Genomic DNA, 54,604 nt, shown 5'->3' on the forward strand with positions numbered 1-54,604 from the left:
GGTCCTCGTACTCGAGCATGTCCAGCCGCCCGTCGGCCAGATGGCGACCGAGGAGGCGTGACACCTCCTGCCGGGCGGCGTCGTCGATCCTGAGGTCAGCCCGGTTGCCCGATCGGGGCACGGCCGCACTCGACTCCGACGGCGGCTGGGCGTCGAAGGCGGACATCGGCTCCTAGCATATTCCCCAGGCGGGCCGTCCGGGTGGGCACCGTCGAGAGCGGTGCCCCGTCACATGGCCCCTACGCTCGGTTCATCCTCATCTCACCCAGTCCAGCAGTCACCACGGCTCGTCTTCGACGGTTCGGCGCGTCAGTGCGCTCGATCGGGGAGCGGTTTCCGCTGGCCCTGGTCGCACTTGGCGTCCTGCTGTACTCCACCGGTCCCGTGATGTTGCAGGCGTCATCGGTGTCGGGCCCGGTGTTCAGCTTCTGGCGCCTGTGGCTCGGCACCGCGGTCCTGTGGGTCGCGGTAGGTGTGGTCCACCTGCGCTCGCGTGTCGGCGCCGGCCCGCGCCATCGCCGCGAGGTCACACCTCCCGGCAGGGCCGGCTGGCGCTGGCCGGTCATCGCCGGTGTGTTCTTCGGCGTCCACCAGTTGATGTTCATGTCTGCGGTCAAGATGACGACCGTCGTCGATGTCGCGTTGATGAACGCGCTGGCGCCGATCATCACCGCGCTGGGCGCCTGGTGGTTGTTCCGCGAGCGGCCCGGCGGCCGGTTCTGGGCCTGGTCCCTGATCGCCATCGCTGGCGGGGCGTACCTGGCTGTGGGCGCATCCTCCGGGCCTGCGGGGAACATCGGGGGGATGACGCTCGCGGTCCTGAACGTCGCCTTCTTCGCGGGCTTCTTCCTCGCGTCCAAGCGCAGTCGGGGCCAGATCGGCGTGTTGCCGTTCCTGGCTGGGACGATGGGGACGGCGGCCCTGGTCGTGACCAGCTGGATCCTGGTCTCCTCGACCGACGTCGGGACGGTCACCTCAACCGACCTCTGGTTGACGTTTGCGGTGGCCGTGGGACCTGGTGCGATCGGACACTTCGTCATGACCTGGCCGCTGGCCTTCGTCCCGGCGAACATCCCGCCCGTCATGCGATTGGCCCAGCCCGCCATCGCCGGGATCCTGGCCTGGATGATCGTCGGCGAAGCACTCACCTGGACCCACCTGCTGGGCGGGTTGGTCGTCGTGGTCGGCGCAGCCGGGGCGATCAGCTCGCGGGACGGCAAGCGGCTGCGCATCGAGGCCAGGCGATCCGCCCCACAGCCGGCTCGCTAGGACACTAGACCGACAGCTCGCTGAGCACGTCCCGTGCCGAGAGCACGCCAACCGGTCGGCCTGTGCTGTCGACCACCACCAGGTGTCGTGTCCCACCGGCGACCATCTTCTTGATGCCGTCCTGGATGGGTGCGGTCGACTCGATGGTCAGGATGTCCCCCTTCGCCCGGTCAGCCAGGGCGGTGTGGCTCAGGCGATCGTCGTCGGCGAACGCCGTCACGATGTCTCGTTCGCTGAGGACCCCCACGAGTTCGTCGCCATCGGTGACCAGGAGCAGGCCGATCCCGCGGTCGCGCAAGGTCTTCGCAGCCGTGTCCAGTGACTCCTCCTTGTCGAGGGTCACGAACCAGTCAGTCATGCAGGCGCTGACGGGTTGTCTGAGGCTTCGCTCGGCGTCGCTCATCCGGCGTGCACACTAACAGGGTGGACACGCCAGTCAGCAGCCCATTCCTGACGCTGTTGGTCACCTCGGACGACCCCCGGCGGCACCTCGACGAGCCAGTCCAGCCGTTGCCGCACGGCTGACCGCGAAGATGGGACTCCAGATCCGGGCCACCGATCCCTCCAGCGGGACCATGGCCTTGCCGCCGAGGTCGGTCACCACCTCACGATCGTCCGCGACGGCGGCCCCGACGGCGTCCCGAAGCTCAGGCCCGTAGGTACTGGCGTCATCCGGATGCGGGAAGTGCTCCGGGTCGGCGAGGACCAGTGGCCTGACGATTCCCACGCCGCAGGCGATGCCATTCCCGGGATCCAGCGTGGAGATGAGTGCCGCAACCTCGACCATCACCCCCGGCTCCGCTGCACCAGCGGCTCCCAGCACGCGTCGGCTGGCCGGGTCGTCCGGGGGATCGGACAGGTCGCTGGGGCACAGGGTCATCGTGGTCACCAGCAGACCGCCACCGTCGGGGATCTCGAGCAATCCCGCGACCGTGATCAGGTCGGGGCTGGTGGCCGCCACCCGGACGGTCCCGGCCAACTCCGTGAAGGTCTTGGGTGCGAGATCGGCTGGGTCGAGGATCGGGACGTCGGCCAGTGGCCCCTCACCCCGTGGCCACTGCGCCAGTATCTCCGGGATCTCGGTCATGCGGGGCCGCAGCGTCGCCCGCACGGCATCCAGATCTGGGGGGAGGATCGGTTGAGGAGACATCGACGGCCCAGAGTAGGGTCGGGCGCCTTGCACACCTCGGCGACAACCGGTCACTCGCCCACACGGGGCGCGAGCCCAGCCCCGGCCGTCCTGGCGGAGGGGCCGATGGCCGCGTGGGACGGGGTGCGGACGGCTCAGGCGATTGCCGAGGGTGAGGTCAGCCGGCGTGAGGTGGTGGACGCGGCCATCCAACGGGCAATCGCCGTCGATGGGCACCTGCACGCGTTGGTCACGCCGGCGTTCGAGGCCGCCCGCCGGTTGGCTAACCGTCCTGGTGTCGGGCGACTTGCGGGTGTGCCGACCGTGGTGAAGGACCTGAGCGAGTGGGCGGGCCACCGAACCACCTTCGGAACGCGCGCCTCCGGACAATTCATCTCTCGGCGCACCACGCCCGAGGTGGTCGAGCTGCTGGCGACCGGCCTCGTACCGATCGGCAAGTCCACGGCCCCCGAGCATGGCATGGTCCCGACGGCCGAGCCAATCGGCTTCCCGGCGACGCGGAACCCGTGGAACACCGAGCACTCCACGGGTGGGTCATCCAGCGGCTCGGGTGCGCTGGTCGCCGCCGGAGTGGTGCCGATCGCCCATGCCACGGACGGGGGCGGCTCGATCCGGATTCCCGCGGCGTGCTGCGGCGTCATCGGGCTGAAGCCCAGCGATCGTCGGATGGTCGACATCGAGGGCAACCGGGAGATGCCGGTCCACCTGCTGTGCAACTCGGTGCTGACCCGGACGATGCGTGACACCGCCGCGTACGTCGCGGCCGCGGAGGAGCACGACCCCTCACCGGTCTTCCCACGGGTCGGACACGTCACCGATCCCGGTCCGGACCGTCTGCGCGTGGCCGTCGTCGCCACCTCCACCATCGCCACCGTGAGCGCACAGGTGCAGCGCGCCACGCGGCAGACGGGCGATGCGCTGGCGGACCTCGGCCACCGGGTGACCGAGATCCGGATGCCCTACGACGAGGAGCGGCTGGCCGACGACTTCCTGCTGTACTGGGGCCTGCTGGCTGCGACCCTGCCCGCGGTCGACCGGCGGGTCCTCGGTCGCTCGACCGACACGGGCTTGTTCGATCCCTGGACCAGGGGCCTGGCCGTCCATGCGCGGCGCAACGCCCTGGCCGTGCCGGGCGCCATCCGTCGCCTTCGAGCGGCGAAGCGGATGTACGCCGACCTGATGAGTCGCTATCACGTGCTGCTCAATCCGACGCTTGCAACCACGGCCCCGAGGCTGGGCTGGCTTGACGTCACGCTGCCGTTCGAGGATCTGCGGGCAAGGCTGTACGCGTTCACCCCGTTTGCGGCCATGTTCAACGTGACGGGAGTCCCGGCCATCTCGCTGCCGATGGCCATCGGTGCAGATGACCTGCCGATCGGGATCCAGCTGGCGGCCGGGCCGGGCGAGGAGCGGGTCCTGATCGAGCTCGGTCTCGCGCTGGAGGATGCCGTCGGGTTCAACCGCCCTGTGGTGTGACCGCTGGTTAGACCCGTCTGGGGGTTGCTGCAAGACTACGGAGCCTGATGGCTGAGCTTCACGACGTCCTGATCTGCACGCCGCTGCGCACCCCCGTCGGCGGGTACGGCGGCGTCTTCCGCGACGTGCCGGTGACCACGCTCGCGTCAACGGTGCTCTCGACGGTCGTGCAGCGAAGCGGTGTGCCGGTCGACGCGGTCGACGACGTACTCCTGGGTCAGTGCTACCCCAATGGCGAGGCCCCCGCCATCGGTCGCGTTGCCGCCCTCGACGCCGGGCTGCCCGTCGCGGTGACCGGTCTGCAGATCGATCGGCGCTGCGGGTCCGGTCTCCAGGCGGTCTTGGATGCGGCGATGCGGATCCAGACCGGCGTCGCCGACGTCGTGATCGCCGGCGGTGCCGACTCGATGTCCCAGGCCGAGCACTACGTCCTGGGCGCGCGCTGGGGGCTGAAGGGCCGCCCGGCGGACTTCGCCGACCGGCTGGCCCGTGGGCGCGTGACGGCCGGAGGGCACAACCACCCCGTTCCAGGCGGGATGATCGAGACGGCCGAGAACCTGCGGGCCGACTACCAGATCAGCCGGGAGGACCAGGACGCGCTGGCCGCCCAGTCGCACCGTCGGGCGGTCGCGGCCCAGGAGGCCGGCCTGTTCGATGAGCAGATCGTCCCGGTGTCGGTGCCCCAACGGAAGGCGGATCCGCTGGAGGTGACGACGGACGAGCACCCCCGGCCCGACTCGACGCCGGAGGCGTTGGCGTCGCTGCGGCCGATCATGGGCCGAACGGTGGAGGGGGCGACGGTGACGGCGGGCAACGCCTCGGGCCAGAACGACGGGGCGGCGATGTGTGTGGTGGCCTCCCGCGCCGCGGTGGAGGAGCACGGGTTGACTCCGTTGGCGAGGCTGGTCAGCTGGGGCCTCGGTGGTGTCCGCCCCTCGCACATGGGGCTCGGACCCGTACCGGCGACGGTGCTTGCACTGGAACGGGCGGGGCTCTCGCTGGCGGACATGGACCTGATCGAGTTGAACGAGGCGTTCGCCGCCCAGGTGCTGGCAGTCACCTCGGAGTGGGGCTTCGGGCCCGGCATCGAGGGGCCCGACTGGGAGCGGACGAACGTGAACGGGTCGGGGATCTCGCTGGGCCATCCGGTGGGGGCGACGGGGGCGCGGATCCTCTCGACGATGCTCCACGAGATGCACCGACGGGACGCCCGGTTGGGGCTGGAGACGATGTGCATCGGGGGCGGGCAGGGCCTGGCGGCCATCTTCGAGAAGGTCTGACCCGCGGAGCCCGCAGCGTCTGTCGACCGGCACGGCCGGTCGATCTCGTGGCGGGGAACCTGACCTCGTGGCGGGGAACCTGACCTCGCGGCGGGGAACCTGACCTCGTGGCGGGGAACCTGACCTCGTGGCGGTCCCGTAGGACCTGTGCGCAGCTTCCCTCATGAGCGGCCCATCAGGCAGACTGCACGCCCATGGCTGATTCCGTCTCCTCGCTGCTGTCCCTGCTCGACATCGAGACGCTGGACGTCGACCTGTACCTCGGGGAGGCCCCCAAGACCGACGTCCAGCGCGTCTTCGGTGGCCACGTCGCCGCGCAGGCCCTCGTCGCCGCCGTGCGAACGGTCGACGAGAAGCGCCAGGTCCACTCACTGCACTCCTACTTCCTGCGGCCCGGTGACCCCAAGCACAACATCATCTTCCATGTCGACCGCATTCGCGAAGGCCGGTCCTTCACCACCCGACGGGTTGTGGCCAAGCAGCAGGGCAAGGCCATCTTCCACCTCTCGGTCTCCTTCCAGATCGCCGAGGACGGGCCGGAGCACGCCGACCCCATGCCGGACGTTCCCTCCCCGGACGAGTTGCAGACCATGCAGCAGCTCTTCGCCGGCGCAGGCGTGGACTGGAAGCCGCCGTTTCCGGAGTGGAGCTCGGTCGACCTGCGCTACGTCACGCCGGCCAACGAGGTCGCGCGGGCCCGGTCAGGGCGGCTCCAGGCGTGGTTCCGAGCGCTCGACCACGTCCCCGAGGTACCGCACCTGCATGTGTGCGTGCTCACCTACATGTCCGACATGTCCCTCCTCGGCACCACCATCACGCCACACGGCGGCATACCCGGGAACCACAACTACCGGATGGCCTCGCTCGATCACGCCATGTGGTTCCACCGCCCCTTCCGGGCCGATGAGTGGCTGCTCTACGACATGCGATCCTCCAACGCCTTCGGTGCCCGGGGCCTCGCTCACGGCCAGCTCTTCACCGAAGGCGGCACCTTGGTCGCCACCGTCATGCAGGAAGGCCTGATCCGGCCGATGAAGAAGAGCTGAGGGAGGGAACCCCTCACGCCCGAGAACGGTTACGACACTAGGTGACCACTCCAACCCCCGTGGCGCACAGCGCGCAGGCCGACCCCGACGGTCGATGGCGGGCGCTGGCCATCCTGTCGATCGCCATGGTCCTGGCGATGACCACCTGGTTCAGCGCGGCCGCCGTCCTGCCACAGCTCCGCGACGTCATCGGGATCAGCGACGCCCAGGGCGGGCTGCTCACCATCGCCGTCCAGCTGGGGTTCGTCACCGGCGCGCTCATCTCGGCCGCGACCAACCTCGCCGACCTCCTGCCGGCCAGACGGCTGGTCCTGCTCGGCACGATTGGCGCCGCCGTGGCGAACCTCGGCCTGCTCGTGATCGACAGCTTCACTGGCGCCGTGGCCGTCCGGTTCGCGGTTGGCGTCAGCCTGGCCGGTGTGTACGGGCCGAGCCTCAAGGCCATGGCGACCTGGTTCCGCGCTGGCCGTGGCACTGCGCTCGGCGTGATGGTCGGCGCGCTGACCCTGGGGTCGGCCACCCCCCATCTCGTCAACGGCATCGGTGGCGCCGACTGGCGGACCGTCATCGTGGCAACCAGCGTCCTGACCGTGCTGGGTGGCGTGATCGCCGAGGTCGGCATCTCCGACGGACCGTTCCCGTTCCCTCGGACCGTCTTCGACCCCACGAAGCTGGGGCTGGTCTTCACCAACCGGAAGGTCCGCCTCGCCAGCATGGGCTACTTCGGGCACATGTGGGAGTTGTACGCCATGTGGGCCTGGTTCGCCGTCTTCTACGCCGACGTGGTCGACGACAACACCCGGACCGCGGCCCTCGCGACGTTCGCCGTCATCGGCATCGGGGCTCTCGGCAGTTGGGTCGGCGGTGTCATCAGCGATCGCATGGGGCGGACGACCGCCACGACCATCGCCATGCTCTGCAGCGGCGCCATGGCCCTTGTGGTCGGGGCCCTGGTGGACGCCAGTCCGGCGCTGGTCCTCGCCCTCGGCCTGTTCTGGGGCTTCTGGGTGGTGGCGGACTCGGCGCAGTTCAGCGCCCTGGTCACCGAACACGCCGACCAGCGCTACGTCGGCACCGCCGTGACGATGCAGTTGGCGATCGGGTTCACGCTCACGGTGATCACCATCTGGTTGGTGCCACTGGTCCGCGACGCGTCTGGGTGGTGGCTGGCATTCGCCATCCTGGTCCCAGGCCCCGCGCTCGGCGTCTGGGCGATGCAGCGCCTGCGTCGACTCCCGGCCGGCACCTGACCGTCAGCGACACGCTCGCGCCTCCTAGCGTCGCGCGACCGCCCCGACCAGGTAGCCGATCCACCGGACTGCGGCCATGAACAACACCCAGGAGACGACGAACTGCACCCAGGCGTTCAGGGCGTCGAACACGAAGAGCGAGGCAATCGCAGCGACCACCACAACGGTCCCGATGCTGCTGGGCACCCGTCGACGCACCCGGACCTGCTCGGCGGCGTTGGCGTGGAACCGCTCGGGGAGGAAGATCTGCGGGACGGACATGGGGCGCTCCCAGCCTAGCCAGCGCTGATGCTGAAGGTGTGGTCAGCCAGATCGGCCTGCAAGGTCGCGCTGCTCCCAGCGCCCGTCCACGTCATCGTCAGCTGGTCCGTGCCGGACAGGGTCACCTCCAGTTCGCCGTGGAAGGCAGCCGAGGTGTTTCGCAGTCGGAGCATCTCCAACTGGCGCTGGACCACCGGCTGCCGCAGGCCCGCCTCCACCTCCTCGAGCGTGAGGTTCGTGCGGTTGATCTCCTTGTGCCCACCAGCCCCCGCGCGGTCGGCTGCCTCGTAGTCGTTCGTGCCGGCGAACAGGTCCAGGTACCAGATCTGCGGGGTACCCGGCATGAAGAGCTGGATCGCCCGAGCCAGCAGCAACCGCTGCTCGTCCTCACCAAGGGCACTGAAGAAGGTGGCGTTGACCTGGTAGTAGGAGATCTTGTTGCCATCCGGGCCGTACAGGTTCTTCACCCGTCCGCCGCGGTCCAACAGCCGGTCGATCACCGCCTCGATCGTGGCATCGGGAAGCAACCCCGCCGCGTCAGGACCGCCGCGCAGATCGATCACCGGGATGCCGTCGTGGCAGCCCAGCATGTTCACGGTCGCCAGGTCGCGATCCTGGATCTCGGTGATCCACCGCACGAGGTTGGTCCCGTCGCCCGAGTCGAGTGCGTCGATCAGCAACCCCGGGAAGAAGAAGTCATACACGGGATAGCCCCGGTCGGAGAGCTCCTCGTGCACCTTGGTCCCGTACTCCGAGTGGATCTCCGGCAGCAGGATCAGCCCCACCTCCTCCGCCATGCCCCGAAGCCGATCCAGGTACTCCCACGTCCCGGGGGTGTTGAAGAAGTTGGTCCGTCCGACCTCCTTGTGCAGGTACGCGAACGCGTCCAGCCGCAGGATCTTCGCGCCGAGCTCGGCCAATCGCCGGAAGGTCTTGGCGTAGAAGTCCCACACCGCTTCAGAGCTGGCGTTGAGGTCCATCTGCCCCAGATACGTACGCTCGCCGTCGACGACCTCGACCTTCTGGTAGAAGGTGTTCCAGTAGTAGCGGTCAGAGCCGTCCGGGAATCGGACCGCCAGGATCGGCAGCCCTGGCTTGCGCATGAACAGCTTGTCCAGGTGCTCGGGGTTCGGCACGACGTACCCGTCGTCGTGCATCTCGCCGTTGCCCTCCCAGAACGCGTTCCAGTCGATGAAGAAGTCGACGTACGGCGAGTCGTCGCCACGCTCGAGCATGTCCTGGAACTGGGGCGAGCCGACCGAGAGGTGGTTCAGGACCAGATCGAACTTGAGTTGGATCCCCAGTTCCTGCAGGGCAGCGATGTCGGCGGGGCTGGCCATGTCGGCATCCAGCTCGTAATCGATCACCGAGAACCCGCGGTCCAGGTCGCTGTGGAACACGCTGGGCAGCAGGTAGAAGAGACCGAACACATCGGCGAACTCGGGTCGCTGGAGGACGGCGACCATGGCGGAGAGGTCACCGCCGATCGAGTCCGGGTACGCGTTCAGCATCACCGCGTTCGGCAGGCTGGCCTTCATCGAGGGAGTGCTCGGCGAGGGTGCCGTCATGAGACGGGGATGACGTCGTAGTCGCGGGTGATGATGAAGTCCGCCAGGTTCCGGTGACCCGCGATGATCTTGTGCTCGGTCTTCAGGACGTTCTCGATGAAGGGGTCGCCCACCTCATCGCCGCGGTTCCGCTTCTGTCGGTGCTCCAGGGTGTCGACCCGATTTCGCGCGATGAAGACCCGCGTGTCGACGTGCTTCAGCAGGCTGGTGTAGGTGCCCTCTGCGATGACGACGGCCACGCCTCGAAGGTCGACGGTCTCCTCCTCGACGGTGTTCGCGTCGTAGTCGATCAACGGCTTCGTGATCTCGTCGTCGCCCGCCAGCGCATCGAGGAGGTTGCCTTCGAGCACGTCGAACCGCACCTCGACGTGCGGGCCCAGCCACGAGTCGTCCTCACGCCGTTTGGCATCGTTGGACTTCGGCGGCAGGACGAAGTAGTCGTCCTGGCCGAGGACGACGGAGGTGATGCCGTGCGGCTCGAGGGCCTCGGCGATGGCGGTGCCGGTCTCGGACTTGCCGCTGCCCGACTCGCCCGCAACGGTGATCACGTAGCGTCCATCTCGCGCCCTGATCGGCTCGACCAGACTCGGGACGATGGCCGCCGCGGCGGCTCGATGATGGTCTTCCAGAACGATGACGTCACCCTTCATGGCTGGACCGTAAACCGTTTCGATCGGCCAGCGAAAGGGATCGCCGGAATTGCCCTACGTCGAGGAGTTGTGAGCGGCCCAGGCATCCTCGTACCACGGGGGTCGTTCGGGGACCGGGCCAGGTGGATCGAAGTGCTCAGCCGCCTGCGCTGTGAGGTCGTACTGCAGGGCATGACCCACACCGGCGGGGAACACGACGTCGCGGTCCGGACGCCTGACGAATCCCATCCGCTCGTACATCCGACGGGCAGTGTCCATCCACTCCATGGTGTAGATCGCCACACGGTGGTGGCCATCCCGGCGCCCGCGGTCGAGGCACGCCTGCACCAGGGCACGCCCGACACCCCGCCCCTGGGCCGAGGTCGCGACACCCAGCATGCGGAATCCGCAGTCGCCGGCGCCGGCGTTCTCGAAGTGCTCCTGGCCGGCCTCGACGTAGGTGACCGATCCGAGCAGGTCCGGCCCGTCCACTGCCACCAGGACGGCGGCCCCCGCATCGACTCGGGCACCGGTGTCGCGGATCTGGGCGCGGTAGGGGCCCTCGATGGTGCCTTCTCGGTCGTAGGCGGCGATGACGATCGCGCCGACGGCCTCGTACTCCTCAGGGCGAACGGGTCGGATCTCCAGCGTCATCCAGGCCCGAACGGTACTCGTCCGCAGCGCCAGGCGTCCGTTGCGACCGGCCCGGCCAGTGCCGCGGCCGCCTAGAGTGCCGTCGCATGCAGGATCTCCTCGAGTTCGCGGTCGACGCCGCTCGGCAGGCAGGCGTGTTCACCCTGACCCACTTCCGCCGCGCCGGGCTGGTGGTGGACCACAAGTCCGATGACAGCCCGGTCACCGCGGCCGACCGCGGAGCAGAGACGCTCCTGCGTCAGCTGATCGCGGACCGCTACCCCGACGACGGCATCATCGGCGAGGAGCAGGACCGTGTGCCCGGGACGTCCGGGCGGACCTGGATCATCGACCCGATCGACGGGACCAAGTCCTTCGTCCACGGCGTGCCGCTCTTCACCAACCTGGTGGCATGCCGCGACCAGGACGGCCCACTGGTGGGGGTGATCAACACACCCGCACTGGAGGAGGCCACCTGGGCCGGTCGTGGACTCGGCTGCTTCCACCAGAACAGCCGTGTCCGCCTGACCGAGACCGGATCGCTGGCCGACGCCTACGTCATGACCAGCGGGACGGAGTGGTGGCCGCCGTCGCTGCGGCACCTGCTGCTCGATCCCCCGTTCACGCTGCGGACCTGGGGGGACGGTTACGGCTACTCGCTGGTGCTGACGGGACGGGCCGACGCGATGCTGGACCCGCAGGCGGCGGTGTGGGACCTGGCCCCCCTCCCGGTCCTGGCGGCCGAGTCGGGCGCGCGCCTGACCGGGGTCGACGGGTCGGAGGAGATCGACTCGGGCTCGGCGGTCCTGAGCAACGGCCTGATCCACGACGAGCTGCTGGCCGCGCTGTCAACCTCCCATGGCACGGATTGACCGATTTCGTCGATGTCGGACCTGTGGCGGCCGGTCAATCTGTGCGGGCGCGGCCTGCTGACCTGCGGCTCTGGCAGAACGTGACGGCCCGCCACGCTCAGTTCTGGTCGATCTGTGACACCGACCCCGGCAACGCGGCCATCCAGGACACCAGCACTGACGCCGCCTCCGCGAACACCTCGTCCTCGGTGCGGCCGTCCATCTTCCGCGGCTTGAAGGAGTGATCGGCTGCGGCCAGCACGTGCGTCGTGCAGAGCCCAGCAGGCATGTGCTCCGACACGTTCGCCTCGAGCGTGTCCGTCGGGGCCATCGGGTCCCGACTGCCACACAGCAGCAAGACCGGCACGGTCAGGTCCGGCCAGTGGTCGACCCGCAGCCGGTCCTGCCGGCCCGGCGGGTGGAGGGGATAGGCCAGGCAGGCCACGCCGTCCACCGGCAAGGACGGGTCCTCGGCCGCCACGATGCTGGCGATCCGGCCGCCCATCGACCGGCCGCCGATGACCAGCGGCCGGCCCTCGGCGATGCGCGGCGACAGCGCGGCGATCACATCACGCCATGCCGACACCAGCCGAGGTGCCGGGTCGGGTCGCTTCCGACCCATCTCGGTGTAGGCGAAGTTGAACAGGGCGGTCGGGTGGCCTGCGGCGACCAGATCGGCGGCGTGGCGCTGCATGTGGCGGTGGGCCATGGACGTTCCGGCCCCGTGGGCCAGGATCACCGCAGCCCGCCCCCGCTCCCCGTCGGGCCAGACCTGCGCGGTGGTGGCCTCCGCTGCCTGCGGCGGGCTCAACGGGACGGTCACCAGTTCGGGTGCGCGCTCACTCGTACACATGTGTAGCTTCTACCGGAAAATCCGGGTCAACCTACACATGTGGACAACCTCGCGGCGGCAAAGCCGGGCCGTCGACGGGCGCCCGCGCGGTACCGTCGAGGGACTGTGACACGCCGTCTGTTTGCCCTCCTGAGCTGGCTGCTCCTGGCCGCCGTGCTCTACGTCGGCGTGACCTTCGGGCAGGTGTGGTGGACGGCGACCCACGATGAGGCCACGCCGTCCCAGGCCATCGTGGTGCTGGGTGCCGCACACTACGACGGCCGTCCCTCGCCGGTCTTCCAGGCCAGGCTGGACCACGCCGCGACGCTGTACCGGCAGGGCCTGGCCCCTCGCGTCGTGGTGACGGGTGGGCAGGGCTCCGGTGACTCGGTCAGCGAAGGCTGGGCGGGCTACACCTACCTCACCAGCCTCGGCGTCCCCGACGAGGACCTGCAGTTGGAGACGGGAGGTCGGACGTCGTATGAGTCCCTCGCGGCCTCCGCCCGATTCCTGGCCCGCGACGGGATCGCGGACGTGATCCTCGTCTCAGACGGCTGGCATCTGCGTCGATCCGTCGCGATCGCGGACGAGGTGGGGCTGCAGGCCCGGCCATCGCCAGCCCCCGGCTCGCCCTACTCCGACGATGCGGCGCGTCGTCAGATGCTCCGCGAGACCGCGGGACTGGCCGTCGGTCAGATCATCGGCTTCCGCCGGTTGGATCGCCTGACTGGCCTCGCGGCCGATGAGTCGATCCAGGGCGCGGTGACATCGGCGTCCTGAGTGCTCTGTGGCAGGCTGTCGACGATGCCGGACAAGCCCGCCCCAACCGCTGACGACCTCCACAGCCGCCTCGACGGGGCGGTCGCCGACATGACGGAGCTCACCCGATCGCTGCTGTTCGCCGAGATCTCGATGATCGCCTATCTGGAGCCCGAAGAGGCCACCGACCCCTTCGCGATCCTGGGGTTCGACGAGGTCGAGTTCATCGACCGGGACGGCGCCCAGGCCTACCTCGTCTACACCGACCACGATCTGGTGGTGGCCTGCCGCGGGACCGAGCCCGGCGACTGGAACGACGTCAGGGCTGACGCCAACGCCCTCCACGACCTGGCCGAGACCGTCGGGCGTGTGCACCGGGGCTTCAAGCGGGAGGTCGACGAGCTCTGGCCGCAGATCCTGGACGGCCTGATGGGATCGGCCGACGGCCCCGGACACGACGTGTGGTTCACCGGCCACTCGCTCGGCGGGGCGATGGCCATGATCAGCGCCGGTCGCTGCCTCATGGCTGACGTGCCGATCGATCCGATCCAGACGATCACGTTCGGTGCACCGCGGGTGGGCACCAGGCGGTACGTCCAGCACGCCGACATCGACGTCCTCCGCTGGGTCAACAACAACGACATCGTCCCGCGGGTCCCGCCCACCTGGATGGGCTACCGACACCGAGGGACGCTGAAGTACCTGGACTCCAACGGGGTGCACCGGCGCATGAAGCGGCAGGAGATCGCCAAGGACCGGTGGGACGGGTTCGTCCGAGCACTCAAGCGGGGACGGGTGGACAACATCTCCGACCACCTGATCGCCGACTACGTGACCCACCTGGCCGCGAACCAGCGCTGAGTCCGGCCACGGTGGCCGGCTATCCCAACGGTGAGTCGGGCAACGCGTCCCCGTCGGCCAGGTCGACCGGTGGACCGCCCTCACCCCAGAAGTGATGCAGTGGGTCGACGCGGACGGCGTCGAGACAGGCCGAGAGTGGTTGACGGCGGCGCCGGCCCCGCACCAGGACGGGCCACCACTCACCCTGGATCGCACGACGGTAGAGGTGCCACCGGCCATCCTCGGTCCGACGCAACTGCATCAGCGGCCTGCGGACCAGCCCCTGCGACCGCCGTGCCGCGGGAACCATCCAATCGACGGTGAGCACGTTCCGCCAGGTCGACACCTCGAAGGCATCCAGTGGGAAGTGGCGGCGACGCCAGGTCTCGATGACGGCCTCGGCTCGGTCCATGACGCCGACGTCGTCGACCTCCCGGGCCGGCCCGATCGCCGCGAGGCCCGAGTGGCCGCCCTCCGCCCAGGCATCCGCGACGAGCCGCAGCTGTCGTGGGGTGATCGAGGCGCTGGCAGCCAGGAACTCGAACTCCGCGACGTCCCGACTCCTGGCCTTGTCGGCCCGCTTCGCGAGCCGGCGAAGCTGTGTCGGCGTGAGCGCTTCGAGCGGGGAGCGCTGCGGCCGACCCTCGGGATGGACAGCACGGCCGCGGCCGCTCACCGATCCAGCCCCACGCCCATCACGGCTGGGGTGACCGCCGGGCACCTGTCCTTCCATCGCGTGGCCTTCCGGTGCGCCGCTGTCGTTTGCGCTGCACGTGCCTTGTCTCCTACACCCGTTATAGAGCAACGGGCTGTAACATGCACGACCCGAGCGTGAGGTCGTGGGGGGCGGCGAGCGGTCACCGAACGAGGTCGGCAGCCCGATCGAGGACACCGGCCAGTCCCGGATCCGCCATCACCGAGGCCTCCTCCCACGCAAACCAGCGGCACTCCGGGGACTCATCCGGTCCGGGGACAGGGGGGTCAGGTGGTGCGGTCAGGGCGTACCGCAGGTCCAGGTGGCGGTGGCCCCGGCCACCGTCGTGGGCATCCACGTGGATCAGCCGTGGCTCGTCGAACAGGTGCCTGACCGCCAACCCCGTCTCCTCGATCGCCTCGCGCACGGCGCCCTCGTGCGGCCACTCCGCGCCATCGACGTGACCACCTGGTTGCAGCCACACGCCCAAGCGCTTGTGCTTCAGCAGCACGATCCCCTCCCGCCGGACGACCAGGGCACTGCCGGTCACGTGAGTCGCTGCCGCATGCTCATCGAAGGGGCGAGCCAGCTGCTCCAGACCAGCGAGGACCTCCACCTGCGACGCGGCTTCGCGGGCATTCACCGGGGCGAGTGCGGCGACCGCGGCCCGGGTGGCAGCCACCCGTTCATCCGCGCCACTCACGCCGAGCGGGCCAGACCGGCCCCCGCTGCCGTCTCGGCAACCGCCGCCGCCACCGCAGGGACCACGCGACGATCCAGGGGAGACGGGATGATGTGGGTGGGAGACCGCTCGGCGTCGGTGACGATGTCGGCGATCGCTTCCGCGGCCGCCAACGTGACGCGGTCGTCGACGGCGCTGGCCCGGACGTCCAGCAGGCCGCGGAACAGGCCGGGGAAGCACAGGACGTTGTTGATCTGGTTGGGGAAGTCACTACGTCCGGTGGCGACCACGGCGGCGATCTCGCCGGCGATCCTGGGGTCGATCTCCGGCGTCGGGTTGGCCATCGCGAACACGATCGGGTCGTCGGCCATCAACCGAAGGTCGTCGAGGGTGATCGTGTTCGGACCGGACAGACCGATGAAGACGTCAGCGCCGGCGAGTGCCACCGTCTTGTCGCCTTGCAGGTCCCGAGGGTTGGTCTGCTTGCCCAAGCGGCGGAAGATGGGGTCCCGGGCGTCCTTGCGGCGGGCGGTGACGATGCCAGCGCGGTCGACGCCCACCACATCCGTCACACCCGCGGCCATCAGCAGGTTCGCCACCGCGATCCCGGCCGCACCGATGCCCTGGACCACCACTCGGAGCTCTGGCCCGATCGACTTGCCCACCACACGCAGGGCGTTGCGCAACGCCGCGAGGACCACCACGGCCGTCCCGTGCTGGTCATCGTGGAACACCGGGATGTCCAACCGGCGGCGCAGCTTGCCCTCAACCTCGAAGCAGCGTGGTGCCGAGATGTCCTCCAGGTTGATCCCGCCGAAGCCGGTGGCCAGTGCCGCGATCATGTCGACCAGTCGGTCCGGGTCGCGTTCGTCCAGGCAGATCGGGTAGGCGTCCACCCCGGCCAGGTCCCGCAGCAGGATCGCCTTGCCCTCCATGACCGGCAGGGCCGCCAGGGGGCCGATGTCACCCAGTCCCAGAACGGCTGAGCCATCGCTCACCACCGCCACGGCGTTCCCCTTGATGGTCAGGTCGTAGGCCGCTGCCGGGTCGTCGGCGATGTCCAGGCACGGTCGGGCCACTCCCGGCGTGTAGACGAATGCCAGGTCCTCGAGGTCGGCCACCTGCGAGGTCGCGGTCACGGCCAGCTTCCCGCCGGCATGCCGGTCCAGCACCACGTCGGTGTGATCGAGCACCACCATCCCGTCCACGGCCCGCAGCGCGGCGACCACCGACGCTGCGTGCGCCTTGCTGCTGGCTCGGAACCCCGCCCGGAGAACTGCCTCGGGCGAGGTGGGCGTCCGCACCACGGGGGCGTCGACGGGCAGACCCCCTGCCGCGCGGATGATGGCGTTCACGGCCTCAACCCGTGCGGCACCGCCCAACTGCACCACGTGGGTGTGGCTGATGGACACCGGTGAGGCCACCGACGCCGAGGCGTCGGCCTGCTCAGGATCGCTCACGAAGTCTGGATCCAGACCAGCCCGGCCGTGGACGGGGAGAGGTCGACCGAGCCGCCTTCCAACTCGAGCGTCACGCCGTCCGGCGTCTCGACACAGCGTGCCGCCGCCCCTGGTCGGACCCCGTGGTCGTGCAAACCCCGCATGATCTCGACGTTGACCTGCAGCTGCTCGGAGATGCGGGCGATCGTGCCAGCCTTCCCGTCTGCGGCAGCCTTGGCCACCGTCGGAAGATCTGACCACACCTGGGTTGCATCGCCGTCGGGGATAGGATTGCCGAAGGGGGACGTGTCCGGGTCGCCGAGCAGATCGATGAGTCGCTCCTCGACAGTGTCGGAGATGACGTGTTCCCAGCGGCAGGCCTCGTTGTGCACCTCCTCCCAGGACAGTCCGATGACATCGGTCAGCAGTCGCTCGGCGAGTCGGTGCTTGCGCATCACACTCGCAGCCATGTGGCGCCCGGTCTCGGTCAAGGTGACGCGCCGATCGGGGTTCAACACGACCAGACCATCGTCCTCCAATCGGGCCACGGTCTCGCTGACCGCAGGAGCCGAGACCCCCAACCGCTCGACCAGGCGCGCGCGAAGTGCCGGGACGCCCTCCTCCTCGAGTTCCCACACGGTTCGCAGGTACATCTCGGTGGCGTCGATCAGTGGCGTCATCGCCGACCAATCTACCGCTCGGCGTCCGTCCCTTGGCAAGGCCTGCGGGGCACGGCGGGCCCGGTCCACTAGGTTCGGGTCATCATGGCGACCGTCCGCGCGATGTATGTGGATCTGACCGATTCGTCCTCCGCGCTGGCGTGGTCCTGGTTGCAGGTCGTCGACCCGTTGCAGCGCGTGGAGCTGCGGCCCTTCTGTGCGGCTGTTCCCGAGCCGTGGGACTGTGCGACGCCGCCGCTGTCGTTGGAGCTGTTGATGCTGCTGGAGCAGGCGCGTGACGTGCATCCGCCACGCCATGCGAGACGTGGCGGATGCCGCCTTCGCCCACGTCGGTCGGCCAGGCCACCCCTCGGCCATGGGCAAGCCCCATGTATCGCTCTCGACCTGGCTATCGGTCTGGTCGGCAACCGGGCTCTCGAGCGAGGTCTACGACCGGCGCCGTGACCGGCTCCGGGCCGAGGTCGGGTACTGGCAAACCGAGGCCGTCGAGGAGTACGGCATCGATGCGGTGCCCACGCTGCTGGCGGACGACGGCACCACCGTCCTGCTCCGCCTCGATCCGGAGGTGGTCGAGCCCACCCGCGCCGACGAGCTGTGGCAGCACGTGCGTCAGCGGTTGGACGCGGTCAGCGGCGGGGTCGACCGTTAGGGTTTGCGAGCATGGCCACCGATCATCACGAGGCGCTCGCGGAGTACCGGCAGAAGCTCGCTGAAGTCAAGGAGTATCTTTGACACCGATACGCAGCGGGCGCGCCTGGCGGAACTGCAGATAGAGGCTGCACAACCTGATCTGTGGGACGACCCGCAGGCGGCCCAGCAAGTGACCAAGGAGCTGTCGGCCGTGGAGGACGATGTCCGCGTCTATGACTCCTTCGCCGGCCGTCTCGAGGATCTCGAGGTCCTCAACCAGTTGGCGGTGGAGGAGGACGATGCGGCGGCCTCCGCAGAGGTCGAGGCGGCGCTCGACGGACTCGCCACCGACTTCGCCGAGCTCGAGATCAGGGTGCTGCTCTCCGGGGAGTACGACGCCCGGGACGCTGTCGTCACCGTGCATGCCGGAGCTGGAGGCACCGACAGCCAGGACTGGGGGGAGATGCTGTGGCGCATGGTGCGACGATGGGCGGAGACCAGGCGCTTCACCGTCGAGTTGTACGAGACCCAGTGGGGCGATGAGGCCGGGATTCGCTCCGCCACCTTCGCGGTCAAGGGTTCGCGTGCCTACGGCTGGCTGCGCAGCGAGCACGGCGTGCACCGACTGGTCAGGATCAGCCCGTTCGACTCGCAGGCCCGTCGGCACACGGCCTTCGCGTCGATCGACGTCATCCCCGAGATCGACGAGGCCAACGAGGACGTCACGATCGAGCCGGACGACCTGCGCGTGGACGTCTACCGCTCCTCCGGTCCCGGAGGACAGGGTGTGAACACCACCGACTCGGCGGTTCGGCTGACCCACATCCCGACCGGCATCGTGACCAGTTGCCAGAACGAACGCTCCCAGTTGCAGAACAAGGCGACGGCGATGGCCCTGCTGAAGACACGACTGGCCCAGCTGGAGCGGGAGAAGCGAGAGGCCGAGTTGGCCGAGGTCCGCGGCGAGCAGCGGTCGGTGGAGTGGGGCTCACAGATCCGCTCCTACGTGCTACACCCCTATCAGATGGTGAAGGACCACAGGACCGACTTCGAGACGGGTAACACCGCGGCCGTTCTCGATGGTGACCTCGACGGGATGATGACCGCCTTCCTGCAGTGGGAGGCGCGTCAGAACGTGGACGCGGGCCGTGTCACGGCCGGTGGTGCCGGAGCGGATGGTGGCCAGTGACCCCACCGGATCAGTTGGCTCGTGCGGTCGAGCCAGTCACGCAGTCACCACCGCAGTCGCGCCCGCCGGGAGTCTCGGGTCAGCCACAGCAGCTGAGCGTCCTCGGCAGCGGGCGCCGCTCCCTCTTCGACCGGGTTCGCCCGACGGAGATCGCGGCGGTCGGTCGGAAGCTGCGGGGTCCGGGCGGTATGGCCCTGGCCAGCTTGCAGTCCACCGGGGTCACCGGCGGGACCCTTCGCACCGCAGACGACGTGATCGTCGGTGGTCGAGCCTTCGGCACGCCCCGGCCAGCGTGGTTCGCCGCGACCGAGGGGGCGGCCATCGGGCAGGCGTATGGGATCGCCACGGTGCGGGGTCAGCGCGGAATCGGCGGGCACTCCTGGTGCATCGTCCGCAGTCGCGCGCTCCGCCTGGGGCCTGCGCTCGAGGCCGTGACGGCGATCGGCGACCTGGATCCCGTCGGCCTCATCCTCATCATCGTCGGGCCGACCGGGAGCGAGGAGCGGATGGTTGGCCTGCTCGAGGCCTGCGGCGTGATCACCTCGAGGGCTGACAACAACGACGCCTGGTCCGTCGTGTCGGCGCTGGATCACGCCGCGCGACGCAGCCGCAGCACGGCCACCGCGGTCGTCGCCACCCGGGACGGCTCGTGACGGCGCTCGACGTCGACAGCAAGGTCCTCGAGTCCCGCACCGCAGCGATGGCGGTGTCCGCCGTGCTGGTGCAACTCGCTGGTGAGCACAGCAACTTCACGGTCCTCTGCGGTGAGGACGTGGGGCCGGCCGAGGCCTTTGCGAGGACCTGGCCGGAGCGACTGCTGACCGTCCCACCCCTGGCCGCTCGGGTGGCCGTCGCCGAGGGCGTCCGGCGGGCCGGCGGTCAGGCCGTCGTCGTCCTGGAGGCCGGCATCGAGCAGTTGCCCGTCCACGCCGACGGCGGGGTCGTCATGCTCAGCCAACGGGATGATCACATCCGGTTGGCCTTCAGGGCCGGCATCCACGTCGTCCAGCCAGCCTGGGTGCCGGACGTCCCGCGGCTGCTGGGTGGTGCGCTGCAGGCTGGGTACACCACGCTCCTCCGACCGCCGGACGTGCTCGGTGCGATCGAGGATGCGCCGGCACCCACCTCGATCGGCGCCCACCGGATGTTCCACCGTGGCAGTGACGGGCTGGTCATCGGGGCCGGCCGGACGGCCGCCATCTGTCGCGAGGTCGGGCTGGTGCTGGCACGGGCCGACATCGGGATCACGACGATGGACCTGCACACGGTCACCCCGGAATCCGGCTTGGACGCTGGGATCCTCGCCGACCACCTCCTGGTCGGGCCGCTGGACAGCCCCAGGGCGGCAGCGATGGCCGCCGTTGCGGTGGATGACAAGATCTCCTCGGTGGTGCGGTCGGTGAAGGACGTCCTGGGCCTGCGCGGCACGCGCCGCTGATGCCGGTGAGGTACCCCGACGCCTCGCCCCATGTGATCGGGCAGCCTGCGGTCACCCAGGTCTGGGAAGACATCACGATGCTGCACTGGCGGGTGGATCCTGGGCACCTGCAGACCCTGCTGCCGGACGGTGTCGTGCCGGACATCGCCGACGGCTCGGCCTGGGCGTCGTTGGTCCCATTCCGCATGACCCGACTGACCGCACCGCCCCTGCCGCCGCTGCCCTACGTCGGCCGCTTCTGCGAGACCAACATCCGCACCTACGTCGACGGGCCGGATGGTCCGGCGGTGTGGTTCTTCTCGCTTGACATCCCGGTGCTGGCCGGCTTGCCGGTTGCCCGACTCGTCTTCGGACAGCCCTACACCTGGTCGCGCATGGGGATGCGCCGTCGCGGCGAGGAGATTCGCTACATCTGTCGACGGCGCTACCCCACGGCCGAGCACGGCGACGTGCCCCGGCCACGAAGCCGCGTTGGGGTCCGGCTCGGGTCTGCGCTGGACCTCGACGACGTCGATCGGTTCCTGCTGAACCGCTGGGGCGCCTACTCGGTGATCCGTGGGAGACTGCACCACGCCCCCGTGGCCCACGACCCGTGGCCGGTCCGTGCGGCGACTATCACGGTGCTGGACGACCAGTTGGCCGCGGCAGCGGGGGTCCCCATCTCGACGGTGGAGCGCGTGCACTACGCGTCAGCGGCTCGCGGAGTCAGCTTCGATTGGCCGCAGCCCAGCGGGTGACCGCCCCGCGTGCCGATCGGCCCTTGAGACGGGCCGATCCGACATGTTACAGTTTCTGCGGACACGGGTAGATTCTGTAACACGACAAAGCTGGACGCAGGAGTTGGACAATGAGCACCACCGCACCACCCGCTGAGACGACCGCCGAATCCCTGTCGGAGGAGGACCGGACCACCGCATTCGTCGAGCACGTCCAAGGCGGCGGGCAGATCGAGGCTGATGAGTGGATGCCGGAGGAGTATCGCCGGCTGGCCATCAAGTTCATCGAGATGCACGCCAACTCCGAGATGATGGGCGCTCTCCCCGAGCGGGAGTGGATCGCGCGGGCTCCCACACTCCGCCGCAAGATGTCGCTGACCGCCAAGGTCCAGGACGAGGTGGGCCACGGCCACATGATCTACCGCGTCGCAGAAGACCTCGGGAAGCCCCGTCCGGAGATGCTCGCCGACCTCCTGGCAGGGCGGACGAAGTTCCACAACGTCTTCCACTACCCGACCAAGTCCTGGGGTGATGTGGCGGTCATCGGCTCCCTGGTCGACGGGGCGGCGATCATCACCCAGACGGCGCTGCTGACCACGTCACTCGCCCCCTACGCCCGCGTCATGAAGCGGGTGTGCGCCGAGGAGAGCTTCCACCAGCGACACGGCGAGGACCTGCTGCTCGAGTTGGCCTCCGGCACGCCCGAGCAGCGCGAGATGCTGCAGGAGGCGGTGGACCGCTGGTGGGTGCCGATCATGCACTTCTTCGGCCCGAAGACCCCGGCCGAGAAGGACCGGCTGCTGTACTGGCGCATCAAGACGGAGACCAACGAGACCCTCCGCCAGCGCTTCTTCGACCGCTACGTGCCCAAGCTGTGGGATCTGGGCATCACCATCCCCGACGAGGCGCTGTCCTACCATCCTGCGGCTGACGAGTGGACCTGGACCGAGCCGTCATGGGACGAGCTCCGCGAAGTGGCCCGCGGGAACGGCCCGATGACCGCGACCCGGTTGTCCTGGCGGATCTGGATGACCGACGCCAATGCCTGGGCCCGCGAGGTCATGGACCTGCCGGCTCTGGCAACCGCGCAGGAGGCTGCCTGAGATGAGCCGCTTCCCCGTTCTCCAACGACGGCGTGAGGACTCCGACTGGGAGACCGTCGGCTACGTCCACGCCCCCGACCGCGAGATGGCGCTCGGCTTCGCCCTGCACTCCTTCTTCCGCCACGGCGAGGGCGTCAACTGCGCCATCGACGACGGCGGTGAGATCGTGACGGTCACCGATCCACGCGACGTGGTCGCCCACACCGACAAGTCCTACCGCGTCTCGGCCGGCTACCCCCTCGGGCCGAAGCGACGCAAGGCCGAGCAGCGCATCGCTGAACTCGGCGTCCGAGTTGAGGGTGTCCGACCAGGTGACGACGTATGAGTACCGTCACGCCAGTTGATCCCGCGCCGCGTGAGGCTGCCCCCCGTCTCACCAACGTTCCTGCCGCGACCCGGCCCGGGTGGACGCCACCCGACGACCCGCGCCTCGCGTTCGTGCTGTCGATGGCCGATGACGAACTCATGATCGGGCATCGCCACGCACACTGGACCGGGGTTGCACCCACGCTCGAGGCGGACCTTGCGTTCTCCTCGCTGGCGCAGGACGAGATCGGACACGCCGCGATCTGGTACGGCGTCGCCGAGGAGCTGACCGGCCAGGACGAGGACACGCTGGCCTTCGGTCGCGCCCCCGCCGCCTACCGGCACGCGACGCTGCTCGAAGCCGAGCCGGGCGATTGGGCGTTCACGTTGGTCCGTCAGCACGCCTACGACCTCTTCGACCACCTCCGCCTGGACGCGCTGACCGACTCGGAGGACGCCTCCATCGTCGGTGTCCTGGGCCCCATCCTCCGCGAGGAACGGCTGCATCGGGCGCACGCTCGCGCGTGGCTGTCCCGCGCCGTGGAGGGGTCGGCGGTGGGCCGCGACCGGGTCCTGGCGGCAGCAGACCAGGTGTTGGGCCAGGCAGGCGGGCTGTTCGAGACACTTCCCTGGGAGGAGGAGCTGGTCAAGGACGGCACCCTGCCGCTGATGATGGGCGACCTCCGCGAGCCGTGGATCGCCGCGCTCCGCGAGGACTACGACAGCTTCGGCATCCCCGAGGCGGTGGACGGGCTCGACCTGGCCGGTGGCCTCGGCGGTCGGCAGGGGACCCACACCTCGGTGTTCCTGCCGCTGTGGCAGGAGATGACCGCCCTGTTCCGTGACCACCCGGGAGCGACGTGGTGAGCAGTGACGTGGTGAACGAGACGGCCATCCTGGAGGAGGTTCGCGCGGCCGTCGCCGGTGTCGAGGACCCGGAGATGCAGCCGATCACCGTCGGTGAGTTGGGGATGCTGGTCGAGGTGTCCGTCGACGGCCCCACCGCCGTCGTCGACATCATGCCGACCTTCACCGGGTGCCCGGCGACGGCCTACATCGGCGCCGATGTCGAACAGGCCGCGGTGGCCGTGGAGGGGATCGATCGGGCTGTGGTCCGCTGGCGCCGCGATCTCTCATGGGGCCCGGAGCGGATCACGGAGGCCGGCAGGATCAAGCTGGCCGAGACCGGCATCGCACCACCCGGCTCTGGTCAGACGCAGCAGAACTCGCTGCTGGGCATCGGCGGCGTCCGCTGCCCCTACTGTGGGTCACGGAACACCAGGGCCGACTCGCCGTTCGGCTCGGCCCCCTGCCGCTCGACGCACTCCTGTCGGGACTGCAAGACACCCTTCGACGCGATCAAGCCGATCTGACGTCCGTTCCCTCCCGCGCCTCGGCACGCAGGATCGTGGTACCCCAGAGCCACAGGACGAGCGCCGCGCCGAGGTGCCAGACGCCGTGTAGCTGGAGCAGACTGTCCGGGTCGCAGACCGGTCCACCCGTTCGCCCGAGGATGTTCAGGGCCGCCGCGGGGAGGAGCACGCCGAGGACCCGCTTGGCCGGCCGGGTGAGACCCAACACACGTGGGCCACTCACCGAGCGCCGATCTGCCACAACCGTGAGCACCACAGCCGCAGAGGCGAACAGACCCGCCAGGAGCTGACCCCACCGCGGTGTGACGATGGTCAGCCAGCTCGAGACGGCGAGCAGGACGCAGAGCACGACCGACCGCGATCGCCGCGTCCGCAGACCCAGGCGGTCCACCTCGACGAGCACGATCACCAGGAGCACACCCACGATCGGCACGTCGTGAGCGGGCGCGGCCCACTGGGGCTGCGGGCCGTGGTAGGCAACGCTTCCCACGCCGACGCCGAGGACGAGGAGCGCGTACGCGACCTTGGTGAACGAGGTGCGCCGGTCCCGACCCAGGGTGGGAGCCAGCAGCAGGAGGCCGGCCACGATGAAGGCCAGACTGGTGATCGCGTTGACCGGCTGTGCGAGCAGCCCGCTCTGCGCGATCGCCTCACAATCACCAAGGCCCAAGTCCCGCACGCCGGTCACCGGCCCAGCGGAGGGACGAGGTGGTCGGACTGGACGTGGTGTTCCGACTGAGAGCCCATCAGGTGCCTGGCAGTCTACGGCCCGCCGACGTGGGGCTTGACGGCAGAATGCGGCCATGGACGCCAACCGCTCAGCGCCGATGATCGAGGACCCTGATCACCACCCTCGGGTTCTGCTCCGTCAGCCGATGGCCTGGATCATCGCCGGCTTGACTCTTGCCGTGGCCACCCAGACGACTGCCGGACCGGACCCGGAGCGGCTCGCCGTTGCCTTCGCGGTCGCAGGAATATGCCTCGTCTCGGCTGGCCTGCCCGACCGGTTGGTCAGCGTGACGGCCGCCGGTGCACTCTCTGTGGCAGCGGCGATCGTGGTCCGCACCGGAACCGATGTGCTGCTGTGGATCTCGTTGGCGCTGGCTGCCGCCCTGGTCCTCGGGGGCCTGTGGCTGACCGTCTGGCATCTGCGCGGGTCCAACCGGGGGGTCCGCCTCGTGCTCGGCTTGTTGATGCTCGGATCCGGCCTGCTCCTCGCGCTGTTCAACCGTCAGGTGATCTCGCTCGGACTCACCTTGATCGGCGTGCTCGTCGTCGCCGTACTGGTGGTCGGTCTCTATCGGGCCTGGCAGGACCACGACCCGTCGGAGCACCTGGGACTGGTCACGGTGGTCCGAGCCGCCGAGACCTGGTTGGCCGAGCGGCCGGCCGACGCCGACGATCCAGCGGCCGTTCGCCGGAAGCTCCTCTTCGAGGGCCGCGAACGACGACGACGGACCATCAGGTTCACGATGTTGATGGTCTTCGCGTCAGCCATCGCCTCGCTCGGGGTGCTGACGGACTCGACGGCCGTCGTCATCGGCGCGATGCTCATCGCCCCCTTGCTCACACCCCTCATGGGTATGTCGCTCTCACTGGTCAGCGGGTGGGCGCGACCACTCGCCGACACGGCCCTGGTTGCACTTCTGGGCATCGTCGTCGCCATCGTGGTGGGGTTCCTCCTCAGCGCAGCAGGTGGTCAGGGGGTGGACGTCGCCACGAACGGACAGATCACGTCGCGCGTCTCGCCCACACTGCTCGACCTGGGCATCGCGATGTTCGCCGGTGCAGCGGGCGCGTACGCGTTGTCACGCCAGGACGTCGCCGACTCACTGCCCGGCGTGGCCATCGCGATCGCACTGGTCCCGCCCTTGACGGTGATCGGCATCGCGCTCGAGCAGGGCGAGGTCGGCGATGCACTCGGCGCGACGCTGCTGTTCGTAACCAACGCCCTCGCCATCCTGGTCCTCGGGGCGGTCACCTTCGTCCTGACGGGCTCCGCCGTCGCGGCACGACCCAGCGAGGATGGGCCGGACGTGCGCACCTGGGCGCTCGGCGTCGCCGCTCTGGGCGTCGTCGTGTTCGGCGGCTTGGCGCTGAACGGCTTCCTGCAGAACACGCAGAGCTTGATCGAGGCCGATGTCGCAGAGGCCACCCTTCAGTGGCTGGCCGATCACGAGGACCTGGAGCTGGACGAGGTGGTCCTCGATGGCGGGCAGATCATCGTCGTGCTCACCGGGCCGACCGAGCCGCGGAACGTGGAGGTTCTGGTCACCGAGGCAGAGGCGGTCAGCCCTGACACCTTCGAGATCGACGTGCGGCTGAACGTGCAGCAGCGGCTATCCGGTGATCCGTGACCGTCCGGAGGTGATGGGTACATCCCCGCCGCTCGGGTGCGAGGCTGGCTGACATGAGGTGGATTCTCGTCAAGGTCGCCATCAACGCCGCCGCGCTCTGGGCAGCTGCGGCTCTGGTCACTGGCATCGAGCTCACGTCGGAGTTCTGGGGGGTGGTCGGTGTGGCCGTCTGGTTCGGCCTGGTCAACGCCATCATCAGGCCGGTCGCGAGGTTCCTGTCGTTCCCCTTCCTGATCGTCACGCTGGGCCTGTTCACGCTGGTGATCAACGCCGCGATGCTCCTGCTCACCGACTGGCTCTCCGTCGGCTTGCAGGTCTCCGGCTTCACCACGGCGCTGCTCGGCGCGCTGGTCGTCTCCCTCGTGAGTTGGGTGCTCTCGGTGTTCCTTCCGGAGAAGGATCGCGACTGACCGGTGCGGCCTGGTAGTCGTGGGGCATGTTGATCGGAGCCCACGTCGACCAGGCCGACCCGCTCGGCACCGCGTCGGAGATCGGTGCAGATTGCGTCCAGATCTTCCTCGGCAACCCGCAGGGGTGGAAGCGGCCACCGCCGCGTGAGGATGCCGAGCAGTTGGCCGCCGCCGAGGTGCCGATCTACGTGCACGCGCCGTACCTGGTCAACGTCGCCAGTGCCGAGAGCCGCATCCGAATCCCGTCCCGCAAGATCCTGCAGCAGCACTGCGATGCAGCTGCGGCCATCGGCGCAGAGGCAGTGATCGTGCACGGCGGGACGGTCACCGGCGACGAGGACGTGGCCGAGGGATTCGACCGCTGGCGCAAGGCCCTGGTCCAGCTGGACTCAGAGGTCCCCGTCCTGATCGAGAACACGGCCGGCGGGGACAACTCCGTCGCGCGGCTGATCGAGTCGATCCGTCAGCTGTGGGACGTGATCGGCGACATCGAGGTCGCGGGCCGGACACCGGGGTTCTGCGTGGACACCTGTCACTCGTGGTCGGCGGGGCTGGACGTGGTCGCCTCCGTGGAGGAACTCATCGACATCACGGGTGGGATCGACCTCCTCCACTGCAACGACAGCCGCGACGAGCAGGGCTCCAGCCGGGACCGCCACGAGACGTTGACCAAGGGGCAGATCCCGGACGAGCAGATCCTCCAAGCTGTGCGGGTCGCGGGGGCGCCGGTGATCTGTGAGACCCCGACCGAGTCGGTGGCCGACGACATCACCTGGCTTCGGGAGAACCTCTGATGTGAGCGAATACATGTTCGTTTAACGCCATCTAGCTCCAGAGGATGATTGGACGCGTGGATCAGGCGGGAGAGGTAGCTACATCAGTGGCACAACTCCAAACGTCTTGCGGCCGGTTTCGACCCTGATGCCATCCCCACGGCCGACGTCAGGGGCACTCTCGCTGACCTCGGTCATGCCAAGCGGCTCATCGATGGCATGTTGACGCTGCTGGCTCGTCGAACCGTTGAGACCATCCTGAACGCCGACGGTCGGACAGCAAGCCGCCGGGCCGCTGAAGCATTGGCACGGACGACCGGGGACCACGACCAGCCAGGCCCGCACGGCCATGCAGACCTCAGAGCGCCTGGCCGACCAACCCGACGTCGGCGACGCCGTCCGGTCCGGTGAGCTCTCCGGGCAGCAGGCCGACGCGGTCAGCGACGCGGCCCAGGCTGACCCGGACGCAACGACCGAGCTGCTGGCGGCGGCGAGTAGCCAGTCGCTGCAGGACCTCCGTCGCACCTGTCGGGACCACAAAGCTGCAGCCGACCCCAATCCCGATCGCACCCGTCAACGGCACTACCAGAACCGGTCCTGTCTCACGTTCACCGAGTCCGACGGCCAGTGGCGGGCCATTCTGTCCGGCCCCTCCGACTTCGGCGCCCGCTTCGAGGCCGCCGTCCGAGCCGAACACGACGTGCAGTTCCGCATCGACGCCGAAGCCCTTCGGCGCGGCTCCGTCGAGCGCGGAGAGACCTGCACCATCGCCGGTGTCGGTCGGGTCAGCCTCTCCGCGGTCAAACGATTGATCCCCGACGCCCACCTGGCCTACGTCATCCGCGATGCCACCAACATCAGCGTGGCCCACCTCGGCCGACAAGCCACCGCCCACCAACGCACCGCGCTGGCGGCCCGCGGCTACGAGTGCGAAGTCCCCACCTGCCGGGCCACCCACCTCCTGGAGATCGACCACATCCAGGACTGGGCCTTCTCCAAACGCACGGCCCTGGACCAACTGGCCTGGCTCTGCACCCACGACCACGAGCAGAAATCCCGCGGCACCCACCACCTCACCGGCCCACCCGGCAACCGAACCTGGCGGCTCACTGATGGCATAGCCGTCAGCCACGGCAAGCCAACCAGACCCACGACGCCCACACAGCGGCGGCAGGCCCCAACGGACCGAGCTGGACCGCGTCAGCCAGCCCTGATCTGAACGGCTGGTGTCCTCCGAGGCGTGGCCATCGTCAGGCGGCCCCGGAACCGCCATCTGGCTTGGTCAGGCCAGGTCGAACTGCGCCTCCACAGTCACCGAGATCGTGATGGGCTCCGGTGTGATCCGGATGGCGGTTGGGGGCTCCTCCTCGCCGCCAGACACCGTGCCGGCACGGCTCGCAGACATGAACGCTTCGGGAGCACGCTCTGGTCCTTCCGCTAGGCGAAGGCCGGGCTCGGCGATCCAGACCACACGACCGACCTCGACCCCAAGCCCCGCCGCGTAGGCCGCTGCGCGCCGCCGACAATCCGCCGCCGCAGCCGCTCGGACGTCGTCCCAACCCGGTGCGTCCGGCTGGATCCGCCAATCCGGCCCGGACACCCGCACGTCATCAAGGCCCGCAAGTGCCGAGAACAGTCGGGTCAGCCCGTCAGCCTCCGGCGCGCATGCCAGTGTGGTCTGACGGGTGGCGCTGTACCCGACCAGGCGACGGCCGCCGCTGCGCGGGAACTCGTACTCGGCCGTCGTGCGCAGCGACGTGGTCACCGCCTGTCGCACCACCTCCTCCCGCTCGTCCGCCACGATCCGGTCCACGACATCTGACTGCTCAGCACAGCGGCGGACGGCGTCGGACTGCTTCGGGGCGCGGGCGTGGACGATCACCGACACGCCGGCCTCGGTTGGCGGCAACTGGGCCTCCGCGTGGCCTCTGACGATGATCTCAGCCATGGTTGAATGCTAGGACGGGCCGAGGTTGTGGGGTGCCGATCGGCCATTGGCCCACCTCACGGCCGTGTGCCTCCTGCGGTGTTACGTTCGGCTGGTGAGCCCTTCCCAACCTGCTCGCGTCCCTTCATGATCAAGTTCGACAAGGTCTCGAAGACCTACAAGCAGACGATCCGCGCCCTCGACGATGTCACCCTCGAGATCACCAAGGGCGAGTTCGTCTTCCTCGTCGGCGCCTCGGGGTCCGGCAAGAGCACCTTCATCAAGCTGCTGCTGAAGGACGTCGCACCCGACTCCGGCGAGATCGTCGTGGCCGGCAAGCAGCTGAACGGCATGCGCCCCTGGCGGGTTCCTGCGTTCCGGCGTGAGCTGGGCTGCGTCTTCCAGGACTTCAAGCTGCTCGAGTCAAAGACCGTGTTCGAGAACGTCGCTTTCGCCCAGGAGGTGACCGGCAAGGTCCCCGGGCAGATCCGCGTCGACGTGCCCGACGCTCTGGAGGTCGTCGGTCTGTCGCACAAGCACGAGGCGATGCCGCACGAGCTCTCCGGCGGGGAGCAACAGCGCGTCTCGATCGCCCGGGCCATCGTCAACCGGCCGCGGATCATGCTGTGCGACGAGCCCACCGGGAACCTCGACCCCGAGACCTCCGTCGGGATCATGAAGCTGCTGGACCAGATCAATCGGGCGGGCACGACGATCCTGATGGCCACGCACGACTCCCACATCGTCGACTCCATGCGCAAGCGTGTGGTCGAACTGCAGGATGGCCACATGGTGCGTGACCAGGTCCGCGGCACCTACGGGTACGCCGGCTGACCATGCAGACACGCTGGCGCTATCTGTTCGGCGAGGTGGGGATCGGCCTTCGCCGCAACCTGCTCATGACCCTCGCCACGATCCTCACGGTCACCGTGACCGTCACGATGGTCGGTGCAGCCCTGCTGGTGCAGCGGCAGGTCACCAAGGCCCAGGACGTGCTGTACGCCGATGTCGAGGTGTCGATCTTCCTGACCGACGACGTCACGCCGGAGCAGCGCACGACGCTGGAGGAGGATCTGCGGGGGACCCCGGTCGTCGCCGACGTGTTCTACGAGTCCAAGGAGCTCGCCTTCGAGAACGCCCAGCAGATCTTCGCCGAGGAGCCGGTGGTCCTCCAGGGACTCAGCCCCGATGTACTGCCGGAGTCCTTCCGCGTCTCGCTGACCGATCCGGAGGAGTTCGACGTCATCGCCTCGCAGTTCTCCGGGCGACCGGGGATCGACGTCATCCAGGACCAGCGCGACGTGCTGGACGAGTTCTTCGCGATCATGCGAAAGGTTCGGCAGTTCGTCCTCTACGTGGCGGTCCTGATCGCCCTGGCCGCCACCGCGCTCGTGGCCACGACCATCCGGCTGACCGCCTTCGCCAGACGTGAGCAGACCGCGATCATGAAGCTGGTGGGGGCCACCAACTGGTACATCCGTCTGCCGTTCGTTATCGAGGGGATCACCGCCAGTGTGATCGGTGCCCTCGGTGCGTTGGCTCTGCTGTTGCTCGGCATGCGCTTCTACGTCCAGGACCTCCGCGAGCAGATCGAGTTCCTGCCGTTCATCGGCGCGACCGACGTGTGGGCGGTGTTCCCGATCCTGCTGATCGGCTCGGTCGTCGTCGGTGCCGCCGTCAGCGTGCTTGCGCTTCGACGCTTCCTGGCGGTCTGAGCCCAAGTGCGCCCACGCTGGTGGCCGGAGCCACCTCGTCCGAACGTCCACGCCACGCAGAGCGAGCAGGCGTTACGCTACGAGTCCGTGATTTCGGCTCTTCCCCAGGGCGCGCTTTCCCGTGTGCTCACCGTTCTCGCGCTGGTCGCCCTGCTGATGCCTGCGACCGGCGCCCGTCCGGTGTCCGCGCAGTCCCAAGCGGACCTCGACGAGCTGGAAGGCCAGATCGAGGAGCAGGAGGAGCAGGTCCAGGCCATCGACGGCCAGATCGAGATCTCCATCGCCCAGCTGAACGAGATCATCGGCGAGCAGCGCGAGCTGCAAGCACAGCTGGACGCCCTCAACGACGAGCTGGCCGGTGCGCAGACCGAGCTCGACAACCGGGAACGGATCCTCGCCGCCACCACCGCTGAGTTGGAGGCGACAGCGGCCCGGCTGGACCGCACGCGGGACGAGCTGGTCGACCAGCAGCAGACGCTCGAGGACCGCGTCCGGCAGTCCTACATCTCCGCGCGGCCCGACTCCGCCTTCCCGCTGATCGCCGTCGGTGATGCGGCGTCGTTCACCCAGGCGACGACGTACCTGCAGGCCATCCAGAGCCGTGACCGTGCTGGCTTCGAGCAGGTCGCCGTGCTGGAGACCCGCATCGCGGCCGACGAGGCCGAGCTCGAGCGGCTGCGAGGCCGGCAGGACGACGATCGGGCAGCTGCCCAGGTCGAGCGCGACCGCGTCGCCGGTCTGGTGGCCCAGCAGGAGGCACTGGTCGCCGAGGTGCAGCAGCGCGCTGCCGACAAGCAGACCGTGCTGGCGGGCCTCGAGGCCGATCGGGACACCGCCGAGGCCCTGATCGCGGAGTTCGAGGCCGAGTCCGCCGAGATCGAGCGCGAGCTCGCCGCAGCAGCGGCAGCCGAAGAGGAGCGACGTCGGCAAGCAGCCGCAGCCGCAGCGGCAGCGGCATCATCGAACGGCTCTGGCTTCACCAACTCCGGCGGCTCATCAGCGCCGGACGTGGTCAGCGGCGGCGGAAGCGCCGGTGTCTCGACCGGCGGCCGGTTCATCCTCCCGGTCGGCGGTCGCATCTCCTCGGAGTTCGGGTACCGCGTCCACCCGATCTCCGGGTCGACCCGCCTCCACGCCGGCATGGACATCGCCGCGGGCACCGGGACACCCATCGGAGCTGCCGGCTCCGGCACCGTCATCTTCACCGGCTGGCGCGGCGGGTACGGCAACACGGTCATCGTCGATCACGGTGGTGGCATCACGACGCTCTACGCCCATCAGTCACGGATCGGTGCCAGCGTCGGCCAATCGGTCTCGACCGGCCAGGTCATCGGCTACGTCGGCTCGACGGGCTACTCCACCGGTCCCCACCTCCACTGGGAGGTCCGCGTCGGTGGAAGTCCGACGAACCCACGCGGCTACATCTGATCGGCGTAAAGAGTCCCTCAAGCCACCCGCGGGCCCGGGCGGGCACTGGCAGGCTGGCTGAGACGTCATGACCGACCATGAACCCTCCGCGCCTCCGCCTCCACCTCCGCCGCCCCGCGGTCGGTGGGGTCAGCCGCAGCTGACAGCGCCCGTCCTGGGGCCGGACGGGATGCCGGCTGACGAGAACTCTGGCCACGCCACGCCCGAGCCGGGGACTGCGCCGGAGGCAGGGCCCGCCGGGTTCGGACCAGCGCCCGGGCGTTCACGACGCAGTTGGAAGATCCGGCTGCTCTCAGTGGGCATGATCCTGTCGATCCTGGCCGGTGCCGGGATGGTCGGGTACCGGCTGGGCCAGGACAGCGCACGGGATTCCGTGCCGGCCGAGATCGCCAACATCCCGTTGCTGCTGGACCTGATCGAGCAGGATGCCGTGGACGCGGTGCCGCAGGAGGAGTTGGTCGACGCGGCCATCGAAGGGGTCCTCGAGCAGCTGGACGACCAGTACGCCGTCTTCTACGACCCGGAGCGCTATCTGGCCATCAACGCCGACCTGGACGGCGAGTTCGTCGGCATCGGCGTGACCATCGAAGAGCAGTCGGACGGCGTCTACATCACCGGTGTGCTGCCCAGCTCGCCGGCCGAGGACGCAGGCATCGAGGCGGGGGAGCGGATCGTCTCCGTCGACGGGACCAGCACCCTGGACGGCGCCACCAGCGGTGATGTGATCGAGCTGATCGCCGGCGAGGAGGGGACGCAGCGGGTCCTGGTCCTCGACAGCGGTGAGGCGGGAGAGCGCGAGCTGACCCTGACCCTCCGCGAGCTCGATCTGCCGCAGGTCTTCGCCGAGGTCCGGGACTCGGGCTACGGCTATGTGGCCGCTGCAGGCTTCTCGCGCATGGTGGCGGAGCAGATGGAGGAGGAGGTGCAGGGGATGCTCGACGCGGACGTCCCCGGCATCGTCCTCGACCTCCGCGGCAATCCGGGCGGGCTGCTGAACGAGGCCGTCGAGGTCGTCTCCCTGTTCGCCGAGGAGGGTGAGGTCGTCAGCGTCGAGAGCCGGGGCGGGTTCGACGAGCGAGACGTCGACGGCAACGCCATCGCCCCGAACGTGCCGCTGGTGGTCCTGGTGGACGGCAACTCGGCGTCGGCCTCCGAGATCGTGGCCGGGGCCCTGCAGGACCTCGACCGCGCCGAGATCGTGGGCGAGACCACCTTCGGGAAGGGGACCGTCCAGACGATCCAGGACCTCGCGGGCGGCGCGGGTGTGAAGTTCACCACGGCACGCTACTTCACCCCGAGTGGCGACTCGATCGAGGGGGTCGGGGTCGAGCCGGACATCCAGGCGGAGGGAGACCGGGATCCGGAGTCGGAGACGGATCCGGTGTTGGACGTGGCCGAGGACGTCCTGGCCGATCTGGTGGCCGGCGACAACTAGCCGGGAATTGCGCACGATCGGGGCCTAACCCACATATCGGCCGGTTCGTGCACGATCGTGTCGCCCATCGAGCTGGCGGGCCCCCGATACCCTGGGGGCATGGCCCGCAAGCAGCCGTCCAACGACACCATCGCGGTCAACCGCCGTGCTCGGTTCGACTACACGATCAGCGACACCTACGAGTGTGGGATGGTGCTGCAGGGGACCGAGGTCAAGAGCCTGCGTGCCGGGAAGGCCTCGATCGCCCAGGCCTTCGCAACCGTTCGGGGCGGTGAGTTGTGGCTCTACATGGCCGAGATCGCCGAGTACGAGTTCGGCAACATCAACAACCACGAGCCCCAACGCCGCCGGAAGCTGCTGGCCCACAAGCACGAGATCAAGCAGATGACCGACTTCACCCAGGAACAGGGGCGCACGCTCGTCCCGATGAAGCTCTACTGGAAGGACGGGCGTGCCAAGGTCCTGATCGGCACCGGCGTCGGGAAGTCCACCGTCGACAAGCGGCAGGACCAGGCCAAGAAGGACGCGAAGCGTGAAGTCGAACGAGCCCTGAAGGCGAGGAGTCGATAACGAGGGATGATCCAGTGGCTGGCGGTCGTGCTCTGGGGGCTGACAGCCCTGATCGCTGGCGGAGTCGCGGTCCGACGCGGACAGACCCCGGTGGATCAGCCGCTGCTCCCGGCCATCGCGCTCGGAGCCCTGTTCGGGTCCGTGGGGGCCGGCGTCGGCCTCACGACCACCCTCCAGTTCGCGGTGGCCGCGGGCGTTGCCCTCGGCCTCATCGTGCTGCTGTGGCGCTGGCGCACCCTGATGATCGAGGACAACCTCCCGCCCGGCGTCGGAGGCCGTCGGCTGATCGGGGTTGACGGCCGAGTTGTCGCCGCGATCCGTCCAGAGGAACCGGGCACGATCCGGGTCGGCGAGGAGACCTGGCGAGCCCGCCTCGCAGCGGGCGCCCCTGGCGTGGTCACCGAAGGGGCAGCCGTTCGGGTCGTCGCCATCGAGGGCATCCACGTGGTGGTCTCTCCGCTCGACGAGCAGTCGGTCCCGATCACCTCGCCCCACGAACCACAACACCAATCACCTGAAGATGGAGGTCAGTGATGCCATTCATCGTTCTCGGCGTTCTCGCCCTAATCCTGATCCTGGTGGCCACCCGAGCCGTCAAGATCGTCCGACCCTACCAACGTGGGCTGGTCGAACGCTTCGGTCGCTACAAGGCCACCAGGGATCCGGGCTTCAACGTCATCATCCCGTTCGTCGACACCATCGAGTTGATCGACATGCGGGAACAGGTCGTCGACGTCCCCCCGCAGGAGGTGATCACCGAGGACAACGTCGTCGTGTCCGTCGATGCGGTCGTCTACTACGAGGCCACCGACCCCAAGCGGTTGGTCTACAACGTCGCCGACTTCCTGACCGCCATCACCAAGCTGGCCCAGACCAACCTGCGAAACCTGGTCGGCGACCTCGAGTTGGACAAGGCGTTGACGTCGCGGGACCGGATCAACACCCGGCTGCGAGAGGTGTTGGACGAGGCAACCGACAAGTGGGGCGTCCGGGTGGTCCGGGTTGAGATCCAGCGGATCGACCCGCCGTCGGAGGTGGTGGAGGCCATGCACGCCCAGATGCGCGCTGAGCGTGACCGACGCGCGACGGTCACCGAGGCGAATGGGTACCGCGAGGCCGCCATCGCCCGGGCCAACGGTGAGAAGGAGGCCTCCGTCCTGGCCGCCGAAGGTCGCAAGGAGGCGGCGGTCCTGGATGCCGAGGGTGAGGCGCGCGCGATCGAGTTGCGGGCTGATGCTGACAAGCTTCGTCTGCAGCGCCTCGGCGAAGGTGAGGGCGAGGGTGCCCAAGCCCGACTGACGGGGATCCGCGAGGCCGGGGCCGACCAGGCAGTCCTGACCGTTGAGTACCTCTCCGCGCTGGAGCGAATCGGCGATGGTCGCGCGACCAAACTGGTGATCCCGGCCGAGTTCCAGGGGCTGCTCGGGACCGTCAAAGCCATGACGGAGATGGTGCGGGACGGCGATACGGAGGAGGTGCGGCCCAAGGAAGGCCTGCCCGTGCCTGACGCCGATGAGCGCGTCGATGGACTGCGACCCCCGGTCGACCACTGATGGCCGGCGTTGCAGGACGGTCGCGGGTCGTCACCCGCGCCGACGCGCCGGCGCCCGGCTGGTACCCCGACCCCAGCCAGCCGGCACGCCTGCGCTGGTGGGATGGAACGGACTGGACGGATCACCGTCGCGTCGGTCCGGCGACGCTCTCGCTGGACCACATGCCGGGGGCGGGCACTGAACGGTCGACGTCGGAACAGGGGTCGCGCGGCGGCTCGTCCTCGGGTGCGCTGGGGATGGCGACGGCGACGGGTCTGCGATCGGGCCTGAAGACGGAGGCCCGACGCCAGTCGTCCGGTGCCTCGTCGGGGGATGCCCCGTTCACCAAGAACGACGCCAAGGCGATGGTCAACGACCTGAAGCGGTCGACTCGCGGTGAGCTCGAGCGGGCGACGAACCAGCTGACGAAGCAGGCCAGCGACCTCCGCAGCCAGCTGGAGCCGCTCATCACCGAGTACGGCACGAAGGCGCTCCGCTGGGTTCGCCGCATCGGGGTGATCCTGGCGGTCTTGTACGTCGCGTACCTGATCATCTCGGCGCAGGTGCAGACCTCCCTCGTGGAGTGGGTCGGTGACCGGCTCGACGCGCTGCTGAGCGAGTAGGGTCACCGCCGATGGGTCGTGACGTGGACGTCTCCCCGGTCCAGGCGAAGGACCGCCGCGAGGCTGGTGATTTCGCCCGGTCGCTGGTCGGCCACCTCTCATCGGCGATGACGGTGAACGCCCTCAGGCTTGGCCAGCTGTTGGGACTGCTCGAGCCCCTCACCAACACCTGGATGACCGTCGCGGAGTTGGCTGTGGCGACCGGCACCCACCAGCGGCACCTGACGGAGTGGGCCGGCCTGCTCACGACGGCGGGGGTCCTGGAGGCCGACGAGAGCGGGGCTGAGGTCCGCTTCCACTTGCCGACTGCACATGCGGCTGCGCTGACGCTCCCCACGCCGTACAACATCAGCCCGATGGTGGCCATGGCCACCACGTCGGCTGCCACGCTCGAGGCTCAGGCGGAGACCTTTCGGACCGGCGGCGGGATCGGGTATGCGGACCGAGTACTGGATCCGGACATCACCGTGGACGCGCTGACCCGGAACCGGTACGACGCCCTGCTCATCGACAGCTACCTCGGGCAGGTCGATGAGCTGACCGCTCGACTCACCGAGGGGGCGCGGGTGCTCGAGCTCGGCTGTGGACGAGGCCATGCGTCCCGGCTCATCGCGAGGGCATTCCCCGCCTCGACCGTGGTCGGGCTCGACATCTCCGAGGCAGCGATTCACGCGGCCGGGGCCGCGGCAGCCGAGGCGGGCCTGGCCAACGCGAGCTTCGTGGTCGGCTCGGCCACCGAGCCCCCATCCGGCCCCTGGGACGTGATCGTTGCGTTGGACGTCATCCACGACCTGGCGGAGCCCTTCGCGGCCCTGACAGCCACCCGGGCAGTGCTGGCCGATGACGGACGGTTCGTGATGATCGACTCGGGTGCGCCACCAACCCTTGCCGAACGGTCCGAGCTCCCGTGGGCCCCGATGATGTACGGCGTCTCGCTGGCGCACTGCATGTCGGTGTCGCTGGCTCAAGGCGGGGAGGGCCTGGGGGCCATGTGGGGCCGCGAGGCGGTGCAGGACGCGCTCGCACGTGCGGGTTTCCAGGACGTCGCTGCGCATCAGCTCAAAGGCAACCCCATGGACCTCATGTACGTGGCGTCGCGCTGACGTCGACTGGGGAGGCGAGCCGCTCGTCGTCAGACGGACCCCCCGAGGCCCCGCCAGATCAAGGTGGCCGTGCGGGTCGGCCAGTGCTCGTCGACCGGTGTCCCCGCCAGCCGCTGGCCGTACAGGGACCCCGTGCACGTCGCGGCGGCGTGCTCCAGGTCACCGGAGGCGTCGAGCAGGCCCAGCTCGACAGCACGGCCGAGGATGTGCCGTAGCCGATCACGTCGTGGGGTGACGATCCGACTGCGGTAGAGGTCGAGCAACTCCCCGCCCTCCAACTGCAGCATCGCCCCGACCAGGGCGACGCCGCCGGGGCGGGTCACACCGTCCGCGAAGGCGGCGAGTTCAGCGATCAGGTCCGCGTGGGGGTCCTCGGTGTCAGGCCGGTCCGCTGCTCGGGACATGCTGGCGATGGCCGCGGTGGCGAGGTCCGCCTTTCCCGACCATCGTCGGTAGACGGCCTGGCGGCTCGTCCCGGCGGCCTCGGCAACGGCGGCGACCGAGAACGCGTCGTAGCCACGTTGTGCCAACTGATCCTGAGCGGCCTGCAGGACCGCCACGTCGATCGAGCTGTCACGGGGCCGGCCTGCGTGAGATCTGTGCTGCATCTTCACAGTCTATCGCTAGTATTACGCAACAGTAGTGTAACGATACGACCCACGGGAGTGTGTGATGGCTGGATCAGGTGGAGAAGACGACGGACGAAAGCGGGTTCTGCTGGTTGCCTCGAACCCGGCGGTCTCGGACCAGACCGGGTGGCCCATCGGCTTCTGGTGGGCCGAGCTGGTGCACCCGTACTGGGCCTTCGCGGAGGTTGGGTACGACATCGTGATCGCCAGCCCCGATGGCGGGAGCCTCCAGGCCGACGCCTACTCCGACCCGGAAGACGAGTCCGGGTACAGCGCCCATGATTTCCTCTCCCTCGGCTTCAAGCACAGTCCGCGACACGCGCAGTTGTTGGAGGACACGCCGGCGCTCGGCGACCTCGACGTGTCGACCTTCGACGGGGTGCTCTTCATCGGAGGGCAGGGCCCGATGTACACCTTCATGGGCTCTGCTGTGATAGCCGAGACCCTTCGCACCTTCTACGAGTCAGGAAAGCCGACCGCGGTGATCTGCCACGCGACGTGTGCACTGCTCGAAGCCACTGACTCGAGCGGCGAGCTGATCGTGGCCGGCAAGACCTGGACTGGCTTTGCCAACAGCGAGGAGCAGTACGCCGATCAGGCCGCCGGGCAGCAGATCCAGCCGTTTCGCATCGAGGACCGCGCGGCCGCCATGGAGAGCACGAACTTCATCGTCAACAAGCCGTTCGCGTCGTTCGCCGTGCAGGACGGCAACCTGATCACGGGTCAGCAGCAGAACTCCGGGACTGCGGCCGCCGAGCTGGTCATCCGCGCGCTGGGCGTCTGAGCCAGGACCGCGATTGACGTCCGGCCGGAGGTGCGGAGACTCGCAGGTCATGGACGTCGACTGGGACTCGCCGACGACGTGGCCCGACTGGCTGACGGCACCCATCACGCTCGCCGAGCCCGACGCTCGCTGGCTCCGGGCGGGCGGCGCTGAGGCCGCGCGACTCACCCATCTGCTCGGCGACATGGCCGACGGGCCGGTCGAGCACATCGGCTCCACTGCCGTGCCAGGACTACGTGCCAAGCCAGTCCTCGACTTCGCGGTCGCCAGTGCGCAGCGGGATGCGGCCGCGGAGTGGATGGCAGCGGCTCTCGGACCGGACTGGGTGCTGGTTCCCGACAGGCTGCACCCACTCCCGGTCCGTCTCCTGATCCGGGTCGTGGACGACCGCCGGCACACCCACCTCCAGATTCTCCACGCGGGCGATCCACATCTTGAGCGGCTGGTCGGCTTTCGTGATGCCCTTCAGGCGGACATCCAGGCCAGGCGGGCCTACGAGCACGTCAAGAATGCAGCGGCCGAGGCCCATGGCGAGGACCGTGCCCGCTACACGGCGCGGAAGGCCGAGATCGTCGCCTCGATCTTGCGAGGCGTCGGGATCGAGCCGGCAGAGGAGCACGTCGTTTGATCCACCGACTCCGCCTACTCCTACGACAGGGTGGTGGCGTCGGCGACAGACCAGCCCCCTGTTGCCTGACCACCGATGACAGCGATCTCCACACGACGCTCAGCTGTCGTCAGCGTGACTAGGGTGAGGGGTTCGGTCGTGGCGGACTCGACAGGGCCCATGATGGACTCGACCGTTGAAGTGCCGTCCTCGATCGTTGGGATCCCGAAGCGGTCGGTGAAGGCGTCCACGGAGAAGCCAGGCATCACCCCACCGGCCGTCAGGGCCACCAATCTGTCCGCGTCACCAGCGTCGTAGGCGGCGAGCCACGCAAGGGCCACTCCCTCTGCCGAGTCCAGTCCGGCGCTCGGGCTGGCTGCCAACTGACTGCACGCTGGTCGAGAATCGTCAAGTCGCTGGCTGGCCCGCGGGATCAGTTGTGGCTCTTGTATGAAGTCAGCGTCATCTGGCGAGGCCTGCGACAGACTGCTCAAGACACCAAATGGCGCCGCCGAGCGGCTGAAGCCAGAGGGCGAGCGCCACCACACCGCTATGCCAGTCGCCCGTAGAGCTTCGTCCACGTAGCCGATTGGCGCTGACTTATCCACGCACCCATTCGCATCCGCCCGCATGACGGGGTCGTCAACGTCCTGAGCCGTCGGCATCTGCCGGCTCTCACCATTGTCGTCCGGATCAATCGAAGCAGCTATCGCTACCTGGAATGGCTCTAGGGAGCCGGTCATCCTTGCCGCAAGCGAATCGCCGGGCGGACGGAGGACAACCGCCACATTGTCCTGGACGCGCGCGCTTGTGTCCCCGATCTCGACGCTGGCGACACCATTCGGGACGATGGCCGCCCACACGTCCGGGGCGGGGTCGTAGTCGCCGTCAACCAACTCCAACGGGAGGTGGCCACGCAACTCGAAGACAGCCTCCGTGGCGCAGGCCCCCGTCAACCCGTCTGCCACGCCGGTGACAAGGAGACAGATCGCGTCGGATGCGTCCCGAGTTACGTAGAAGGACAGACCCTCAACCGAGGTGGCCAGACGCATGTCGGGCTCCTCTGGCAGCAATGCCGCTGCCCAGGACTGGGACGCCTCGGGAGGCGGCACATCGTCCGCGTCGGCGGCGCGATCGAGCACGTACAGCGGCCCGTCCGGATCGGCCGCTGCCGAGCCGGACCGCATGTCCAGTGGTTCGGCGATCTGGCCAGGTCCGCGACTGAGCAGCAATGTTGCCAGACCCACGGTGAGTAGCGTCGCGACCAGGACCAGCGGAGCCGCGGGCGGCACGCCTCGCCGACGCGACCGCTCCCAGGCCGCATCCAGCTCCAGGGGTCGCGACGGGCTCGGAGCCGCCAGGTGGAGTCGACGACTGAGGTCGTCCTTGTTGGTGTTCATCGGTCTGCTCCTTCGTCTTCCAACGCCTTGCGCCCAGTGATGCCGGCGGCGGGCTCGCTGGCGCTGTTCGCGGTGGTGCTACCGCCTAGTTGGGGTGGTGTGGAAGTCGCCTGCCGGTCGCCGTTGACCGGGACGTCGGACCGGGTCTCGACAAGGCGTGGCCGCAGTCGTGCGGTAGCGCGGGAGAGGCGGCTACGAACGGTGCCTGGGGCGATGCCGAGTTCATCGGCGATCTCGACGGAGGCGAAGCCGAGGTGATGTCGCATGATCACGATCCGCCGGTCAATCGGTGCCAGACGTTGGAGTGCACGCTGGGGGTCCACTGAGTCGGACCGATCCGGTGCCGGACAGACCTGGGAGTTTGAGGACGTCAGCAGCCGCCGGGCCGCCCGCCCGACCGCGTTACGTCGATGATGGGAGCGGGCTCGATTGAAGGCGACGGTGAACAGCCACCGGTCGGGACGGCGCATCTCCCGGACGGCGTCCCAGCGTCGACACAACTCCACCACAGCGTCTTGCGCGAGATCTTCGGCGAGGTCATGATCGCCGCAGAACAGCCCGAGGGCGCCGACCAGTCGGGGGTGTACCTCCTCACAGAACGCAATGAGGTCGGGCGGGGTCCGGGAGATGTGGCCATGTGAGGTGCAGACGCACGACCACCCTCGGGTGTTGCAGAATGAGGTGTCACCTCGCTGCCCATATTTATGGGTTGCAGTATCGTAGGCGCTGTGAAGACCACGGTTGAGATCCCCGACGCGCTGTTCGCCGAAGCGAAGCTGGAGGCCGCCAGGCGGGGTGTCACCTTCAAGGCACTCATCGAGGAGGGTCTCGTGCAGGTACTTCGACCGGACGGGGCTGGTCACGACTTCACTCTCCCGGATGCCTCTGTCGGAGGTCGGGGAGCGAGGGAATGGCATTCGTTGTCGCACGATGAGCGACTGGCCCTGATCTACGACACGTGATCGCCGTCGATACCAACGTGCTGGTCTACGCACACCGGTCAGACTCGCCACTTCATGCGCAGTCGGCTGCCGTGGTGAAACGCCTGGCCGAGGGCGAAGGCCGATGGGCCATACCGTGGCCGTGCATCCACGAGTTCTACTCGACGGTGACCCATGCGAGGATCTACGACCCGCCGTCATCCCCATCTCAGGCGGCCGACCAACTGGACGCTTGGGTCGGCTCGCCGACGTTGCGTCTGCTGGGGGAGGGTCGCGACCACCTGAGGCGGCTCGTCGACTTGGCCATGGCAGCGGACGTGAGCGGCCCGCGGATCCACGACGCCCGCATAGCCGCCATCTGCATTTCCCATGGTGTGGATCACCTCGTCACGCTGGACCGGGACTTCTCACGATTCCAAGGTCTGTCACTGCGGAGCCCACTCGATCTGGCGGACTGAGCAGCGCGGACCAGCGCCCAGGCGAAGACCAGATAGCCCGCGAGCCAGCCGCCACCACCCAGCAGCGCCTGGGTGAGGTCCCCGACGGTTGCCGGATCACTGACCAGCTCGATCAAGCCGTAGGTCAGGCCGGCAGCCAGTGGCACCAGCACGAACAGGCCGAACCGAGCCCAGCGAACCGGCTGCTGCACGCTGAGCAGGGCCAGACCCTCCCCCCGAAGCCGAGTCAGTCCCCAGTGGCACAGGCCCATGAGCGCCGGAAGGAGGCCGATGGCGATCGGCGCCTGAACCGCGATCGTGACGAACGAGAAGAGCGCTGCCACCCCGAGCACGACGCTGTGCCGCCGCGAAGGCGAGGACGTGGGCACGGGTAGGACGGCCAACACGGCATGGCCGGCGGCCAGCACAGCCGTGCCCACCGAGATGGCGACCCCGAGCTGCAGCGTCGACCAGTCGATCTGCTCCGGCCCGTCGGCCAGCCACCACGTCGGCCACCAGGCTCCGAGGAACACGCCCAGCCCGATCAGCCATCCCGCCAGGCCTGCGGCCGACCCGTCCCGCAGGCGCCGACCGATCACCCACCAGCAGACCATGATCGACATGAGCATGTGCCACGCCAGCGAGGTGTAGGAGACGGTGAACACGGGCGCCTCGTACAGGACCGGCACCAGCAGCCCCTCCACCGCGAAGCCGAACACAGCGCCGGCCAACGCGACCCCCGGCAAGCTGTCGACCTGATAGTGGCGCAGTGTCCAGAGGAAGCACGCCGTGGGAAGGGCGTAGAAGGCGATCAGGGCCGGGCTGACAGCGTCGATCGGGTAGTACAGCAGTTCACTCACTGCAACGAGTGCCGTGGCCGAGGCAACGAGGGAGAGGATGGTTCGCATGGTGTGACGCTAGGAGCACGGGATCGCCCGCACCTCCGGCGAATCCCCGGACCCGACCCGGATCTGGCCCTGAGAAACTGCCCCGTCCCACGGGCGCTGGTACGGTGAGAGGCTCCTCCTCGTCAGTTGACAGGACGAGGTGGGCTTGACAACTCCACAGCGCGTTCACGCACAACTCCCCTCTCGGGGGCGACTGGTTTCGACGGGTGTCGATCGACCGCGAGAGAGCGAGCCGAGGATGTAGGGCTGCCTCGTTAAACCGCTCTACAACACATATGTGCTGAAGATAACTTCGCACTGGCAGCTTAACTAAGCTCCTGTCCGCCCGAGCCACCGCCTGAGGCAAGGGACCGGGCAACGCAACCAGGCTCAACCGCCGGACCGTCTCTCATGGGTTCGGCGGGACACCTAATCGTGAGGTACGGCGGACGGCAGGTCTGAGCCAAGGATGCCCCCGCCCGACAATCATCTTGGTTCTACGCTCGTAGCGCTCTCGGGGACGAGACATTCGGACGGGGGTTCGACTCCCCCCGCCTCCACTGGTCTTTGGCCGTGCCTACGGTCCGATGACGACTTGGTGTGGTGAGTGGACGCGCTTGGCGTTGCTGGTTACACCTATTCCATGGACGCGCTGCCAGCCGGGACTCTTCTCGGCAACTACCGTGTCCGGCGGGTTGCCGGGCGTGGGGCTGTCGGCGTGGTCTACGAGGCCGAGCACATGGTGTTGGGCCGCACGGTCGCGGTGAAGATGCTGAACCCGCGGCACGCCGACCAGACGGTGTTCCGCCAGCGATTCACCCGGGAGGGACGGGGCGCGGCCTCTGTCCAGCATCCGAACATCATCACCGTCTTCGACGCCGGTGAGCACGATGGCCGTCCGTACCTGGTCATGGACTTCGTCGACGGTCCCGACCTGGAAGAGGTGCTGGCCAGCCGCGGCGGTCGGTTGCCACCCGGAACGGCCCTCGGCATCTGCCGTGCCGTCGCCGATGCCCTCGACGCGGCCGCGAGCCAGGGCTTCGCCCATCGCGACGTCAAGCCGGCGAACATCCTGCTGGAGCAGTGGGGGAGCGGTGAGGACGAGGCGGCCCTGATGCCGCCGCACGTCTACCTGACGGACTTCGGGCTGATCAAGTCCTCCGGCGAGGTATCGGTCACCCAGACCGGCAGCTTCGTCGGAACCCTGCTGTACATGTCGCCGGAGCAGATCCAGGGCGGAGCCGTCCCGGCCAGCGACCAGTACTCGTTGGCGTGTGTGCTGTGGGAGTGCTTGACCGGCGCGCCACCCTTCAAGCCCGAGAACGACGAACCGCTGTCCCTGCTGTCGGCCCATCTCCACACGCCCCCGCCCGTGTTCTCCGAGAGTCCCGGGTTCGGCGCGCACGCCATGCTGGACGCCGTCTTCCGGCGGGCTCTGGACAAGGACCCGGATGCTCGATACGACAGTGCCGGACAGTTCGTCGACGCAGTGGCCGCGGGGCTGAACGCACCCGACTCCACGGTGGTCTTCCCCGTGATGGAGCCGACTCCACCGCTGCCGCAGAACCTCCCACCGGAGCTCCCACCCGACAAGGAGATCGTCGAAGCGTCGGATGGTCCGGGCGTACCGCCAGCACACTCGACCGAGGAGTCGTCACCCCCGGCGTCGGACATTTCGGCGGCCCGGACCGAGGAGCGTGCCCGGCCGCCGTCGATGGTGCCGCCGCCAGCCCCACTCTCGGGTCCGCCGATCGCTCCACCGGTGGCTTCCTACACCGCCGGAGAGCTGCCGGCTGAGGGCACCCATCGCCCTCGTGACCCGGCACGACGGAGGGTCTTGGCGCTGGTTGCCTCGGCGGTGGTGATCGCCGGCGTGCTGGCCGCCCTCGCCCTCCGCCAGACCGCTGATGAGCCGACGCCAGCCCCCTCGCCGGTTGCCGCAGCGGCACCGGCGACCTCGTCTGGGCCGAGTCCCTCCGTCGAGCCAGTTGCCACCTCGGTCGAGGCAACCGCGACCCCGGTCGTCGCATCGGCCACCTCGCCGCCCGAGCCCACGTCGCTCGCTGACCAGGGTCGGATCGCCTTCGTCGGCGGCGGCGACATCTGGGTCAGCCACGTCGACGGGACGGCGGCCATCAACATCACCGAGGGAGCGTACGAGAACCCGGCCCAGCCGGCCTGGCGACCAGGGACGCAGTCGTTGGTGTTCTCCTCCGAGGTCGGCCTGCAGTTGGCCGATCTGTCGGGCGGGGATGACGCCATCACCATCGCAACGCTGACGAACAACGGCCGACACTCCGACCCGGCCTGGTCGCCCGATGGCACCCGCCTGTTGGTCAGCGTCCCGGTTGAGGGAGACGACCGCGACCTGGCCTTGCTCGAGCCCGGCGGCACGCCGCAGCCGATCGGCTTGGTCCAGGAGTTGGAGGGAGAGCGGGATCAGGTGCTGGCCCAACGACCGACCTGGCAGCCGGATGAGAGCCTCATCGCCTTCCAACTGACCGACGATGACGGGCCGCGGATCTGGATCGCCTCACCCGACGGATCGAATCCTGCTCCGTTGACGGGAGCGCCCGAGGGCCGGGCGTACCACCCGGCGTTCCAGCCGGGAGACGGAGCAACGCTGCTGTTCAGCCACACCCCCTCCGACACCGGAGTGACCGAGCTGTGGCGCGCCGACCTGAACACCTTCGAGGTCAGCCGCCTCGATACCGAGGACGGGGTCGATGTCGAGAACGCGGATTACTCCCCCTGCGGCGATGTGGTGGTGACCGAGGTTGGGACGGGGGACATCGACGAGTTCGGGCTGGTGGCTGCAGATGGGGCCATGGAACCCGCGGTTCGGATACCGGCTCCGCCCTCGGTGAACGGCATCACCGACCCGGCGTGGCAGGGCCAGAGCTGTCCGTAGGTCGCGGTCAGAACTTCTGCAGACGGCGCTGGACCCAGCTTCCCAGCGAGACTGCGACGGCGACCGCCCAGACCATTGCCGTCACCACGGAGCCGGCGTCCAGCCGGCCCTGCGTGGTCACCACCGGAACCAGCAGGCCGATCAACGCGAGCAGCGGGCCTCGCAGCAGGTGGAAGGCGAGACGGCCGTAGCCGGATCCACCGCTGTACAGCCATAAGCCATCGGCCGGCGGACCGGAGGCGGGCACGGCAGCGGCCGAGATCAGGATCGTGGTCATCGCAGCCGTGACCAGGGGTGACCACGGCCCCAGCGCAGCTGGCAGCCAGCCCACCGTGGCGAAGATCGCGACGACGGCCGTGGCGAGGACCCAGAGCACCACAGCTGGGACGGCGAGGTGGGCCGGTCCGACTGTCGTGACGGGCTCGGGGAGCGTTCGCAGGGCGAAGCGCTGCTCATCCTCGACCCGCAGTGGCTCGATGATCACACCGGCCGCCGCGTAGGCCAGTCCGACGGCCAGCGGGACCGCCAGGAGTCTCGGGTCCAACTCCCCCTCCGCCAGTGCCCCGCCGGCCATCGAGGCAACACCCTCGATCCCGGTGCCGAGGGCCGCAGCTGCACCGATCAGCCACAAGGCGGCCTGCACGATCCGCCGAGGCTGCCGCAGCAGGACCGTCAGGCCGATCCACGGGATCAGCAGTTGTCGGCGTCGAGGCATCGGCAGGCGTCGTCGCGACCGGCCGATCAGTGCTCGGACCACACGATCGCGGGCCTGCGCGGCGCCGCGGAAGTCGGCGAAGTACACGGCGGCCGCGGTCACCTGAGCACTCGTCGCCGAGCGGCGGCGCAGCTCCTCGAGCGGCACTGCGCCGGCACGCCGCCAGGCCATGGCGACCAGAAGGACGGCGAATCCGACGAGAACGCCCGCCGCGATCACGCCGGGCAGCTGCTCGACCACGACCCCGGACCCTGCCCGCAGCCGGGTCGACGCTTCCTCCGGCGCGTGGGCCGATCCGAGCAGCGCAGCGGTGGCCCAGCCCCAGGGACCACTGGCCAGCGTCGCCCGCACGACCGGGCGGCCAGGAAGGGCTCCGAGCGACACCAGCGCCAGAGCTGCGCCGAGGATGATCAGCAGGGGGCCGCCAGCTCGCACGAGCAGGCGTGCCGCCGACCGGTGGACCTCGACCAGCCAGCCGAGCGACGCCAGCAGCAGCCCGTAGGCCGCGCCACACGCGGCCGCCGTGCCGAGCAGTCGAGCGGCCACGCCGGGATCCTGCGCATCCAGCCCGATGGTCAGGAGGTAGCTGACTGCCAGACCGACCATGGCCAGCGCACCGACGACCGCGGCGACCACGAAGGCTCGTCCGAGTCGAGGGGTGATCAGACGGCGACGCGCGAACGGCAGGCTGAACAGCCACGCGACGTCGGCCCGGGCCACCACCACCGGGCCGGTCCAGGCCGCCAGGCGGAGTCCCGCGATGGTGAGCATCGCGAGGGCGATCGGCAGAGCGGCGGCGATCCGGTTGTCCAGCGCTGCGATCTGGTCGGCCGGCATCCGGCTGACGAAGTCGAACGCCTGGGTGACGCTGTAGACCAGCGGGATGCCGATGAACAGCGCCAGATAGGCCTGGTACAGCTGGTCGCCCAGCGTGGCCTTCCGATGCCGGTCCTGGACCCGCTTGCGCAGCCGGCGGGTGTCGGCGAGGACGGCATCGGGGTTGGTGAACTCGGCCAGCGTGCTCATCGAGACGCGATCATGTCAGTCCGAGTTCGGCGGCCTCGGGAGAGGCGTCGATGACATCCCAGTCGCCCTCGGCGACGACGTGGCCGTGCTCGAGCAGCACCACCCGGTCCGCCAGTTGGCGGGCGAAGGCGGGGGAGTGGGTGGAGAGCAGCACCGCTGCGCCACGGTTGCGGGTCCGGTCGAGGCGGTGGGCCAGCAGGCTCTGCGCGGCAGGGTCCAGCCGTAGAACCGGCTCGTCCAGCACGAGCACCTTGAAGGGCCGGATGAACGCGCAGGCCAGTTGGGTGCGCTGCTGCAGACCAGCGGACAACTCCTCGGGGACGTGGTCGCGATGGGCATCAAGCCCGAACTGATCGATGATCTGCCCCAGCCGCCGGTCGAAGGTGTCCTCGTCCAGTCGCTCGCCGAGCCCGTGGCCGACCGCGGTCAGCTCGATGTGCTCCTCGACGGTCATGTCGGCGTAGAAGACGGGGGAGTCCGAGACGTAGGCCAGCGCCCGCCTGGCCGTGGTGGCCTCCGGCTCGGTGAACGGGTCGGCGCCTGTCACGCGGACCGTCCCGGACGTAGGTGGAACCAGACCTGCGATGGCGGTCAGGGCGGTGGTCTTGCCGGAGCCGTTGTGGCCCAGCAGGGCGACGCACTCACCTGCGTCGAGGTGCAGGTCCAGACCGTCGAGCGCAACGGCCGTGCCGTAGGTGCGACGCAGCTGGGTGACCGTCAGCAGGCTAGACACCGGCTCGATGCTACGCGGGGCGTGATCCGGTGCCTGCTCGGTCGGGATGGGTGGACTTCCCACCCCGAGTGAGTGGGAAGTCCACCCACCACGCCTGGGCACCGCCGGCTTGCGGTTGGAGGGCCGCTAGAGCAGACGGCGGGTCACGCTTCGAGCGACGTCGGCCACCTCGGCCAGGAAGTCCTCCTGAGCCCCGTTCGCCGGGTCCTCCCTGGTGTCGATGGCGTAGGCGATGACCAGTCGCGCCGCCCTGCCGTCGGGCTTCAGGCGCAGCACCCGACCCAGCCGCTGGATCATCTGCCGTCGGGTCCGGAAGGCCGCCAGCACCACGGCGAGCTCGGCATCGGGCACATCGACGCCCTCATCCAGCACGCGGGGGGCGGTGACGGCCTGCAGGTTGCCGTTCGCGAACTGAGCCAGCCGAATCCGTCGCTTGTCGCCGGGCAGGTCGCCGTGGATCTCCTCCGCCTGGACGCCACCCCGCCGGAGCGCAACCGCCGCCTGCTCCGCTTGCTCGACGGTGTCGGTGAACACCAACGTCCTGGTCCCGGCCGTCGCCAACCCGCCGGCCAGCGACTGCACGACCGCCAGCTTCGCGCCCGCCTGCGCCGCCACATCCCGCCGGCCCCGCAGCGCCGACAGGTACGCCCGGGCCGCGACCACCTCTCGGGCGACGCGGGTGTTCGGTCGACCCTCCGCGCCGGCGGACAGCTTCGCCGCCGCCGCGATCAGCTCCAGCGGTGACTTGGGCAGCCCGTGGGCGACCAGCTCCCGACGATGGTCCCGCACCCGGGCGTCGGCCTTGTCGTAGGCCGACCGCTCCCCAGCAGTCAGCGGTACGCCCACCAGCTCGATGTCGAACGGGGCGATCACCCCGTCGCCAGCGGCGTCGGCGAAGGTGTACTCGGCCACGACCCCGCCGAAGTACGGCCCGAGCACGTCGATCAGCCCGTCGTCGTTGCGCTCGTAGGTGGCCGTCAGCGCCAACCGCATCAGGAAGTCCGGTTTGAGCGCCTCACCCCAGGTCGGTGCCCCGTAGCGGTGGGCCTCGTCGGCAACCAGCAGACCCACGGCGCCGTGCGGCAACTCGACCGGGACGGCGGCCGCAGAGTGTGGCGTTGCGATCACCACGTCGAACTCGAACAGGTCGTCGGGACATCCGCCGCCGAGCTGCCCGACGCGGGCACCGGGGATGAGGGTGCGGATCTGTGAGCGCCACTGTCCCAGCAGGTCCAAGGTCGGCACGATCACCAGTGCCCGGCCACCCTGTGCCAGGCAGGCTCGGACGGCGGCGATCGCCAGTCGGGTCTTCCCGGTGCCCGTCACCGCCTCGACGACGCCCTGGCAGCCGGCGGTGGCCCAGGCGGCGAACGCGTCGATCTGCCAGTCGCGTAGGTCGAGGCCCTCCAGCGGCGAGGCCGTGCTGACCGGCGGCGCAGCATCCGGCTCGGTGAAACAGGGGTCGACGGACCACACCTGTCGGCCCAGGACCTCCTCCCGCGTGAACTGGCCGTCACGGGTCAGCGCACGCTCGACCAGGGTTCTCGAGGCCCGGCCCGCGCCCGCAGCCTTGACGGCCCGGACAAGCGCGGGCAGCGGCGTCGGCCCGCGGTCGGTCAGGACGTCGGCGATCACAGCAGCCAGAGCGTCGGTGGAGGTCACGTCATCACGGTAGGCGGGTGGTGCGACAGTCCAACGTGCGCTGTGCACAACCACGGCCCCGCGGCCCTGAGCGTGACGGCTCTTCTGACCGGGAGCGGGGTGCGTGCAACGCTCAGGCGCCGACGCGCCGGCCCCGGACCCACGCGTTCCGCGCCGGCCTCAGGCGTCCTGGACAGGGCGGGAGCGACGACGGCGTGGCCGCCACCCTCGCCGCTTGCGGTCCCGCGAGCGTTCCTCCGCCTCCCTGGTCTGGCTCGCCTCGACCATCAGCTCGTGCAGCCGGTCACCCTCGGGGCCGGCGGGCCGCTGATGCAGCTCGGCCAGCGGACCAGTCGGCCCGTACACCAGCAGCCGGTTGCCCGGCTCGACGGATGTGTCCCCGCGCGGGGCACCCAGATAGACCCCGTTGGGCCGTTCCACGCCGAGGACCAGCATCCCCTCGTCGGTCAGCCGTGAGTCCGCCAAGGTCTGTCCCGACATCCAGTGCCCCTCGTCGACCTTGATCCGGTCCACCCCGTAGTGCATGCCCAGGTGCAGCAGGCCGTGGTAGTCGCCGACGTCCAGATCGGTGTACCGCCGCAGGACCAGCTCGGCGATCTTCGCGATGGCTCGGGAGAAGCGCTGGCTGCGCGCCAACATCAGCAGCACCAACAACCCGACGATGACGGCGGCCAGCGCCACGACCGTGTTCCCGAACGTGTCGATGCTGCCCAGCGCGCGCGAGAGCGAGGCGATCCCGGTCACCAGACCGGCGTTGCCGATCAGCATGAGGGTCAAGTAGATCTGGCGGCGGGCGGGGTGGCCCATGACCTGCTCCGCCTCGCGGGTCCCGAGCCCGGTGGACGACAGCGCCGAACGGGCCTGGAAGTGCGCGACCTGGGGGCTCATCCCGGTGAGGGTGAGGGCCACGGCCGCCACGCGGGTCACGAGCAGCGACAGCAGCACCACGACGAACAGGATCAGCAGGCCGTCCATGATCAGTCCTCCGCAGCCGTGTCGAGCAGCAGCGACTGGCTGCCGCGTCCGAGGGGCCCCTGCACATCGTGGATCACCGAGGTGGCCAGCCCCACCCCGTGGTTGGTGAGGGTTGTCCGCGCGTCCAGCCCGATCCACTCGCCTGCGGGCAGGCGGGTCAGGTACACCGTGAGGTCGGGGTTGATGAACAGGCCCTGGAAGCGGGCCGAGATCCCGTTCCCACTGTCCGCTGCCGTCAGAACCCGCGCCAGCGGGGTCGTCGGTTCACTGTCCAGCAGCGGGTATCGCATGCGCAGCCACGCGATGGAGGGTCCGGGGGCCGACCAGCCGCCGCGGACGAATCGGGTCTCGATCGCCTGGATGTATCCGGTGTGCCGCACTTCCCGGAAGAAGGACGTGGACTCCTCGGCGGCGTCGGGCCCGGGGATGGGATCACCCTCGACGACCGGACCGTGGATCACCCCCGAGCCGTCGTCGGCTGGGATCACCGGCAGCTCGCCGGTGCGGATGCGCCAGGCCCGAGCCGAAAGCAGGTGGCCGCCCTGGTCGTCGTGCAACTCGGCCTCCAGCAGCTCCACCTTGTGGCCAGGTCGGGCGACCCCGGTCGTGACGTGCAACCGCGTGATCGGGACGGGGCGGCGGATCTCGACGGTGAGCCTGACGACCTGGGCGTCGTCCCGCGCGTGGTGGGCCAGCACGGTCTGGCCGATGAGGGCAGCGGGCGGGCCCCCGTGCTGGGCTCTGGGGTCCCAGGGGCCCCGTGTGTGATCGGTGGCGGTGACGGTTCGCTGCGCGTCGTCGTGGTCCTCGAGGACGAAGAAGGATTCGGACACGGGCTGATAGTAACGACCAGGTGGGGTGGTCGAGCCGTGTGGTTAGGGTGGAGGCAATGAGCGCCCCGACCCCGGCCCCATCAGCCGCCACGACGAGGCGTCTGACCGAGTTCAGCCACGGCGCGGGGTGTGGCTGCAAGATCGGTCCGGATGAGCTTGCCGACGTCCTCGGCCGACTGGCACCGCCTCGACATCCCGACCTCCTGGTGGGGTCCGACACCGGCGATGACGCTGCGGTGTGGCGGTTGGGTCCCGACCGCGCCCTGGTCCTGACCACGGACTTCTTCACGCCACTGGTCGATGATCCGCGGACCTGGGGACGGATCGCCGCCACGAACGCCGCCAGCGACGTCTACGCGATGGGCGGGACACCGCTGATCGCGCTCAACCTGGTGGCCTGGCCGGTCGACCAGCTCGGCCCGGAGATCCTGGCGGAGGTGCTCCAGGGCGGCGCCGACGCCGCCGCCGATGGCGGGTGGTTGGCGGTCGGTGGCCACTCGATCGACGACCCCGAGCCGAAGTACGGCCAGGCCGTGGTCGGCGAGGTCCACCCCGACCAGATCATGACCAACGCGGGCCTGCGCCGCGATGACGTCCTGGTCCTGACCAAGGCGCTCGGTACCGGGGCGATCACCACGGCGGTCAAGTTCGAGAAGGCCGAACCCGAGTGGGTGTCCTCGGCCATCGTGTCGATGTGCACCTTGAACAAGGTCGCAGCCCTGGCGGGGGTCGCCGCCGGTGTCACGGGAGCCACTGACATCACCGGCTTCGGGCTCCTCGGACACCTGAAGAAGATGGCCGCGGCAAGCGGCGTGGACGTGGCGATCGACGCCGCCACCGTGCCCGCCCTACCGGGTGCCCGCGAGGCGCTCGGCCGTGGCATGATCTCCGGCGGCACCCGGCGCAACCGGACCTGGGCCGAGGACGTCGTCACGATCGGTGAGGGGGTGTCGGAGGAGGACATCTGGCTCCTCGCGGACGCTCAGACCTCCGGCGGCCTGCTGCTGGGCGTGGCCACCGATCAGGTCGAGCAGGTGCTGTCGACGCTGAAGGACGCTGAACTGCCGGCGGCAGCGATCGGGCGGGTCACCGGCGCCGGCGTCGGTCACATCAGCATCCGCGGCGCGAGCGCCGCAGGCTGACCGTGGCGGCCAACGACACCTACCTCCACGGTCACGCCGAGCCGGTGCTGCGCAGCCATAGGTGGCGCACCGTGGAGAACTCCGCCGCCTACCTGCTGCCCCATCTCCGGGAGGGCCAGGACGTCCTCGACGTCGGCTGTGGGCCGGCCACGATCACGATCGACATCGCGACCCGGTTCCCGACCAGTCGCGTCGTCGGGATCGACCCGGTCGGTGCTGTCCTCGAGGGCGTTCCGACGACTGAGATCCCCGCCAACCTCACCCTGCGGGTCGGTGACATCTTCGACGAGGACCTGCCCGCCGGCAGCGCCGATGTGGTCCACGCTCATCAGGTCCTGCAGCACCTGGCCGATCCCGTCGACGCGCTCCGGCGGATGCGACGCCTGTGCCGCCCCGGTGGCGTGGTCGCGGTCCGAGATGTGGACTACGGGGCCATGAGCTGGGCTCCTTCCGATCCCGAGCTCGATGCCTGGTACACCGCGTACGCCGAAGCTGCGACGCGCGACGGGCATCAGCCGAACGCCGGTCGGCACCTGCTGGGCTGGGCGCTCGACGCCGGCTTCACCGATGTCACTGCCTCCGCCTCGGTGTGGTGCTTCGCCACCCCGACGGAGCGCGCGTGGTGGGCAGAGATGTGGGCCGACCGCGTGACTGATCCCGCGTCCCGCCTCAGCGGGCGGTTGGAGCAGACCGGCCGTGGGGCCGACGAACGCGCCGCGATGGCCGCGGCCTGGCACCGCTGGGCTGCCGCCCCCGACGGGTGGTTCGCCGCGGTCCACGGTGAGCTGATCGCCCGCGTACCCTCGTCCGCTCCATGAACGCAGGGCGGACCTCGTGACCCAGGCGCCGATGAGCGGCCGGCTCGACCTGCCCGGTGACATCCGCGACGAGATGTTGATCCACGCCCGCAGCGACGTGCCATACGAGACCTGCGGGCTCCTCGCGTCCGACGCCG

The 54,604-nt window shown here is 69.2% G+C and carries 62 protein-coding genes and 1 other RNA gene (2 of these 63 running past the window's edge); 40 read left to right on the forward strand and 23 right to left on the reverse strand.

Going from position 1 to position 54,604, the window contains the following annotated elements; translation table 11 throughout:
- Positions 1–166, reverse strand: partial view of a DUF1707 SHOCT-like domain-containing protein gene (locus C1746_RS10535; RefSeq protein WP_116714549.1) — the start only. The gene continues 332 nt to the left of window position 1, outside the view; 166 of the gene's 498 nt are visible here — the first part of the coding sequence; it begins with the start codon at positions 164–166; its stop codon lies off the left edge, out of view.
- Between the two features lie 35 nt (positions 167–201).
- Between C1746_RS10535 and C1746_RS10540 the strand changes: the two genes are divergently transcribed.
- Entirely contained in the window at positions 202–1,269 is a 1,068-nt protein-coding gene (locus C1746_RS10540) for a DMT family transporter (RefSeq protein WP_116714550.1), read from the forward strand.
- A 4-nt stretch (positions 1,270–1,273) separates the two neighbouring features.
- Here C1746_RS10540 and C1746_RS10545 read toward each other — a convergent pair whose 3' ends face one another.
- Positions 1,274–1,627 (reverse strand): CBS domain-containing protein, encoded by a 354-nt coding sequence (locus C1746_RS10545; RefSeq protein WP_162867615.1) that lies wholly within the window; start codon positions 1,625–1,627, stop codon positions 1,274–1,276.
- Between the two features lie 105 nt (positions 1,628–1,732).
- Positions 1,733–2,419, reverse strand: a complete 687-nt coding sequence (locus C1746_RS22020; RefSeq protein ID WP_162867616.1) for a hypothetical protein — start codon at positions 2,417–2,419, stop codon at positions 1,733–1,735.
- Positions 2,420–2,524: 105 nt separating this feature from the next.
- Here C1746_RS22020 and C1746_RS10555 point away from each other — a divergent pair, with 105 nt between their 5' ends.
- The 4 genes from C1746_RS10555 to C1746_RS10570 all read left to right on the forward strand — a co-directional run bounded on the left by C1746_RS10555 (position 2,525) and on the right by C1746_RS10570 (position 7,471).
- Positions 2,525–3,895 carry an amidase gene (locus C1746_RS10555; protein WP_162867617.1) on the forward strand — a complete coding sequence of 457 codons (1,371 nt, stop codon included), beginning with the start codon at positions 2,525–2,527 and terminating at the stop codon, positions 3,893–3,895.
- A gap of 47 nt (positions 3,896–3,942) precedes the next feature.
- Positions 3,943–5,175 (forward strand): acetyl-CoA C-acetyltransferase, encoded by a 1,233-nt coding sequence (locus C1746_RS10560; protein WP_116714554.1) that lies wholly within the window; start codon positions 3,943–3,945, stop codon positions 5,173–5,175.
- Positions 5,176–5,369: 194 nt separating this feature from the next.
- Complete coding sequence (locus C1746_RS10565) at positions 5,370–6,221, forward strand: acyl-CoA thioesterase (protein WP_116714555.1); 852 nt, start codon at positions 5,370–5,372, stop codon at positions 6,219–6,221.
- Positions 6,222–6,262: 41 nt separating this feature from the next.
- On the forward strand, positions 6,263–7,471 hold the full coding sequence (locus tag C1746_RS10570; RefSeq protein WP_205711806.1) for an MFS transporter: 1,209 nt from the start codon (positions 6,263–6,265) through the stop codon (positions 7,469–7,471).
- 24 nt (positions 7,472–7,495) lie between these two features.
- On the opposite strand, the gene C1746_RS10575 is transcribed toward C1746_RS10570, so the two are convergent.
- The 4 genes from C1746_RS10575 to C1746_RS10590 are packed head-to-tail and all read right to left on the reverse strand — an operon-like array spanning position 7,496 to position 10,583.
- Positions 7,496–7,732: a hypothetical protein gene (locus C1746_RS10575; RefSeq protein ID WP_116714556.1), complete on the reverse strand. Its 237-nt coding sequence runs from the start codon at positions 7,730–7,732 to the stop codon at positions 7,496–7,498.
- A gap of 14 nt (positions 7,733–7,746) precedes the next feature.
- Positions 7,747–9,300 carry a sucrose phosphorylase gene (gene gtfA / locus C1746_RS10580; protein ID WP_116714557.1) on the reverse strand — a complete coding sequence of 518 codons (1,554 nt, stop codon included), beginning with the start codon at positions 9,298–9,300 and terminating at the stop codon, positions 7,747–7,749.
- Complete coding sequence (locus C1746_RS10585; protein WP_116714558.1) at positions 9,297–9,950, reverse strand: uridine kinase family protein; 654 nt, start codon at positions 9,948–9,950, stop codon at positions 9,297–9,299. Before C1746_RS10585 ends, gtfA begins: the two co-directional genes overlap by 4 nt.
- A 54-nt stretch (positions 9,951–10,004) precedes the next feature.
- A complete protein-coding gene (locus C1746_RS10590; protein ID WP_116714559.1) occupies positions 10,005–10,583 on the reverse strand; it encodes a GNAT family N-acetyltransferase in 579 nt (192 codons plus the stop codon).
- An 86-nt stretch (positions 10,584–10,669) separates the two neighbouring features.
- Here C1746_RS10590 and C1746_RS10595 point away from each other — a divergent pair, with 86 nt between their 5' ends.
- Positions 10,670–11,434, forward strand: a complete 765-nt coding sequence (locus C1746_RS10595; protein ID WP_116714560.1) for an inositol monophosphatase family protein — start codon at positions 10,670–10,672, stop codon at positions 11,432–11,434.
- A 97-nt stretch (positions 11,435–11,531) separates the two neighbouring features.
- On the opposite strand, the gene C1746_RS10600 is transcribed toward C1746_RS10595, so the two are convergent.
- Positions 11,532–12,266: an alpha/beta family hydrolase gene (locus C1746_RS10600; protein WP_116714561.1), complete on the reverse strand. Its 735-nt coding sequence runs from the start codon at positions 12,264–12,266 to the stop codon at positions 11,532–11,534.
- Between the two features lie 105 nt (positions 12,267–12,371).
- Between C1746_RS10600 and C1746_RS10605 the strand changes: the two genes are divergently transcribed.
- Positions 12,372–13,025, forward strand: a complete 654-nt coding sequence (locus C1746_RS10605) for a YdcF family protein (protein WP_162867618.1) — start codon at positions 12,372–12,374, stop codon at positions 13,023–13,025.
- 24 nt (positions 13,026–13,049) lie between these two features.
- Positions 13,050–13,865: a lipase family protein gene (locus tag C1746_RS10610; RefSeq protein WP_162867619.1), complete on the forward strand. Its 816-nt coding sequence runs from the start codon at positions 13,050–13,052 to the stop codon at positions 13,863–13,865.
- Between the two features lie 19 nt (positions 13,866–13,884).
- Here the strand turns inward: C1746_RS10610 and C1746_RS10615 are convergent, their stop codons facing one another.
- The 4 genes from C1746_RS10615 to C1746_RS10630 all read right to left on the reverse strand — a co-directional run bounded on the left by C1746_RS10615 (position 13,885) and on the right by C1746_RS10630 (position 17,339).
- Positions 13,885–14,520 (reverse strand): DUF3024 domain-containing protein, encoded by a 636-nt coding sequence (locus C1746_RS10615; protein ID WP_162867620.1) that lies wholly within the window; start codon positions 14,518–14,520, stop codon positions 13,885–13,887.
- A 181-nt stretch (positions 14,521–14,701) separates the two neighbouring features.
- Positions 14,702–15,220: an NUDIX hydrolase gene (locus C1746_RS10620; RefSeq protein WP_162867621.1), complete on the reverse strand. Its 519-nt coding sequence runs from the start codon at positions 15,218–15,220 to the stop codon at positions 14,702–14,704.
- 17 nt (positions 15,221–15,237) lie between these two features.
- Positions 15,238–16,680 (reverse strand): NAD(P)-dependent malic enzyme, encoded by a 1,443-nt coding sequence (locus C1746_RS10625; protein WP_205711807.1) that lies wholly within the window; start codon positions 16,678–16,680, stop codon positions 15,238–15,240.
- A complete protein-coding gene (locus C1746_RS10630) occupies positions 16,677–17,339 on the reverse strand; it encodes a metal-dependent transcriptional regulator (protein ID WP_116714566.1) in 663 nt (220 codons plus the stop codon). Before C1746_RS10630 ends, C1746_RS10625 begins: the two co-directional genes overlap by 4 nt.
- Positions 17,340–17,613: 274 nt before the next feature.
- Between C1746_RS10630 and C1746_RS10635 the strand changes: the two genes are divergently transcribed.
- From C1746_RS10635 to paaD, 9 genes are all read left to right on the forward strand, one after another.
- Positions 17,614–17,988, forward strand: a complete 375-nt coding sequence (locus tag C1746_RS10635; RefSeq protein ID WP_162867622.1) for a hypothetical protein — start codon at positions 17,614–17,616, stop codon at positions 17,986–17,988.
- 11 nt (positions 17,989–17,999) lie between these two features.
- Positions 18,000–19,158, forward strand: a protein-coding gene (prfB, locus tag C1746_RS10640) for a peptide chain release factor 2 (protein WP_414627964.1) whose coding sequence is annotated in 2 segments (ribosomal slippage) — positions 18,000–18,068 and positions 18,070–19,158 — 1,158 coding nt in all. Because the reading frame shifts where the segments join, the coding sequence is not laid out codon by codon here.
- Positions 19,155–19,811 carry a hypothetical protein gene (locus tag C1746_RS10645; protein ID WP_116714569.1) on the forward strand — a complete coding sequence of 219 codons (657 nt, stop codon included), beginning with the start codon at positions 19,155–19,157 and terminating at the stop codon, positions 19,809–19,811. Before prfB ends, C1746_RS10645 begins: the two co-directional genes overlap by 4 nt.
- Positions 19,808–20,596, forward strand: coding sequence for a hypothetical protein (locus C1746_RS10650; RefSeq protein ID WP_116714570.1), 789 nt, complete (start codon positions 19,808–19,810; stop codon positions 20,594–20,596). Before C1746_RS10645 ends, C1746_RS10650 begins: the two co-directional genes overlap by 4 nt.
- Positions 20,596–21,333, forward strand: coding sequence for a YqjF family protein (locus C1746_RS10655; protein ID WP_116714571.1), 738 nt, complete (start codon positions 20,596–20,598; stop codon positions 21,331–21,333). The genes C1746_RS10650 and C1746_RS10655 overlap by 1 nt, the downstream gene beginning before the upstream one ends.
- A gap of 110 nt (positions 21,334–21,443) precedes the next feature.
- Positions 21,444–22,415: a 1,2-phenylacetyl-CoA epoxidase subunit PaaA gene (gene paaA / locus C1746_RS10660; protein ID WP_116714572.1), complete on the forward strand. Its 972-nt coding sequence runs from the start codon at positions 21,444–21,446 to the stop codon at positions 22,413–22,415.
- 1 nt (position 22,416) lies between these two features.
- The gene (locus C1746_RS10665) at positions 22,417–22,740 is read left to right on the forward strand and encodes a hypothetical protein (RefSeq protein ID WP_162867623.1); all 324 of its coding nucleotides are present in this window, start codon (positions 22,417–22,419) and stop codon (positions 22,738–22,740) included.
- A complete protein-coding gene (gene paaC / locus C1746_RS10670) occupies positions 22,737–23,588 on the forward strand; it encodes a 1,2-phenylacetyl-CoA epoxidase subunit PaaC (RefSeq protein WP_116714574.1) in 852 nt (283 codons plus the stop codon). The genes C1746_RS10665 and paaC overlap by 4 nt, the downstream gene beginning before the upstream one ends.
- Positions 23,585–24,094 (forward strand): 1,2-phenylacetyl-CoA epoxidase subunit PaaD, encoded by a 510-nt coding sequence (gene paaD, locus C1746_RS10675; protein WP_162867624.1) that lies wholly within the window; start codon positions 23,585–23,587, stop codon positions 24,092–24,094. The genes paaC and paaD overlap by 4 nt, the downstream gene beginning before the upstream one ends.
- Here paaD and C1746_RS10680 read toward each other — a convergent pair.
- Positions 24,081–24,782 carry a ceramidase gene (locus C1746_RS10680; protein WP_162867625.1) on the reverse strand — a complete coding sequence of 234 codons (702 nt, stop codon included), beginning with the start codon at positions 24,780–24,782 and terminating at the stop codon, positions 24,081–24,083. The two genes, paaD and C1746_RS10680, sit on opposite strands and share 14 nt — an antisense overlap.
- A gap of 115 nt (positions 24,783–24,897) precedes the next feature.
- On the opposite strand from C1746_RS10680, the gene C1746_RS10685 reads away from it, so the two are divergent.
- The 4 genes from C1746_RS10685 (at position 24,898) to C1746_RS10705 (ending at position 28,853) form a co-directional block, all read left to right on the forward strand.
- Positions 24,898–26,451: a DUF389 domain-containing protein gene (locus tag C1746_RS10685; protein ID WP_116714577.1), complete on the forward strand. Its 1,554-nt coding sequence runs from the start codon at positions 24,898–24,900 to the stop codon at positions 26,449–26,451.
- Positions 26,452–26,504: 53 nt separating this feature from the next.
- Positions 26,505–26,861: a phage holin family protein gene (locus tag C1746_RS10690; RefSeq protein ID WP_116714578.1), complete on the forward strand. Its 357-nt coding sequence runs from the start codon at positions 26,505–26,507 to the stop codon at positions 26,859–26,861.
- Between the two features lie 26 nt (positions 26,862–26,887).
- Positions 26,888–27,655 (forward strand): deoxyribonuclease IV, encoded by a 768-nt coding sequence (locus tag C1746_RS10695; RefSeq protein WP_116714579.1) that lies wholly within the window; start codon positions 26,888–26,890, stop codon positions 27,653–27,655.
- Between the two features lie 328 nt (positions 27,656–27,983).
- The gene (locus tag C1746_RS10705; protein ID WP_116714581.1) at positions 27,984–28,853 is read left to right on the forward strand and encodes an HNH endonuclease signature motif containing protein; all 870 of its coding nucleotides are present in this window, start codon (positions 27,984–27,986) and stop codon (positions 28,851–28,853) included.
- 63 nt (positions 28,854–28,916) lie between these two features.
- Here C1746_RS10705 and C1746_RS10710 read toward each other — a convergent pair whose 3' ends face one another.
- Positions 28,917–29,582, reverse strand: a complete 666-nt coding sequence (locus C1746_RS10710) for an SIMPL domain-containing protein (protein WP_116714582.1) — start codon at positions 29,580–29,582, stop codon at positions 28,917–28,919.
- Between the two features lie 126 nt (positions 29,583–29,708).
- Here C1746_RS10710 and ftsE point away from each other — a divergent pair, with 126 nt between their 5' ends.
- The 9 genes from ftsE to C1746_RS10755 all read left to right on the forward strand — a co-directional run bounded on the left by ftsE (position 29,709) and on the right by C1746_RS10755 (position 37,967).
- Positions 29,709–30,395, forward strand: coding sequence for a cell division ATP-binding protein FtsE (gene ftsE / locus C1746_RS10715; RefSeq protein ID WP_116714583.1), 687 nt, complete (start codon positions 29,709–29,711; stop codon positions 30,393–30,395).
- A 2-nt stretch (positions 30,396–30,397) separates the two neighbouring features.
- Positions 30,398–31,276 (forward strand): permease-like cell division protein FtsX, encoded by an 879-nt coding sequence (gene ftsX, locus C1746_RS10720; protein WP_116714584.1) that lies wholly within the window; start codon positions 30,398–30,400, stop codon positions 31,274–31,276.
- Positions 31,277–31,363: 87 nt separating this feature from the next.
- Entirely contained in the window at positions 31,364–32,704 is a 1,341-nt protein-coding gene (locus C1746_RS22495) for a murein hydrolase activator EnvC family protein (protein WP_205711808.1), read from the forward strand.
- Positions 32,705–32,771: 67 nt separating this feature from the next.
- Positions 32,772–34,139, forward strand: a complete 1,368-nt coding sequence (locus C1746_RS10730) for a S41 family peptidase (protein WP_116714585.1) — start codon at positions 32,772–32,774, stop codon at positions 34,137–34,139.
- Between the two features lie 99 nt (positions 34,140–34,238).
- Entirely contained in the window at positions 34,239–34,709 is a 471-nt protein-coding gene (gene smpB / locus C1746_RS10735) for an SsrA-binding protein SmpB (RefSeq protein WP_116714586.1), read from the forward strand.
- 6 nt (positions 34,710–34,715) lie between these two features.
- Positions 34,716–35,243 carry an NfeD family protein gene (locus C1746_RS10740; protein WP_116714587.1) on the forward strand — a complete coding sequence of 176 codons (528 nt, stop codon included), beginning with the start codon at positions 34,716–34,718 and terminating at the stop codon, positions 35,241–35,243.
- Positions 35,243–36,262, forward strand: coding sequence for an SPFH domain-containing protein (locus C1746_RS10745; protein ID WP_116714588.1), 1,020 nt, complete (start codon positions 35,243–35,245; stop codon positions 36,260–36,262). Before C1746_RS10740 ends, C1746_RS10745 begins: the two co-directional genes overlap by 1 nt.
- On the forward strand, positions 36,262–36,864 hold the full coding sequence (locus C1746_RS10750) for a DUF2510 domain-containing protein (protein ID WP_116714589.1): 603 nt from the start codon (positions 36,262–36,264) through the stop codon (positions 36,862–36,864). The genes C1746_RS10745 and C1746_RS10750 overlap by 1 nt, the downstream gene beginning before the upstream one ends.
- A gap of 11 nt (positions 36,865–36,875) precedes the next feature.
- Complete coding sequence (locus tag C1746_RS10755; protein WP_116714590.1) at positions 36,876–37,967, forward strand: class I SAM-dependent methyltransferase; 1,092 nt, start codon at positions 36,876–36,878, stop codon at positions 37,965–37,967.
- 29 nt (positions 37,968–37,996) lie between these two features.
- Here C1746_RS10755 and C1746_RS10760 read toward each other — a convergent pair whose 3' ends face one another.
- Complete coding sequence (locus C1746_RS10760) at positions 37,997–38,575, reverse strand: TetR/AcrR family transcriptional regulator (protein ID WP_116715671.1); 579 nt, start codon at positions 38,573–38,575, stop codon at positions 37,997–37,999.
- Between the two features lie 64 nt (positions 38,576–38,639).
- Here C1746_RS10760 and C1746_RS10765 point away from each other — a divergent pair, with 64 nt between their 5' ends.
- Together C1746_RS10765 and C1746_RS10770 are read left to right on the forward strand one after the other, a co-directional pair.
- A complete protein-coding gene (locus C1746_RS10765; protein WP_116714591.1) occupies positions 38,640–39,380 on the forward strand; it encodes a type 1 glutamine amidotransferase domain-containing protein in 741 nt (246 codons plus the stop codon).
- A gap of 49 nt (positions 39,381–39,429) precedes the next feature.
- Complete coding sequence (locus tag C1746_RS10770) at positions 39,430–40,008, forward strand: GrpB family protein (protein ID WP_116714592.1); 579 nt, start codon at positions 39,430–39,432, stop codon at positions 40,006–40,008.
- Positions 40,009–40,028: 20 nt separating this feature from the next.
- Here C1746_RS10770 and C1746_RS10775 read toward each other — a convergent pair whose 3' ends face one another.
- Both C1746_RS10775 and C1746_RS23210 read right to left on the reverse strand, forming a co-directional pair.
- A complete protein-coding gene (locus C1746_RS10775) occupies positions 40,029–41,387 on the reverse strand; it encodes a hypothetical protein (RefSeq protein ID WP_116714593.1) in 1,359 nt (452 codons plus the stop codon).
- Positions 41,384–41,962 (reverse strand): RNA polymerase sigma factor, encoded by a 579-nt coding sequence (locus C1746_RS23210; protein ID WP_414627969.1) that lies wholly within the window; start codon positions 41,960–41,962, stop codon positions 41,384–41,386. Before C1746_RS23210 ends, C1746_RS10775 begins: the two co-directional genes overlap by 4 nt.
- Between C1746_RS23210 and C1746_RS22965 the strand changes: the two genes are divergently transcribed.
- The 3 genes from C1746_RS22965 to C1746_RS23215 all read left to right on the forward strand — a co-directional run bounded on the left by C1746_RS22965 (position 41,903) and on the right by C1746_RS23215 (position 42,786).
- Positions 41,903–42,028, forward strand: coding sequence for a hypothetical protein (locus tag C1746_RS22965; RefSeq protein WP_276309966.1), 126 nt, complete (start codon positions 41,903–41,905; stop codon positions 42,026–42,028). The genes C1746_RS23210 and C1746_RS22965 overlap by 60 nt on opposite strands.
- Positions 42,029–42,115: 87 nt before the next feature.
- Positions 42,116–42,349, forward strand: coding sequence for a DUF2191 domain-containing protein (locus C1746_RS22030; protein WP_162867627.1), 234 nt, complete (start codon positions 42,116–42,118; stop codon positions 42,347–42,349).
- Between the two features lie 17 nt (positions 42,350–42,366).
- Entirely contained in the window at positions 42,367–42,786 is a 420-nt protein-coding gene (locus C1746_RS23215) for a type II toxin-antitoxin system VapC family toxin (RefSeq protein ID WP_414627970.1), read from the forward strand.
- On the opposite strand, the gene C1746_RS10790 is transcribed toward C1746_RS23215, so the two are convergent.
- On the reverse strand, positions 42,708–43,673 hold the full coding sequence (locus tag C1746_RS10790) for a hypothetical protein (protein WP_116714596.1): 966 nt from the start codon (positions 43,671–43,673) through the stop codon (positions 42,708–42,710). The genes C1746_RS23215 and C1746_RS10790 overlap by 79 nt on opposite strands.
- Positions 43,674–43,858: 185 nt before the next feature.
- Between C1746_RS10790 and ssrA the strand changes: the two genes are divergently transcribed.
- Positions 43,859–44,215: a transfer-messenger RNA gene (ssrA, locus tag C1746_RS10795) on the forward strand.
- A gap of 80 nt (positions 44,216–44,295) precedes the next feature.
- Positions 44,296–46,563, forward strand: a complete 2,268-nt coding sequence (locus C1746_RS10800) for a protein kinase domain-containing protein (protein ID WP_116714597.1) — start codon at positions 44,296–44,298, stop codon at positions 46,561–46,563.
- Positions 46,564–46,570: 7 nt separating this feature from the next.
- Here the strand turns inward: C1746_RS10800 and C1746_RS10805 are convergent, their stop codons facing one another.
- The 5 genes from C1746_RS10805 to C1746_RS10825 form a co-directional block, all read right to left on the reverse strand.
- Complete coding sequence (locus C1746_RS10805; protein WP_116714598.1) at positions 46,571–48,304, reverse strand: hypothetical protein; 1,734 nt, start codon at positions 48,302–48,304, stop codon at positions 46,571–46,573.
- 10 nt (positions 48,305–48,314) lie between these two features.
- Positions 48,315–49,037 carry an ABC transporter ATP-binding protein gene (locus C1746_RS10810; protein ID WP_162867628.1) on the reverse strand — a complete coding sequence of 241 codons (723 nt, stop codon included), beginning with the start codon at positions 49,035–49,037 and terminating at the stop codon, positions 48,315–48,317.
- 126 nt (positions 49,038–49,163) lie between these two features.
- Positions 49,164–50,699 (reverse strand): DEAD/DEAH box helicase, encoded by a 1,536-nt coding sequence (locus C1746_RS10815; protein WP_162867629.1) that lies wholly within the window; start codon positions 50,697–50,699, stop codon positions 49,164–49,166.
- Between the two features lie 159 nt (positions 50,700–50,858).
- Positions 50,859–51,674 (reverse strand): TrkA C-terminal domain-containing protein, encoded by an 816-nt coding sequence (locus tag C1746_RS10820; RefSeq protein WP_116714601.1) that lies wholly within the window; start codon positions 51,672–51,674, stop codon positions 50,859–50,861.
- A gap of 2 nt (positions 51,675–51,676) precedes the next feature.
- Positions 51,677–52,507 (reverse strand): thioesterase family protein, encoded by an 831-nt coding sequence (locus C1746_RS10825; RefSeq protein WP_116714602.1) that lies wholly within the window; start codon positions 52,505–52,507, stop codon positions 51,677–51,679.
- A gap of 56 nt (positions 52,508–52,563) precedes the next feature.
- Between C1746_RS10825 and selD the strand changes: the two genes are divergently transcribed.
- The 3 genes in view from selD to C1746_RS10840 are tightly spaced (at most 31 nt apart) and all read left to right on the forward strand, a layout consistent with a single transcriptional unit that may run on beyond the window.
- The gene (selD, locus tag C1746_RS10830; protein WP_116714603.1) at positions 52,564–53,649 is read left to right on the forward strand and encodes a selenide, water dikinase SelD; all 1,086 of its coding nucleotides are present in this window, start codon (positions 52,564–52,566) and stop codon (positions 53,647–53,649) included.
- 2 nt (positions 53,650–53,651) lie between these two features.
- Positions 53,652–54,467 (forward strand): methyltransferase domain-containing protein, encoded by an 816-nt coding sequence (locus C1746_RS10835; RefSeq protein ID WP_116714604.1) that lies wholly within the window; start codon positions 53,652–53,654, stop codon positions 54,465–54,467.
- A gap of 31 nt (positions 54,468–54,498) precedes the next feature.
- A protein-coding gene (locus C1746_RS10840; RefSeq protein ID WP_116714605.1) for a M67 family metallopeptidase crosses the window boundary here: on the forward strand, positions 54,499–54,604 show its start. 332 nt of this gene lie beyond the right edge of the window; only the first 106 of its 438 coding nucleotides appear in the window; the start codon lies at positions 54,499–54,501; its stop codon lies off the right edge, out of view.

It is taken from the genome of Euzebya tangerina (assembly GCF_003074135.1).
Classification (GTDB): domain Bacteria; phylum Actinomycetota; class Nitriliruptoria; order Euzebyales; family Euzebyaceae; genus Euzebya; species Euzebya tangerina.

Coding starts and splice junctions, on each gene's coding strand:
- C1746_RS10745 (WP_116714588.1), top strand. CDS start 35,243: ATGCCATTCATCGTTCTCGGCGTTCTCGCCCTAATCCTGATCCTGGTG.
- C1746_RS10565 (WP_116714555.1), top strand. CDS start 5,370: ATGGCTGATTCCGTCTCCTCGCTGCTGTCCCTGCTCGACATCGAGACG.
- C1746_RS10610 (WP_162867619.1), top strand. CDS start 13,050: ATGCCGGACAAGCCCGCCCCAACCGCTGACGACCTCCACAGCCGCCTC.
- C1746_RS10710 (WP_116714582.1), bottom strand. CDS start 29,582: ATGGCTGAGATCATCGTCAGAGGCCACGCGGAGGCCCAGTTGCCGCCA.
- C1746_RS10705 (WP_116714581.1), top strand. CDS start 27,984: ATGCAGACCTCAGAGCGCCTGGCCGACCAACCCGACGTCGGCGACGCC.
- C1746_RS10730 (WP_116714585.1), top strand. CDS start 32,772: ATGACCGACCATGAACCCTCCGCGCCTCCGCCTCCACCTCCGCCGCCC.
- C1746_RS10690 (WP_116714578.1), top strand. CDS start 26,505: ATGAGGTGGATTCTCGTCAAGGTCGCCATCAACGCCGCCGCGCTCTGG.
- C1746_RS10630 (WP_116714566.1), bottom strand. CDS start 17,339: ATGACGCCACTGATCGACGCCACCGAGATGTACCTGCGAACCGTGTGG.
- C1746_RS10740 (WP_116714587.1), top strand. CDS start 34,716: ATGATCCAGTGGCTGGCGGTCGTGCTCTGGGGGCTGACAGCCCTGATC.
- C1746_RS10655 (WP_116714571.1), top strand. CDS start 20,596: ATGCCGGTGAGGTACCCCGACGCCTCGCCCCATGTGATCGGGCAGCCT.
- C1746_RS10585 (WP_116714558.1), bottom strand. CDS start 9,950: ATGAAGGGTGACGTCATCGTTCTGGAAGACCATCATCGAGCCGCCGCG.
- paaA (WP_116714572.1), top strand. CDS start 21,444: ATGAGCACCACCGCACCACCCGCTGAGACGACCGCCGAATCCCTGTCG.
- C1746_RS22020 (WP_162867616.1), bottom strand. CDS start 2,419: ATGTCTCCTCAACCGATCCTCCCCCCAGATCTGGATGCCGTGCGGGCG.
- C1746_RS10760 (WP_116715671.1), bottom strand. CDS start 38,575: ATGCAGCACAGATCTCACGCAGGCCGGCCCCGTGACAGCTCGATCGAC.
- C1746_RS10770 (WP_116714592.1), top strand. CDS start 39,430: ATGGACGTCGACTGGGACTCGCCGACGACGTGGCCCGACTGGCTGACG.
- C1746_RS10555 (WP_162867617.1), top strand. CDS start 2,525: ATGGCCGCGTGGGACGGGGTGCGGACGGCTCAGGCGATTGCCGAGGGT.
- C1746_RS10800 (WP_116714597.1), top strand. CDS start 44,296: ATGGACGCGCTGCCAGCCGGGACTCTTCTCGGCAACTACCGTGTCCGG.
- C1746_RS10765 (WP_116714591.1), top strand. CDS start 38,640: ATGGCTGGATCAGGTGGAGAAGACGACGGACGAAAGCGGGTTCTGCTG.
- C1746_RS10685 (WP_116714577.1), top strand. CDS start 24,898: ATGGACGCCAACCGCTCAGCGCCGATGATCGAGGACCCTGATCACCAC.
- C1746_RS10600 (WP_116714561.1), bottom strand. CDS start 12,266: ATGTGTACGAGTGAGCGCGCACCCGAACTGGTGACCGTCCCGTTGAGC.
- C1746_RS10775 (WP_116714593.1), bottom strand. CDS start 41,387: ATGAACACCAACAAGGACGACCTCAGTCGTCGACTCCACCTGGCGGCT.
- C1746_RS10560 (WP_116714554.1), top strand. CDS start 3,943: ATGGCTGAGCTTCACGACGTCCTGATCTGCACGCCGCTGCGCACCCCC.
- ftsE (WP_116714583.1), top strand. CDS start 29,709: ATGATCAAGTTCGACAAGGTCTCGAAGACCTACAAGCAGACGATCCGC.
- C1746_RS10750 (WP_116714589.1), top strand. CDS start 36,262: ATGGCCGGCGTTGCAGGACGGTCGCGGGTCGTCACCCGCGCCGACGCG.
- C1746_RS10665 (WP_162867623.1), top strand. CDS start 22,417: ATGAGCCGCTTCCCCGTTCTCCAACGACGGCGTGAGGACTCCGACTGG.
- gtfA (WP_116714557.1), bottom strand. CDS start 9,300: ATGACGGCACCCTCGCCGAGCACTCCCTCGATGAAGGCCAGCCTGCCG.
- selD (WP_116714603.1), top strand. CDS start 52,564: ATGAGCGCCCCGACCCCGGCCCCATCAGCCGCCACGACGAGGCGTCTG.
- C1746_RS10755 (WP_116714590.1), top strand. CDS start 36,876: ATGGGTCGTGACGTGGACGTCTCCCCGGTCCAGGCGAAGGACCGCCGC.
- paaC (WP_116714574.1), top strand. CDS start 22,737: ATGAGTACCGTCACGCCAGTTGATCCCGCGCCGCGTGAGGCTGCCCCC.
- C1746_RS10805 (WP_116714598.1), bottom strand. CDS start 48,304: ATGAGCACGCTGGCCGAGTTCACCAACCCCGATGCCGTCCTCGCCGAC.
- ftsX (WP_116714584.1), top strand. CDS start 30,398: ATGCAGACACGCTGGCGCTATCTGTTCGGCGAGGTGGGGATCGGCCTT.
- C1746_RS10820 (WP_116714601.1), bottom strand. CDS start 51,674: ATGGACGGCCTGCTGATCCTGTTCGTCGTGGTGCTGCTGTCGCTGCTC.
- C1746_RS10595 (WP_116714560.1), top strand. CDS start 10,670: ATGCAGGATCTCCTCGAGTTCGCGGTCGACGCCGCTCGGCAGGCAGGC.
- C1746_RS10575 (WP_116714556.1), bottom strand. CDS start 7,732: ATGTCCGTCCCGCAGATCTTCCTCCCCGAGCGGTTCCACGCCAACGCC.
- C1746_RS10790 (WP_116714596.1), bottom strand. CDS start 43,673: ATGCGAACCATCCTCTCCCTCGTTGCCTCGGCCACGGCACTCGTTGCA.
- C1746_RS10545 (WP_162867615.1), bottom strand. CDS start 1,627: ATGACTGACTGGTTCGTGACCCTCGACAAGGAGGAGTCACTGGACACG.
- C1746_RS10590 (WP_116714559.1), bottom strand. CDS start 10,583: ATGACGCTGGAGATCCGACCCGTTCGCCCTGAGGAGTACGAGGCCGTC.
- C1746_RS10695 (WP_116714579.1), top strand. CDS start 26,888: ATGTTGATCGGAGCCCACGTCGACCAGGCCGACCCGCTCGGCACCGCG.
- smpB (WP_116714586.1), top strand. CDS start 34,239: ATGGCCCGCAAGCAGCCGTCCAACGACACCATCGCGGTCAACCGCCGT.